Below are 43,839 nucleotides of genomic sequence, written 5' to 3' on the forward strand. Positions count from 1 at the left end.
CGAACGCAGATCATTTATTGTTTTAAAAGAAAATAAGTCTGCGTTCCTCTGCGTTATCTGCGCCCGTCTGCGTCCGGTAAATACGAGCAAACACCCCGTTAAATCATCATTTACCGTATCCAAAGGCGGGCTATCTACTTCCCGCAATCTTCTTTATGCAAGTCCTTACTTAGGCGCATGGCACAGAAGTTCGGGCCGCACATCGTACAGTATTCGCCATCCGTCACGGCGCTGTCCTTGTAGTATTGCAGGGCGCGTTCCGGATCGAGCGACAGGTTGAACTGGTCTTTCCAACGGAACTCAAAGCGGGCTTTGCTCAAGGCATTGTCGCGCACTTGTGCGCCGGGATGCCCTTTGGCCAGGTCGGCGGCATGGGCGGCAATCTTATAGGCGACAACACCTGTGCGGACGTCTTCCTTGTCCGGCAGCCCGAGATGTTCTTTCGGGGTGACGTAGCAGATCATTGCCGTCCCGTGCCAGGCGATCTGGGCGGCTCCGATTGCGGATGTGATATGGTCGTAACCCGGTGCGATATCGGTTGTCAACGGGCCTAATGTGTAGAACGGAGCGTTGTGGCAGGCATATTGCTGTTCTTTCATGTTCTCCTGTATCTTGTTCATGGGGACGTGGCCCGGGCCCTCGATGATGACCTGTACGAACTGGTCCCAGGCGATCTGTGTCAACTCGCCCATCGTATGCAGTTCGGCAAACTGGGCGGCATCATTGGCATCATAGATGGAACCCGGACGGAGACCGTCGCCGATCGAGACGGCAATGTCATACATCTTCAGGATTTCGCAGATTTCGGCGAAATGGGTATAAAGGAAGTTCTCTTCATTATGAATCTGCATCCATTTAGCCATGATCGAGCCTCCGCGTGAAACGATACCGGTCAGGCGCGTCTGCGTCAGTTCGACGTGTTTCTTCAGCAGGCCGGCGTGGATGGTGAAGTAGTCGACGCCTTGTTCGGCCTGTTCGATCAGCGTGTCGCGGTAAATCTCCCAACTCAGGTCTTCGATCTTTCCGTCCACTTTCTCCAAAGCCTGGTAGATAGGGACTGTTCCCATCGGCACAGGGCAATTGCGGATGATCCATTCGCGCGTCTCGTGGATGTTGTTGCCGGTGGAAAGGTCCATCAGCGTGTCGCCTCCCCATTTGCAACTCCATACGGCCTTTTCGATCTCTTCGTTGATGCCGGACGAAAGGGCGGAATTTCCGATGTTCGTGTTGATCTTGACCAGGAACTTCCGGCCGATGATCATCGGTTCGGCTTCCGGGTGGTTGATGTTTGCCGGGATGATGGCGCGTCCGGCGGCAATCTCCTTGCGCACAAATTCCGGTGTGATATAGGATTTCAGGCCGAGGGCTTCGATTTGTTGGTTCTCGCGGATTGCCACGTATTCCATTTCGGGTGTGATCACACGCTTTTTTGCATAATACATCTGGGTGATGTTCTTGCCCGGCTTCGCCCGGTAAGGCAGATGGTGTTTCGGGAAACGGATGGCGTCCAGCGACGGGTCTGCCAAACGCTGGCGGCCGTAGTCGGAGGTCAATTCTTCCAATTGTACCAGATCCTTGCGCCCTGCATACCAGGATTCGCGGATGCGGGGAATGCCGTTCTGCGTATTGACTGTGATTTTAGCGTCCGAGAACGGACCGCTGGTGTCATAAACGATTACGGGATTGTTCTTTTTGTGGATCAGTTCTCCGTCTTCACCACGCGTGACGGTATCCAGTATCTTGATCTTGCGCATGCCCACATTTATCTTGTGGATGCTGCCGGGAACATAGATCTTTTCCGATGAAGGATAGGTAATGCGTATTCTGTTTTTACTTGCCATTGTATTGTATGTTTTTTTATATTTCTGAATCGTCCCTGCAAGGGTCCGGCTTGTGTTTGTTGATCTCCCTGATGAAACGGCGTGTTTCTTCCACCGGATCATCGGCATTGATGATCGCTCCGGAGACGGCGATGCCTTCTATCCCTGTTTCCATCAAGGGGGCAATATCTTCAAACTGAATGCCACCGATGGCAAAGATAGGAATTTCGAGACCGGCTTCCCTATATTGTTCCATGATTTTTTGATATCCTTCCAATCCTAACACGGGGCTCAGGTTCTTTTTCGTCTCGGTAAAACGGTACGGCCCCAGGCCGATGTAAGAAGCGCCTTCCCGGTCCGCCTTCAAAATATCCTCGAAGGTGTTTGCCGTTGCGCCGACAAGGAAAAGGTCGTCCAAGCCTTTTTCGATGATGATCCGCCAGGCTTCTGATACCGGCATATCGTTTTTCCCTAAATGGACGCAATGGATACCGGCTTTGATTGCCATTTCCAGGTTGTCATCCAAGCAGCAGACACAATCTAAACCGCCTTTGAACAGGGTGAAGTGCGAAACTTCTTTGGCGACTTCAAGGTTCAGATTGTCTTTCATGCGGAGCTGAACCCAGTTGCAACCGCCTTTGATTACCATCTTGATCTCATCCAGCTCTGTATATTTGTTTGTACGATGCGTGATGAACATAAGTCGGTTTTGGCCGGTGAAACAAGCATACCGGCCTCTGCCGGCGCAGCTCTCTAAATAATTGTCTAATTCCATGCTTGTAGTTTTTTATATTGTGTGATAATAATATCCAGTTTGTCTGTCGACGGACGCTCTCCCCAAAGCGCGCCCAACACGGCCGCTCCTCCGAAACGGAAAGGGCGGAGCAACGGGAGAGTGGCAAGGTCTATGCCGCCAAGGGCAAAAACCTTTTCGTTAATGATTCCGGCATCGGAGGCCTGTTGTAAGGTTTCCATTGCAAAACCGCTTCCGTATCCTTCTTTCGAGATGCTCCGGAAGATAGGGCTCAGGAACAGATAGTCGAGCGACTGGTAGTGTCGGATTTCCTCGATGGAATGGCAGGAACGGCTGACCGTCCCCTTGAAGCCGGATGGCGCCAGGCTGTTGCGCCGGTTCAGGTGCACGCCTCCCAAGCCGTAATCTGTTGCCAGCGAAAAGCAGTCGTGGAGCACGATTTTCGGATAGTGGACGGCCGGTATTTTATCCAGCAGCCGGCGCAGTTCGTCAATCTTTCCTTCCGGCTTACGCAAGTGGAGAGATTGCATTCCTTCTTCAAAAAGCCGGGTGAGAATGATGTTTTCTCCCGGAAAGAAGCCCGGTGTCGTGATTACAATCAGCTTTTTCATGCTTTTATTTTTATCAACGGAACGGGAGCGAACAGATGGTTCATAGGCCCATGCCCGTGTCCGGTCTGCACGTCGGCACCGGCCTCAAGGGCGGCTGTTACATATTCTTTTGCCAACCTTACGGCATCCGGCAATTCTTTACCCAAAGCCATATAAGCGGCAATTGCGGAAGACAGTGTGCATCCTGTGCCATGCGTGTTTTGTGTCTGAACAGCCGGGACAACCAGTCGGAGAGGGGCCGCATCCTTCGTGAACAGGATATCGGCCCTTTCGCTTCCTTCCAGGTGGCCGCCTTTCATCAGGACGGCACGGCATCCCCGGGCTAAAAGCTCTTGAGCGGCTTTTTCCATCTCTTCTTCATTCCGTATCGGCATGCCTGACAGGAAAGCAGCTTCGTCTATATTCGGAGTTACTAACATGACCTTAGGGAACAATTCGTTTACAATGACTTCGATCGTCTCGTCTTCCATCAGCTTGCTGCCGCTTGTCGAAATCATGACAGGGTCGAGAATTACTTTTGAAAGCGAAAAACGGTCGATCGCACAGGCTACAATCCCGGCAGCTTCCCGGTTATGCAACATCCCGATTTTTACGGCATCGACCGTTATATCCTCGAATACGGCATTTATCTGTCCTTCCACTATTTCCGGCGAAACAGCCTGTATCCCCCTTACACCCGTTGTATTCTGGGCGGTAATGGATGTTATTACAGAAGCTCCGAATACGCCTAATGCTGAAAATGTCTTCAGGTCCGCCTGTATTCCTGCACCGCCGCCGCTGTCTGAACCGGCAATTGTAAGTGCTACCGGATAGCGAAACATTGTGTTTGTTTTCATTTATATATAAAAAGGAGGGAAAAGCCTTGTCTGTTTTTTCCTACGGCGGCATTACCCGCATCAGGTTCACAGGTATAATCTCAGCCCGTTTACAGTATGGCACCCCTTTCAACAGGCAAAGGTAGAAAGAATTTTTTTCAATTGGAAGATTATGTGCACGTTTTGGAACACTCTGTAAAAATAAACTGTTATACTTTTGCAGCGTTTAATTAGGGATAAAGTAGAAATCTAAGGATAGAAAATTGTGATGGGGAAAAAGATTGTTTTTTTGCTGGCATCCTTATTTGTGGTATGGATAGCAAATGGACAGAATACGATAATAAAAGGAATAGTGACCGACTCGATTACTGGGGAAGGATTACCTTATGTATCTCTTATATTCAAAGGAACGACGATAGGAACGGCAACTGACGGGGACGGGAATTTCACATTCTCTACTCCGAATGCCAACCGAACCTTGGTTGTTTCTTATCTGGGATATGATACAAAAGAAGTGGGAGTCACTCCGGGCAGGACCAATAATCTGAAAATACAATTAGCGCCGAACGGAATCGCGTTGAATGAGGTCGTTGTCAAGCCGAAAAAGGAGAAATACAGCAAAAAGGAGAATCCGGCTGTGACCTTTGTAAAACAGGTGATTGCTTCACGTGAAAGCAATGACCCTCGTAATCATGACTATTTTCAATACGATCAGTATGAGAAGATGGTCTTTGCGATGAACGATTTCCATCCTAAACCCAAAAAAGACGGAAAGCCGGGCAAGTTTGATTTCCTGGTTGATTTTGTCGATACACTCGATGTTGGCACGACTATTCTGCCGGTTTCGGAAAGGGAAAAGGTCGAAACGGTTTATTATCGCAAAGAGCCGAAGTCGGAAAAACGGGTTGTCAAAGGCAGCAAAGCATCCGGTGTGGATGAAATATTCTCCCGCGACGGTATCCAGCAGTTCCTGAACGAGGTTTTCCGGGAAGTCGATATCTTTAAAAACGATATTCCTTTGTTTCTGCAACGGTTTGTAAGCCCGCTTTCTACAATCGGACCGAACTATTACAAATATTATCTGCTCGACACGCTGGAGGTGAACGGGCGGAACTGCGTGGATCTGGGGTTTGTCCCCTTCAATTCGGAGACATTCGGTTTTACCGGGCATCTGTTTGTCACGCTCGACTCCACATTCTTTGTGCAGAAAGCGATCCTTAACGTTCCCAAAGATATCAACTTGAACTTCGTATCCGGAATGACAATCGAACAGACGTTCGAACGTACGCCGGACAGTACCCGTATCATTACGAAAGACGATATCAATGTCAATTTCAAGTTAAGCGAAAAGTCCAAAGGCATGTATGCGCGGCGCCTGAATGTTTACAGCAACCAGTCGTTTAAGGAGCCGGATGTCGAACAGGCCCAGGTGTTTAAGGAGAGTGCGCCTGTTATTACGCTGAAAGACGCTTATCGGCAGACGGATGAATTCTGGATAAGCAACCGTCCGGAAGAGGGGATTAAGAAGAATCCCAATTCCGTCGAGAAGTTGATGGCGAAATTCCGCTCCGTTCCGATCTTTTACATAACGGAACAGATCGTATCGATCCTCGTTTCCGGTTATATCCCGACGAATAAGGACCCGTTGAAAAGTAAGTTCGAGTTTGGTCCGATGAATACGGCGATCAGTGGTAATGCGATCGAAGGAGCCCGCTTCCGTGTGGGAGGAACAACGACGACGGCATTCAGTAAAAACTTGTTCTTTGACGGCTATATGGCGTATGGGACAAAAGATGAAAAGCTGAAATATGACGCTCTTGTCGAATATTCGTTCAACGACCGTAAGGAATATCGTAAGGAGTTCCCGTTGAACTCGATCCGTCTGGAATACATGTACGACATCAACCAGTTGGGACAGCAATATATGTATGCCAGCAAAGATAATATGTTCCTGGCGTGGAAACGTCAGAAAGATACGCGTGCCACTTATTTGCGGCAGGCCGAGTTGACTTACTATCATGAGCATTATAATGGTTTGGCTTATGGGGCCGTTGTCCGTAACCGCCGTGAATATGCTACCGAGTATGCTGTATTCGACCGTATTGGTCCGGATGGGATCATTACGCCTACTAAGAGTTATGACATGACGGAGTTGGAACTGAAATTCCGTTATGCAAAGGATGAGAAGTTCTATCAGACGCGTAACCTTCGTTACCCGATTACTTTCGATGCGCTGATCTTCAATTTCAGCCATGTGATGGCGAAGAAAAACCTGTTGGGGTCGTCGTACGATTACCAGCGTACGGATATCGGCATTCAGAAACGTTTCTGGTTCTCGGCTTTCGGTTATATCGATATTATAACCAAAGCGGGAAAAGTCTGGAACAAAGTACCTTATCCATTGTTGATCTTGCCGAATGCCAACCTTTCTTATACGATCCAGCCGGAGTCATATACGAATATGAACGCGATGGAGTTCATCAACGATGAATATGCATCTTGGGATTTGACGTATTACATGAACGGTAACCTGCTGAACCGTATACCGATGATAAAGAAACTGAAGTGGAGGGAAGTCTTCTGTTTCCGCGGCTTGTGGGGACATCTGACTGAAAAGAATAATCCGATGAATGGTGGAGACGGCTTATATCTCTTCCCCGACGATACTTATACATTGGGAAAAGCGCCTTATATGGAAGCCAGTGTCGGTGTGGAAAACATCTTAAAGTTCCTTCGTCTGGATTATGTCTGGCGTCTGAACTATCGTGATAATCCGGGTATCCAGACGAAGGGTGTTCGTTTTATGATGCGACTGTCGTTCTGATCAGAATGCTTCCGTCATATTCATATAGACCTGCATCCCCGGTTGTCCGGGCTCTTTGCCGATATCCAGCCTGAAATTCTTTCCCGGCTGCATCTGGAAACGGAGTCCGGCACCGAAATTGAATTTCCACTTGTTCCAGTCAAAAGGAGTTTCCCCGATCGTCCCGGTTCCGGCCCAGGCTACAAAACCGCATTTCGCCCAGAAGTTACCGCTTTTGTATTTTGCCGGTGAACCGAACATATGGCGATATTCGACAATTCCGTAAGCCATCGATTTATCCCGGTATTTGCCCATATAATAGCCGCGAAGGTCGAAGGGAGAACCGAATGTCGGCAACTCCGTAAAAGGAATATCTCCCATGCCGATTTGGCTTTTGGCGATCCAGGCGAGCGTACTGCGCGGACGGAATACGTTCTTGAATTGGCGATATTCGAGTTCGATGATTTCATAATTATAGGCACCTCCAAGATATTTTCCAAACAATTTGACGTTTGTACCTAACAACATCCCTCGTGTAGGAGTTGCAACATCATCACGGGTATCATATTGAATGAGCCCGCCGATACCGACATTGAAATATTTGCTTTTAAATTTCCGGAAATAAGGATCTTCTTCCATTACCGGATTTATATCCGATGCCCGTGTATAATTCAGATCGAACAGGCCGCCTAAATAGAAATGGGGCCGTACTTCCCATACAAAACGCGGATACAGTTGGAAATAGTTTCGGTGGAATTTGGTCGTCGAATCGCTCCGTTCCAGATTTTCAGCCTTTTCAAATCCTTTGCCATAGTAATGCGAAGGCTCATTCCTGTAACCATAACTTACGTAAATGCGAAAACGGTTTTCATTGAAGAAAAATGTTCCTGCACCGGCAACAACAATTGTTCCGTTCAGCGACAGATTCAGACCGGCAGGCAGAAAGGACCGTTGCGAAACAGTATCTTGTTTGTTTATCCGGAAACTGGCTAAGACTGCACCTCCAACACCGAATGAAGCTTCCGGTGTATAAGAAGGTCCTCCGAGAACGGACCACCATATATTTTTATGTGCACGAATGGAGTCTTTACGCAATTGACGGTAGTAGCGTTTTAATTGCCTTTCGTTCAGTTCCACACCGTCAACGGTGATAACCTCTTTCCGGGCTGTGCTATCTGTCGTAATAACATGACCTTGTTCTTGAGCTTTAACAGATAAAGACAGAACAAAAAAGGGAATTCCTGCAGATACAAATAGACGTTTAAGCATTGACTTTTTTAGTTTGTACGTAGCAAAAGTACAAAAAAAATCAGTTCAAAATCAGATTGGCAACCGGAACCAGAAAGTGGACCCTTCGCCTTCCTTGGAATCTACACCTATTATTCCTCCGAATTTCTCGATGATCATGGCACAAATAGGAAGCCCAAGCCCTGTTCCCTGGACGAAAGTGTTCAGCTTGACAAAGCGTTCGAATACTTTGTCTTTCTTTTCGGCTGGGATTCCGATTCCAGTATCTTTAACAAAAAAGTAAATCTCTTTTTCAGATTTTTCATAGCCGAAGGTAATACTGCCCTGTTCTGTGAATTTCATGGCATTGGTCATAAAGTTAATCATTACCTGCATAACACGGTTTTGGTCCGTATGGATAATACATTCCGGCTGCTTTTGTACAAATTCGATCTTAACACTGTCCGGCCTTTGATTTTTCAGCTGCATTTGCTGGCAGAGGTCTTCCATCAACAGGTTAATATCCGTGTCGGAATAGTTAAAATCAAGTGTTCCCGCTTCTATCTTGGACATATCGATGATGTCATTGATCAACTGAAGCAATAACTCGTTATTTGATGTAATGATATGAACAAATTCTTTCTTCTCTTCGGGATCGTCGGTTTCGGCCAGAAGATTGGAGAAGCCGACAATAGCATTCAAAGGCGTACGGATTTCGTGGCTCATATTCGCTAAGAAAGCTGATTTCAGTTGGTTTGCTTCATCCGCTTTCTTTACTTCATAGAGCAAATGTTCGATCCGTTTCTTATCTGAAATATCTTCGAGTTTCATCAAGCCGCCCAACATTTCGCTTCCGTCGTTTGAGTAGACCGGTATGGCGCTGATCTCGATAGTCGTATCCCCTTCGGTTATCTCGTGGCGAACAGGTTTGCCTTTCTCAACCGTATCACTTAATGCGCAATGCGGGCAAGGACTCTGACGCCCCATCACAGTTTCGTAACATACTTTTCCCGCTATATACCTCCGCCCTTTAGCTATATTATTCAGGCTGGCTGTTGATTCCCATTGCACAACATAGTTTTTGTCTACATAAACAAGTCCGAAATTAATGCTGTTGAGCACCAAATCCTGCGTCTTGATGACATTTTCCAGTTTCTCTTTTGCCTGAATTAATTCTTGTTCGTATTCTTTTATCTTGGTAATGTCCCAACGGGCAATGAGAAGCCAATGGTCATTCCCTAACGATACAACCGATTTGCTCACAATTGTTTTGTGTAAAACCCCATCAGGAGTAAGATAATCCTCTTCCGAGCGATATTCTTTTTTGTCTTTTACCAGTTGTTCGTCTATTTTTCGGTATCTCAAACCACGCTCTTCACCAAAGATATCGATATCGGAATGCCCTAATACTTCACTTTGCTTTTTGCCGGATTGAAGTTCAGCTTCTTTGTTCCAAAACTTATATTTGAAATCATCGTTGATATCTTTGACAAGTACAGGGAAAGGCATATTGTCCAATATATTCAGGCAGAATAACTGAAAGTCCGTAATTTCGGCTTCTCTGGCTTTATATGCCGCTTGCTTTTTCTTGTTTCTGATCCAGGATAACAGAAGTATGATACAAAGTGCTGTTTCAACAATCAGTATTAGAACTATAATACTCATAGCGTTAATTTAAGTACGTTAATTATTTGTTTGAATCCCTTAATTCTTGCTTGCAAAGATAATATTAAAAATGATTCAATTTTTCCACTCCTGCTTGAAAATCATCCAAAATCTCTTTCATGACCTCTGCTACAGTTTGCGATTCCCGGAATAAGGATGCTACTTGACCGATTTCGAGTTCGCCTTCTTGGAGGTTCCCTTCAAAAATACCTTTTTTAGCACGTCCTTTTCCTAACAGCTCTTTCATTTCCTCGACGGAAGCGCCACGGGCCTCGGCTTCTTCGACAGCTGTCGTAAAATCACCTTTGACCAGACGGGTGGGAGAGAGTTTCTTCAACAGGAGCTTCGTGTCGCCTTCATTCAGGTTCAGACAGAGGTTCTTGAAGTTCTCGTGTGCCGAGCTTTCCTTCGTCAGGGCAAAACGGGTTCCGATTTGTACACCTTCGGCCCCTAAAGCGAAAGTTGCCAGCATCGCATCGCCGGTTCCGATGCCTCCGGCAGCCATTAGCGGGAGAGTGGTCGCACGACGTACCGCCGGAATCAGGCATAGCGTGGTTGTCTCTTCACGCCCGTTATGCCCGCCGGCTTCAAAGCCTTCGGCAACTATGGCGTCGACACCGGCCTGTTCGCATTTGGCGGCAAACTTGGAACTGCTGACTACGTGGGCGACTTTCATTCTGTGTTCCTTCAGAAATCCGGTCCATGTTTTGGGATTTCCGGCAGAGGTGAAAACGATCTTTACATTTTCCTCTACCAATATATTCATTAATGCGTCGATTTCCGGATACATCAAAGGCACATTTACCCCGAAAGGCTTGTCGGTCGCAGCCTGGCATTTGCGGATATGGTCACGCAGGACGTCCGGGTGCATGGAACCGGCGCCGATCAGACCTAAACCGCCTGCATTACTGACTGCGGAAGCAAGCCTCCAACCACTGCACCAAACCATTCCACCCTGTATAACCGGATATTGAATATCGAAAAGTTCGCAAATTCTGTTCATTTTCATCAATAATTTTATTTGTACAAGTGCAATATTAGCGAAAAATGTGTAACAGCATTTCACTACTATCATTATATTTGCGGATTATTACATGTTTTAAGTTAAGACTGTTATAATCTAACGCTCAAATACAAAATAAGCAAATGAAACACTGTTTACTCCCCTTGATGGGTGCTTTCTCTTTACCGCTTCTGGCACAGACTTCGCCGCAGAAGCCGAATATCGTCGTGATTGTTGCCGACGATTTGGGATATGGAGACCTCAGTTGTTACGGCGCGACAGCTATCAGTACTCCCGGCATGGACCGGATCGCCAATGAAGGACTGCGCTTTACACAAGGCTATTGTACGGCGGCAACTTCCACGCCGAGCCGCTATTCCCTGTTGACCGGTCTTTATCCCTGGACAAACACGGAAGCCAAGATTCTTCCGGGAAATGCAGCATTGATTATCAATACGCAGCAGGTGACATTGCCGAAAGTCCTGAAGCAGGCCGGTTATGTGACCGGTTCGGTCGGCAAATGGCATTTGGGATTGGGCGACGGAGCGGTAGACTGGAATAAAACGGTCTATCCGGGAGCAAAAGAAATCGGTTATGACTATTCGTTTATCCAGGCGGCAACCAATGACCGGGTTCCCTGTATCTTTATTGAAAACGGCAAAGGTGTCGGTTTGCAGCCGGACGATCCTTTGTATGTCAGCTATCGGGAAAACTTCCCCGGCGAGCCGACCGGTAAGGACAATCCGGAGCTGTTGCGTATGCATCCGAGCGTAGGGCATGCCGGAGCGATTGTGAACGGCGTTCCCCGTATCGGTTTCCAGAAAGGCGGAAAGGCGGCTCAATGGAAAGACGAAGATATGGCAGAACTTTTCCTTGAAAAAGCCAAGACTTTCATGAAGGAAAATAAGGACAAGCCGTTTTTCCTGTATTACGGATTGCATCAGCCGCATGTGCCCCGCGTGCCGAATCAGAAGTTTGCCGGTAAATCCGGTATGGGACCGCGTGGAGACGTGATTCTGGAAGCGGATTGGTGTGTGACGGAGTTTCTGAAAGAGATGGACCGGCTCGGACTGACGGAAAATACGTTGGTTATTTTCTCAAGCGATAACGGTCCTGTCCTGGACGACGGCTATCAGGATCAGGCGGTCGAGTTGGTCGGAAACCATAAGATTGCCGGTCCTTACCGCGGTGGCAAGACGAGTTTGTATGACGGAGGAACTTGTATTCCTTTCCTGCTCCGCTGGCCGGCGGCGGTTAAACCGGGCGTATCGGATGCTTTGGTTTGCCAAATGGATCTTTTGGCCTCGTTGGCAGCACTCACGGGACAGGCTTATCCGGATAAGACGGATAGCCAGAATACGTTGCCGGTCTTTTTGGGCAATAGTGATCAGGGACGGCGTGAACTGGTGATTGAAGGTTATTATAATTATGCTTTCCGCCAGGGTGATTGGGTGATGATCCCGCCTTATCCGGATTATTATGGCGACAAGGAAGAAGCTGAATTTGCTGGCTTTAGCGATTGCTATCAATTGTATAACGTCAAAGAGGACCCGGGGCAGCAGAATAATCTGGCAACAAAAGAACCGCGCCGCCTGCGGCAGATGATGATGCGTTTTGAACAATTAAAAAGAGAAACCGGTAAAAAGACCAATTTTTAGTAGAATTGGCTACCTTTGCCATTAGAATAAATTAATAGTACAGACATGAACAAAACACTTATGGCTGCCGGTCTGGCAGTTGTTTTAGGGGCATGTAACTCCACGAAGAAAGGCGATGTCGCAGATACAGCGGTTGCAAATCCTTTCTTTACCGAGTACACGACGCCGTTTGGTGTTCCTCCATTTGATCAGATCAAGGTTGAACACTACAAGCCTGCCTTCCTGAAAGGGATGGAAGAGCATGTTGCAGAAGTAGACGCTATCGTCAATAACCCGGACGAGGCTACTTTTGAAAATACGATTGTTGCACTGGATCAGAGCGGAGAGTTGTTGACGAAAGTCGCCTATGCTTTCAGCGGACAAGCCAGTGTTAATACGAATGATGAAATCCAGGCGCTTGAACAGGAACTTTCACCGTTGCTTTCCAAACATTCGGATGACATCAGCCTGAATCCTAAACTCTTTGCCCGTGTGAAATCCGTATATGAGAACCAGGCTAAATTCGATCTGAACAAGGAACAGAAGAAGTTGCTGGAAGAAACATACAAAGGGTTTGTACGTGGCGGCGCCAATCTGGATGCTGACAAGCAGGCCCAGCTTCGTAAGCTGAACGAGCAGATTTCCCTGTTGGAGCTTACTTTCGGACAGAATACGCTGAAAGAAACGAATGCTTTCCAACTGGTTGTCGATAAGAAGGAAGACCTTTCCGGCCTGCCCGAAACATTGGTAGCCGCAGCAGCTGCCGCAGCCAAAGAGGCAGGAATGGAGGGGAAATGGGTGTTCACGCTGCATAATCCGAGCGTGATGCCGTTCCTGCAATATGCAGACAACCGCGCTTTGCGTGAGAAAATCTATAATGCCTACATCAGCCGTGGCAATAACAACAATGCAAACGACAATAAGGATGTAATCAAAAAACTGGTTACCGCCCGCTTGGAAAAGGCTAAGTTATTAGGTTACGAAGACTTTGCCGCATATGTCCTGGAAGAAAACATGGCAAAGAACGAAAAGAACGTCTACGACCTGTTGAACAAGATTTGGACACCGGCATTGGCAAAAGCAAAAGAAGAACTGGCCGATATCAATGCCGAAATCAAGAAAGAAGGCGGCAACTTCGAGGCTGAAGGCTGGGACTGGCGTTATTATTTCGAGAAAGCCAAGATCGCAAAGTTCGATCTGGATGAGAACGAAGTTCGTCCGTATCTGGAACTGAACAATGTCCGTGAAGGTGCTTTCTATGTAGCAAATAAGCTGTATGGCATCACTTTTACTCCGTTGCAGAATATGCCGCTTCCTGATCCGGATGCACAAGTTTTTGAATGCAAGGACAAAGACGGCTCTTCATTGGGTGTTCTCTATATGGACTTCTTTACCCGTCCCGGAAAGAGTGGCGGCGCCTGGTGTGGCGGCTATCGGGATCAAACTTATAAAGACGGTAAACGTGTCGCTCCGATTGTAACCACCGTATTCAACTTTAGCAAACCGGCAGAAGGACAGCCTGCATTATTAAGTGCCGACGAAGCCGGAACCGTATTCCATGAATTCGGACATGCTCTGAACGGACTGTTTGCCGATGTGCATTACAACGGCGTATCCGGTGTCCCCCGCGATTTTGTGGAACTTCCTTCACAGGTGATGGAGCATTGGGTGTTCGAACCGGAAGTGCTGAAAGTGTTTGCAAAGCATCATAATACAGGCGAAGTGATCCCGCAAGCAATTGTCGATAAAATCATTAAAAGCGGCAAGTATGGCCAAGGTTTTGCGACAACCGAATATTTAGCTGCCTCTTTGTTGGATATGGACTACCATATTTTGAAGGAAGTACCGGCCAATTTGGATATCGAATCGTTTGAAGCCAAAGCGATGAACAGCCGCGGGCTGATCCGCCAGATTCCTCCCCGTTACCGTTCGACATATTTCGGTCATACAATGGAAGGCGGTTACACAGCCGGTTATTACAGTTATATCTGGGCGGAAGTCCTGGATTGCGATGCTTTCGAGGCATTCAAGGAAACCGGCGATATCTTCAATCCCGAAGTGGCTGCCAAATTCCGTACGTATGTACTGTCTCCGGGCGGTATTGACGAAGGCATGGTTATGTACAGAAACTTCCGGGGCAAAGAACCGAGCATCGATCCGTTGTTGCGGAACAGAGGTCTGAAATAAAACGGATGGGCATGGAATTTTAGTTTCATGCGCATGGAACAGAAAATGCATGGGCATGGAATTTAAAATACATGCCTATGCAATTTTTTATTATTCACATAAAAAAACAAGAGAAAAGAATGAAGAGAACATTTATGGCAGCCGGCTTAGCCGTCGTGTTGAGCGCATGCGGTTCACCTGAAAAAGGTGCAGATGCAGCCCAGGAGGGAAATCCTTTCCTGACAGAGTTTACCACACCGTTTGGTGTCCCTCCGTTCGATAAGATCACTTTGGCCGATTACAAACCGGCATTCCTGCAAGGCATGGAAGAGCAGAAGCAGGAAATCGACGCCATCGTAAAACAGCGGTCCGTGCCGGACTTTGAAAATACGATTGTAGCACTCGACCAAAGCGGTCGCCTGCTGAAACGGGTCAGTTCTGTGTTTTATGGCCAGAATAGTGTGAATACAAATGATGAAATGCAGGCGCTGAGCCGGGAACTTTCCCCATTACTGTCTAAGCATAATGACGACATCAGCCTCAATCCGGCGCTCTTTGCCCGCGTGAAAGAGGTTTATGACAATCAAGCTAAATTCAATCTGGACAAGGAACAGAAGAAATTACTGGAAGAAACATATAAGGACTTTGTGCGTGGCGGGGCTAATCTGCCGGCCGACAAACAGGAGAAGTTGCGTGAACTGAACAGCGGCATCTCCATGCTCCAGCTCACTTTCGGACAGAATATGTTGAAGGAAACGAACGATTTCCAGTTGGTGATCGATAAGAAGGAAGACCTTTCCGGCCTGCCCGAAAGCCTGATTGCGAATGCGGCCAAAGCGGCTAAAGCTGCCGGGATGGACGGCAAATGGCTTTTCACGCTTCATAACCCGAGTGTAATGCCGTTCCTGCAATATGCCGATAACCGCGCTTTGCGTGAGAAAATCTTTAAAGGTTATATCAATCGGGGAAATAACGGGAATGATGCCGATAACAATAAAGTCGTTCGCGATCTGATCACGCTGCGTCTGGAAAAGGCCAAGTTGATGGGATATGACGATTATGCCTCTTTTGTCCTGGAAGACCGCATGGCAAAGACTTCTGCTAAGGTGTATGCTTTGCTGGATGAAGTTTGGACACCGGCCTTAGCTAAAGCCAAGGAGGAACTGGCCGACATCAATGCCGAAATCAAGAAAGAAGGCGGCAATTTCGAGGCGGAAGGCTGGGACTGGCGTTATTATTTCGAGAAAGCCAAGAAGGCTAAGTTCGATCTGGATGAAAACCAGGTGCGTCCTTACCTGAAATTGGATAATGTGCGCGATGGCGCTTTCTATGTGGCGAACAAGCTGTATGGCATCATATTTACTCCGGTTAACAATATTCCGCTTCCTCACCCTGAAGCGCAGGCTTTCGAGTGCAAGGATAAAGACGGAAGTTATTTAGGAATCCTCTATTTTGACTTCTTCCCGCGTGCAAGCAAGAGGGGCGGAGCCTGGTGCGGAACCTATCGTTCACAAACTTACCAGGATGGCAAACGCCTCGGCCCGATTGTGACAATCGTCTGCAACTTCAGCCAGCCGGCGGAAGGGCAGCCAGCTCTGTTAAGTGCCGATGAAGCGGAAACGTTGTTCCATGAATTCGGCCATGGCTTGCATAATCTCTTCAAGGATGTGCACTATTATGGCGTGTCGGGCGTTCCCCGCGACTTTGTGGAATTACCTTCACAAGTGATGGAACATTGGGTGTTCGAGCCGGAAGTTTTGAAAGTATATGCCAAACATTACCAGACGGGCGAAGTGATTCCGGCAGCTCTGATCGAGAAGTTGGATAAGAGCGGCAAATACGGACAAGGATTTGCAACGACCGAATATTTGGCGGCTTCTCTGTTGGATATGGATTATCATGTGTTGAAAGAAATTCCTGCCGATCTGGATGTGATGAAGTTTGAAAATGAGACGTTGGGCAAACGCGGCCTGATCCGCCAGATCCCGTCCCGCTATCGTACGACTTATTTCAACCACACGATGGGCGGTGGTTATACGGCCGGTTATTACAGTTATATCTGGGCGGAAGTCTTGGATGCCGATGCTTACGAAGCCTACAAAGAAACCGGCGATATCTTCAATCCTGAAGTGGCGGCCAAATTCCGTACTTACATCCTGACACCGGGCGGAATTGACGACGCAATGGATATGTACAAGAACTTCCGTGGAAAGGAACCGAATACGGAGCCTTTATTGAAGAACAGAGGTCTTAAATAACTATTGTAATATGTCTGACTTGGATAAAGAAGATTTCAAGCAAGCTGTTTATCAGATGGTCCGGTATGTTCCGAAAGGTCGCGTCACCAGTTATGGCGCGATTGCCCGGGCCATCGGATATCCCAATATGTCCCGCCTTGTCGGGCGTGTGTTGGGGCATATTCCTTCTTCCGAGTCAGACATTCCTGCCCATCGCGTCGTGAACAGTCAGGGAATCCTTTCCGGGAAAGATGCGTTCGGCACTCCGGACCGGATGCAGAAACTTTTGGAAGCAGAAGGCGTAACCGTCATTAATGACCGGATCCAAAACTGGAAATCTGTCTTCTGGAATCCGTTGAAAGAAGTCGGCCTGGAATAAATATCTCTGTTTATGAACTAATCGAGCATCAGGCTCATATAGGCTTCCCGGCTCTGATAGCCGAGCAACAGGCGCGTCAACGATTGTGTCTCCATCTCTTTCAGTTCCCCGATGTTCAGCACGGAGTTTTCATGGGTGGATGCCCAATGATGTATGAGGCGGTCACGATCGAGCACACGTGCCATTCCTAACGGGAAAGTGCCCGGCCCGGTGAAAGAAGTCCGGTAAATAGCCTTTTCTACATTATTTTGCGTCGTTGCTTCCTGAAGGAGCAGATTCTTAATATGATCATTGTCGTACATCAACTCCCTGACATAAATATGGTCGCCGGCAGGATAGAAAAAGATCATGCCGATCGGCTCTTCCCGGACATTCAAGGCAGTCAGCATCTGTCCGCCGGATTGTTGCAGGTCGCGCAGGATTGTGACGAAGTCGTCATAGCCGTGCAAGACATAGCAAGTGCGTTCACGCTGTTTCTTATCGAAGAATTTATAAAGGGTTTCCATGGAAGGAACTTCCGGCGGGACAATCAATATGCCTTGTTCCCAAGCGATCTCGTAAGGGCGGATATAAGTCTCTTCCGAGTAGTCAAAAGCCTCCGTATAGCCTAAGTCACGATAATAATCGAACAGCCAGGGATCGGCCGGGATGATAACTGTCAGGGCCACTTTCCGGCTTTTCATCACTTCGAAGGCTTCCGCTATCAATTGGCGCATAAGTCCCTGGCCGCGTTCGGAAGGAAGCGTACAGGCTCCATAGATGTAATTTACAGATATTTCCGTCCCGTAATAGGTCATGACATACGGAAGCATTTGAAGGGCGGAAACGATCTTCCCGTCTTTTTCTATAAACAAAGCGTTCTCCTTTTTATAGACGCGGTCGAAGAACAGGCTGATAAATTCTTCGCTGTCGTTGAAAGAGGTACGCCATAGATCGATCAATTGAGGCTTGTTGTTATCCATTGTTCATTTTATTTTGCAGGTTTCTTTATTGCTGCGGATTTTTCCAATAGAATGAACGGGTTATACGAAAGTTTAGCCTTACGCAGACCCGGAATACCCAAGTCTTCCTCCCGGTTCACATAGATATACTTTTCCGGCAGGTGAGAGGCAAATTCTTTGTTGATAACAGCATAAGCGCCCTCATAGTTCACATCTGCCTTTTCGACATGTACGCCGAATGTGTTATGATTGATCGGAGCACCGAAGGAGAAAGCGACTATCTGATGATCTACGCAGATGGCGCCGCCTATCAGCCCCAATTCATTGAAATGATTCAGGGCGTAGTTCATGGAACGGCGTTCGTCGTTCAAATCCTCTTCGTCATTGTCTATCCGGTTCGCCTTATACCACTTACATTCGAGTTGGAGGCATTCGGGAACCAGTTCCGGCGTGATAGGAATATATTTGTATGCGTATTTCTTATTGAAGTTATTGATATGATTGCGTTTCGACTGGTACTTTTTCCCTTTCAGGGTTGCCAGATCTTCGCGCAGATAGATATAATCGAAATAGTCCCGTTCGGGGATATAAAAGAATCCGCCGGGGATTGCCTTTTCCAGTTCTTCTTTGGCATCGGATGTGACGCCTAACATACAAAGCGGATGCCCTTGCTCGAGAGAATCGGCTTCTAACAATTCGATCGCCTTTTGCAGGTTTCCCTGTCCGGTAGGCGTCATATAGGCAACTCTTGTCTTATTTTCGATCCAGAAACGGATCAGCAGGCAACCGTCTACGACAGCATATTCGCTGTCATACAAGAACCGCCAACTACAGATATTAGAAAATGAATAATCGCAATTCTTGTAATTGCTCGGTATTGTAAAAGAGGTTATAATGTCTTTATCTTCGATTTCGATCGGTTTAAACGGTATCTTCATCTTTTTCTTTTTTTGAGGTACAAATATAGAACTAATTAATATGTATGAATGTTTTCAGAGAAAGAAATTCAATCAATTCTGTATATCGCCGGATAAACTCTATAAATGTTATTAATAGGGCTTTAAGTAAATATAAAAATGATTGTACTTATTAAACTTACTTCTATCTTTAAATGTTCGAAGTGCAATGTTTTATTTTAAAGTAAAAAGAATATGAGCACAGAAAAAATATTACCGATTGATCTCTATCATGCCGTGTCGACTGCAAATCTGACATTGGAAAGTTCTTTAAAAATCATTCACGTCGAAGCCGGGCAGGATTATGATCTGTTTCCGATGGACGCAGGGACCCTTGCCGTGATTTGCCGGGGTGGAAGGTTTGTTTCTAAAGCCCTCGATCAGGAGTTTTCTATAACAGCCGGACAGATTCTTTTGGCGGCAACAGATGATATCAAGGAAATATCCCGCTTCTCGGAAACAGGCTTTGAAGGGGTTGTCATTTATGCCAGCAGTGATCTGCTGATCAATCGGCAGAGGCTGATGTACCGGGATATTACGCCGGATGAGATGGAGGAAACCGATCTTTACATCCGGTTGATACAGTCTCAGATCGAACGGATGAGCGATGTCCGCGTTAAAGTGGTAGAATCGTTATTGCGTGCCCTGATTTTCTATCTTCAGCAGGGCGGCCATGTTGCAGACGACCGGGATAGCCGGATTCCGCCTATGTTTTACGATTTCGCATTGCTGATAAGTCGCTATCATCATTATCCGGTCTATTATTATGCAGAGAAATTGGGCATGACTTCTATGGAACTGAATAGTAAATGTAAATCATATTCCGGCGTATCGGCGGCAGAATGGATCAGCCAGTATGTCTTGCTTGAAGCAAAAGACCTGCTGATCAAGACCCGCCTGCGACCTTCCCGTATCGCTGTGATGCTGAATTTCTCAAATTATGATACCTTTGCACGTTGGTTCAGACGCCATACCGGGGAATTGCCGGGAAACTGGAGGTAATTGAAAATTAAAGATTAATACCATGAAATGGACATTCGAAAACGCTAAAATAAAGGGGCGAATCATTCTGACAGATTCGCTTCATGAAGACGTCGGTCTTCTGAAAGATAAAACCTGTATAAATTTATTTGGGTAAGCTCCGGAGAGGTAGAACTGGATATCGATCATCAACAAATCATCCTGAAGGAAGGACAGTTGGTGCCGCTTTCCCATTTGCATCATCTGGAATTTGTGCGGGTGGAGGGCGTTTGTTATACGTTGATGTTCAACAGTAACTTCTATTGCATACACGGGAATGACCATGAGGTTTCTTGTAACGGATTGCTGTTTCATGGCTCGTCGCATGTGCTGACTTTTGTTCTTTCGGAAGAGGAACGGCGGAAGATCGACACGCTGACAGGAATCATGCAGGAGGAGTTTCAGAGTTCCGACCACTTGCAGGATGAGATGCTCCGGGTTTTGTTGAAACGCTTTATCATTTTATGTACGCGCATAGCGGAAGACAGGCAAGGCGTTGTCCGGGAGAACAGTTTCCAGTTCGAGACGATCCGCAAGTTCCATGTCCTGGTCGATACTTATTTCAAGGAGAAGAAGCAGGTACAGGAATATGCGGATATGCTCAACAAGTCGCCGAAGACATTAGCGAATATCCTTTCATCCTATCACCAGCCGTCTGCCATTCGCATCATCCACAACCGTATCCAGGCGGAAGCCGAACGCCTGCTGCTCTACACCTCCAAAAGTTCGAAGGAGATTGCCTTGATGCTTGGTTTTGAAGATCAGGCAACATTCAGCCGCTTCTTTAAGAACGCAACAGGGTTGAGCACGACCGAGTACCGGCGGCAGATCAATTAATAGATGCTTACCGGGAACAATCAGGTTTAATGAAATGTTTCTTAAGTAGAAAACAAAGGAGGACACGAAAAATGAAAAAGTATGATGCAATTATCATTGGTTTTGGAAAAGGCGGAAAAACACTGGCTGCGGATTTAGGTAATCGCGGATGGAGTGTCGCCGTAGTTGAACGCTCGAAAGAAATGTATGGCGGGACATGTATCAATATCGGATGTATTCCGACAAAGGTCCTGGTTCATCTTTCCAAAGTTGCCCAGTATAATCATTATACAACCTTCGAACAATGTGCCGAAGCCTTCCACAAGGCGATCGTGGAAAAAAGAAAGATCACGGCTGACCTCAGGCAGAAGAATTTCGATAACCTGGACAGTAAAGATTCCGTGACTGTTTATACCGGCACCGCTTCATTTCGTTCTCCATACGAAATAGAAGTGAAAACTGAGGGCGAAACGCTCGTGTTGCAGGGGGAGAAGATATTCATCAATACCGGAGCCTCGACTGTTATCCCTTCAATAAAAGGAATCGAAAATAATCCGTTCGTTTATACCAGCACTTCCATTATGGAGCTTGACAAGTTGCCCCGTCGCCTGACTATAGTCGGAGGCGGTTATATCGGACTCGAGTTTGCTTCGATCTTCGCTAACTTTGGTTCGGAGGTCACAGTGTTGGAAGGCGGCGATAAGTTTATTCCACGTGAAGACCGCGATATTGCCGAAGCTGTGAAAACGGTTTTAGAAAAGAAAGGCATGTCGATCCGGCTGAATGCCGTCGTGCAGGAGATCGAACAGGATTCGGACAAGGCAACCGTCGTCTACCGGGATGCTTTGAGTGGCGAAACGATCCGCGTGGATGCCGATGCGATCCTGCTGGCCACCGGACGCCGTCCGAACACCGAAGGTCTGAACCTGGAAGCAGCCGGAGTGAAGCTGACGGAACGCGGGGCTATCGACGTGGACGACCGCTTGCATACGACCGTCAACAATATATGGGCAATCGGGGATGTGCGCGGCGGCCTGCAGTTCACCTATCTTTCGCTGGATGACTACCGGATTATCCGGGACGAACTTTTTGGCGACGGGAAACGCAATACCGGCGATCGGGAAGCCGTCGCTTATTCGGTCTTTATCGATCCGCCCCTGTCGCACGTTGGCCTGAACGAAGAGCAGGCGCGCCGGACGGGACGTCATATAAAAGTATCCAAAGTGATTGCCGCCACAATGCCCCGGACCCGCACGGTCGGGCAGACGGAAGGCCTGCTGAAAGCGGTGATCGACGTCGATACGAATCAGATTCTGGGCTGTACGCTGTTCTGTGCCGAGTCGAGCGAGATCATCAATCTGGTTGCGCTAACGATGCGTACGGATAACGATTATGTCCTCCTTCGTGACAATATTTTCACTCATCCGTCCATGAGCGAGTCACTGAATGATTTATTCAACATAAAATAAAACAAATAAGAAATGAAAGCAGATATAGGATTGATCGGGCTTGCCGTGATGGGCGAGAACCTGGCGCTGAATATGGAAAGCAAAGGCTTTACCGTAGCCGTATATAACCGTAGCGCCCCCGGGGAAGAGGGCGTCGTGGACCGTTTTACAGGCGGTCGCGGAAAAGGAAAACATTTCATCGGAACACATTCCATCGAGCAGTTGGTCGAGGCAGTCAAGCGTCCGCGTAAGATCATGATGATGGTCAAAGCAGGCCGTCCGGTGGACGAACTGATTGCGCAATTGACGCCGTTTCTGTCGCCAGGCGATGTGATTATCGACGGAGGAAATTCGGACTTTCACGACACCGAACGTCGTGTGAAGGAAGTGGAGGAAAAAGGCATGTACTTCGTCGGGACCGGCATATCGGGTGGCGAAGAAGGCGCTTTGCACGGGCCGTCCGTGATGCCCGGAGGTTCGGCCCAAGCCTGGCCGTTAGTGAAAGACATCCTGCAGGGCATTGCGGCCAAGTTGGACGACGGAACGCCCTGTTGCGAATGGATCGGAGCGGGCGGAGCCGGCCATTTCGTAAAGATGGTGCACAACGGGATCGAGTATGGCGACATGCAGCTTATTTCCGAGGCATACGCATTGCTGAAACATCGCAAGGGCTTGGACAATGACGCGCTGGCTGTCGTTTTCGATGAATGGAACGGAGGCGAGCTGGATAGTTTCCTGATCGAGATCACCGCCAACATCCTGCGTTTCCGCGATGAAGACGGAAAGCCGCTGCTCGATAAAATACTGGACGTCGCTGGACAAAAAGGCACAGGCAAATGGAGTGCGATTGCGGCAATGGACGAGAACGATCCGCTTACGCTGATCACGGAAGCCGTTTACGCCCGCCTGCTTTCCGCCCTCTATCCGGAACGCATAAAAGCTAATGGTCTGTATGATGAGCCGGTGAAAGTGAATGAAGAATTAAAGATTGAAGATGTACGGCAGGCATTGTATGCGGCTAAGTTAGTCTCCTATGCGCAAGGCTTCTCCCTGCTTCGCCGGGCTTCCGAACATTATGGCTGGGAGTTAGATTACGGGACGATTGCCCGTATTTGGCGCAAAGGATGCATCATCCGTTCCGTCTTCCTGCAGAAGATTACGGAGGCTTACAGGAAGAATCCGGAACTGGAAAACCTGTTGTTCGACGACTTTTTCCGCGACAAGATCCGGACGGCTCTTCCCGCTTGGCGCCAAGTGGTGGCGGAAGGCGCACTCGGCGGCGTGGCTTTGCCTGCCATGAGTTCCGCCTTGAATTACTTCGACGGGTTGCGCACATTGCACTCGGCGGCCAACCTGATTCAGGCGCAGCGCGATTATTTCGGTGCACATACTTACGAACGGACCGACCGCGAGCGGGGACATTTCTTCCACACCAACTGGACTGGCGAGGGAGGCAACACGGTTTCCGGAACGTATAGCGTTTAAAATGACTTTCCGGGATTCCGGAAACCTTCAAAAACGTTGCGCGGAGCTTTCCGGAGTTCCCGAAACTATTAAATTAAAGAAACAAATGAAAACAGCAAGCGATCAATTATTAGTTATATTCGGAGCCTCCGGCGACCTGACGGGACGGAAGCTCCTGCCTTCGCTTTATGAACTGCATGTGCGGGGATTATTGCCGGAGCGTTTTTGCATCTTAGGTGCAGCCCGCACGGATTATTCAGACGACGAATACCGTGTCCTCGAGAAGGCACACATCCGGGAAGCCCTGAAAAAGAAAGAGGTGGATGAAGCCGAACTGGACAACTTCCTCCGCCGCGTCTTTTACCTCTCGTTCGATTCGACCAACGCCGCCGAATATGGCAAACTGAAGGACCGTATCCACCAGTTACAGCATGAGGAGCAGTTGCCGGACAAGATCATCTACTATCTTGCCACACCACCCCTCATGTACGAACTGATCCCGGCCTGCCTGAAAGAAAGCGGGCTAAACGTTCCGGAGAAAGCGGACGGTTGGCGCCGGGTGATCGTGGAGAAGCCTTTCGGTACGAGCCTCGAATCGGCACAGAAACTGAACAAACATCTTTGTCACATCTTTGACGAAGAAGAAATCTACCGTATCGACCATTATCTGGGAAAAGAGACGGTGCAGAACATCCTGGTGCTCCGTTTTTCCAACGGCATATTCGAGCCGCTGTGGAACCGCAACTATATTGACTCGATCGAGATCAGCGCCTCCGAAACATTAGGCGTGGAGAATCGGGGAAAGTATTATGACGGAGCAGGCGCCCTGCGCGACATGATCCAGAACCATTTGATGCAACTCATGGCGTTTACGGCTATGGAGTCGCCTTCGGTCTTCGATCCGGAGCCGATCCGCGACGAGATCGTGAAGGTCTTCCGTGCCTTGCGCCCTTATAAGACGCACGATATGGACCACCTGATCGTCCGCGGCCAGTACGACGGATACCGGACGGAGAAGAATGTCGCCACCGACTCGACGACGGAGACATACGTTGCCATGAAGATGTTCATCGACAACTGGCGTTGGAGCGACGTTCCCTTCTATATCTTTACTGGCAAGAAATTACCGGAAAAGAGTTCGGAGATCGTGGTGAACTTCAAGTCGACGCCTCACCAGCTGTTCGCCGGGCAGTGTTCGGGAGGCTCGTGCAACAAGCTGATCATCCGCATCCAGCCGGACGAGAGCATCACGCTGAAGTTCGGCCTGAAGATGCCGGGTGCCGGTTTTACGGTGAAGCAGGTGGGAATGGATTTCCGCTACGACTCGCTCTCGAAAAGCTATCTGCCGGACGCCTATGAACGCCTCTTGCTGGATGCCATGCTGGGCGACTCGACTTTGTATGCCCGCAGCGATGCCTTGGAAGCCAGCTGGCGCCTGATTGACCCGATCCTTCACCACTGGAAAGAAGAAGGAGCGAAGAACCTCTTTTTCTACGCCCCCGGCGAAGATGGTCCGCTCGAAAAAGCCCGCTTGGGCATGGTGCCGAAGGATTGCCCTTGCCAGACTTGCGGGTAATAATTTGCCAATGTGCAAATATGGCGCTTCGCTAAATGTGCCAATGAGAGTGTATTGCTTACATTGGCATATTGGCACATTATCACATTAACACATTATTCATTATGAAAATAGAGAATTTTAAAACCGATAAAGAAGCCCTTCAGGCCATGACATCCTGCCTGATCGGTATATGGAACGGAAGACGGACGGTCATCCTTTCAACCTCGCCCTGTCGGGAGGAGAAACGGCCAAGAAGATGTTCGCCCTTTGGGTGGAAGAATATAAAGAGAGGATCGATTGGGATAATATCCGTTTCTTCTGGGTGGATGAACGCTGTGTGCCGCCGACTGATCCGGACAGCAATTATGGCCATGCGAACGAGCTTTTATTTAAGCCGCTGCATATCCCCGAAGACCATGTGCACCGCATTCACGGCGAAGTGGAGCCGGGGACGGAAGCGATGCGCTATTCACGCATTGTAAAGGAATATCTGCCCCGTCACGGACAGTTGCCCTACTTCGATTGCATTATCTTGGGAATCGGCGGAGATGCGCATACGGCATCCATTTTCCCGGACACATTGCCGCTTCTGACCGATAGCCGCAATTACGCTGTGTCGCAGCATCCGGGAACGAGTCAATTCCGCATCACGATGACCGGCCCGCTGATCCTGAACGATTCGCCTTTGCTGGTTCCCGTCCTGGGCGCCGGAAAGCAGGAGATGCTGGAGGAACTGAAAAAAGGCTATTCCCCTACAAATCCAACGCCTGCCGCCTATATCCTGACGCATGCGGTGGAGGCGGTCGTTTATACCACGACTGTATAAACGTTCCCTGATTCTTCAGGGCTGCATTCGGATAGTTCAATCCCGAATCGGGCAGCTTTAAACGATTCTTATTTCAAGGCAGAGATACGCTGGATATCTTTGCCTTTGTTATTTTAAATAGATGAATATATGTTTAAAGCAATTGTCCGTTTTTCTGTCCGGAAAAAACTGTTTGTGGGATTGACAGCCCTGTTCCTGTTGATCGGAGGAATCTATGCAATGCTGACGCTTCCGATCGATGCCGTCCCGGACATCACTAATAATCAGGTGCAAATTGTGACCGTTTCGCCGACACTGGCTCCGCAGGAAGTGGAGCAGCTGATCACCTTTCCGATCGAGATCGCGATGAGCAATATTATGAATGTGGAAGAGATCCGTTCCGTTTCCCGGTTCGGACTTTCGCTTGTTACGGTTGTCTTTAAGGAAAGCGTGCCGACGCTCGATGCCCGGCAGCTTATTAACGAACAGATACAGGCGGTGTCCGGTGAAATCCCTTCCGAACTGGGAATGCCTGAGCTAATGCCGATCACGACGGGATTGGGGGAGATTTACCAGTATATATTGAAAGTGGCGCCGGGCTACGAAAAGAAGTATGACGCCATGGAACTGCGTACGATCCAGGACTGGATCGTGAAACGGCAACTGTCCGGCATTCCCGGTATCGTGGAGATCAACAGCTTCGGCGGTTATCTGAAGCAATACGAAGTGGCGGTCGATCCGGACGCCCTCTATTCGCTGAACATCACGATCGGGGAGGTGTTTGAGGCATTGAACCGCAATAACCAGAATACCGGAGGCAGCTACATCGAGAAGGTGAACCGGGCCTATTATATCCGTTCGGAAGGAATGATCGGCCGGACGAAAGACATCGAACGCATCGTGATTACCAACCGGGGAGGAATCCCGATCCACATCAGTGATGTGGGAACAGTCCGTTTCGGTGCCCCGAAGCGTTTTGGAGCGATGACGATGGATGGCGCCGGAGAATGTGTCGGCGGGATCGCATGATGCTGAAGGGAGCCAATGCCAATGTGGTGACGAAAGAGCTGGAAGCCCGCGTGGAAAAGGTGCAGAAGATGTTGCCGGAGGGGATAAGCGTCGAACCCTATTTGAACCGGTCGGAGTTGGTGAACCGGAATATCTCGACTGTCGTCAGGAATCTGATCGAAGGCGCATTGATCGTGTTTATCGTTCTGATGCTGTTTTTGGGGAATGCCCGGGCGGGATTGATTGTCGCTTCGGTGATCCCGTTGGCGATGTTATTTGCATTCATTATGATGCGCCTGTTCGGAGTGTCTGCCAACCTGATGAGTTTGGGGGCGATCGATTTCGGTATTGTTGTGGACGGCTCGATTGTGATTGTCGAAGGTGTCCTGGCGCATCTTTACACCCGCCGTCTGGCAGGCCGGACGCTGTCGCGGGCGGAAATGGATGCCGAGGTCGAAGCCGGTGCGGGCGGTGTCGTACGGAGCGCTACTTTTGCCGTTTTCATTATCCTGATTGTCTTTTTCCCGATCCTGACGCTTTCGGGGATCGAGGGGAAATATTTTACGCCGATGGCGAAGACGTTGGTGTTCTGCATCATCGGCGCCCTGATCCTTTCGCTGACTTACGTGCCGATGATGGCATCCCTATTTCTGAAACGGACGATTTCGGTGAAGCCGACTTTTGCCGACCGCTTTTTTGCCGGCCTGAACAAGATATATAAACACGGCCTGGACTTCTGCCTGCATCACATTGGTGTGACAGTCGTTTCCGCCTTTGCCTTGTTGGCTGCTTCCCTGCTGCTCTTTACTCGGCTGGGCGCCGAGTTTATCCCGACGCTCGACGAAGGCGATTTCGCCATGCAGATGACGCTTCCGGCCGGTAGCTCGCTGACACAAAGCATAGAGTTGTCCCGTCAGGCACAAAAGGTGTTGAAGGATAAATTTCCGGAGATCAAGCATGTCGTGGCTAAAATCGGTACAGCCGAAGTTCCCACCGACCCGATGGCTGTAGAGGACGCAGACGTGATGATCATCATGAAGCCTTTTAAGGAATGGACATCCGCCTCAAGCCGTGCCGAAATGGTAGAAAAGATGAAAGCGGCCCTCGACCCGATCACCGGCGCCGAGTTCAACTTCAGCCAGCCGATCCAGTTACGCTTTAACGAGTTGATGACGGGAGCCAAAGCGGATATCGCGATCAAACTGTATGGAGAAGATATGGAAGAGCTATATGCCAAGGCGAAGGAAGCATCCAAATTCGTGGAGAAAGTGCCCGGTGCATCCGACGTCATTGTCGAACAGGCAATGGGACTCCCGCAGTTAGTCGTGAAATACGACCGCGCCCGGATTGCCCGTTACGGAATGAATATAGAAGAACTGAATACGATTATCCGGACTGCTTATGCCGGTGAAGCCGCCGGCGTGGTGTTTGAGAATGAACGCCGTTTTGATCTCGTTGTCCGCCTGGACAAGGAAAAGGTGGCGGATCTGAATCTTGACAAACTGTTCGTCCGTACTGCTGAAGGCGTGCAGATTCCGGTAGGAGAGGTGGCGAACATCGAACTGGTGAACGGCCCGTTGCAGATTAACCGGGATGCGACGAAGCGGCGTGTCGTGATCGGAGTGAATGTGCGCGATGCCGACATCCAACAGGTCGTTGCCGATATCCAATCGACGTTGGAGAAGAATATCAAGCTCAGTCCCGGCTATTATTTCGAGTACGGCGGCCAGTTCGAGAACCTGCAGAATGCGATCGATACGCTGTTGATCGTGATTCCGGTGGCTCTGTCATTGATCTTGCTGCTGCTGTTCTTTGCTTTCAAGAGCGTGACTTATACGTTGGTGGTCTTCTCAACCGTGCCGCTGTCGCTGATCGGAGGAATTGTAGCGCTTTGGCTGCGTGGATTGCCGTTCAGCATTTCGGCAGGCGTCGGTTTTATTGCGTTGTTCGGGGTCGCTGTGCTGAATGGTATCCTGATGATTAATCATTTCAATGACTTGCGGAAACAAACAAAATATCAGATGACGACAAATAAGATTATAACGAAAGGATGCCCGCACCTGTTGCGTCCGGTATTTCTGACCGGGTTGGTGGCTTCGTTAGGATTTGTTCCGATGGCAATTGCCAAGTCTGCGGGTGCGGAAGTACAGCGGCCGTTGGCTACAGTCGTGATCGGCGGATTGATCGTCTCGACGGTGTTGACGCTTCTTGTGATTCCGGTGTTCTACCGCTTGGTGAATGCCGCCCCGGTCTGGTGGAAGCGGATGCGCAAGCCGGGAGGCAAAGCGCTCGTGCTATTGGCTGCCGTCCTGTTATTGGCACCGGCAACCCTGCAGGCGCAGGAAGGAAAAGTCACGCTGGATGAAGCGATCGGCATCGCTCTGCAAAATCACCCCCGCCTAAAGACGGCATCAGCTGCCGTCGACCGTCTGCACGCCGCCCGGGGAGAAGCCTGGGAAGTGGCGCCGACATCCGTCAGTTATTCCTGGGGACAGATAAACGGCGAATATCGCACGATAATCAGATGGAATTGACACAATCGCTCGGTTCCCTGCTGACGCCTTTCTATAAGAATGCCCTGGTTTCCAAACAGGTGACGACCAGCCGCTATTATCGCGAGATGGTGAAGAAAGAGATCGTTGCCGAGGTGAAACGCGCTTGGGTTTATTACCAGTATGCTGTGAACCTCTGTTCCCTTTACCGGGAGCAGAACGACTTGGCCTCGCGGTTGCAACAAGCCGGCCAGCTTCGCTATGAGCAAGGCGACATCACCTTATTGGAACGGAATATGACGACGACGTTAGCCGCCGATCTCCGTACACGTTTGATACAGGCGGAAGAAGAGCTTTCGCTCGCAAGTCGCCGGCTGACATGGGCCTGTTACGCAGACCGTCCGTTGCTCCCTGCTGATACGGCATTGATGCTTCTACCGACAGAAGCAGCCGTCTCTTCCGCTTCGGAAACCTATTTGAATTATTTCAAGAGCCAGGCGGATGAGAAACAGATGATGCTTCGGGTGGAACGCAGCCGCTTCTTTCCGGAACTTTCCTTAGGCTATATCCGCCAGAAGATCGCTCCGCAGAATGGTTTGAACTCATGGATGATAGGCGTTTCTTTCCCTGTCCTTTTCTTCCCGCAGCATAGCCGGGTGAAGCAGGCGAAGATCGATGCCTACGTCGCCCGCATTGAGTCGGAAGCCAATATGCGGGGACTGGACAATAAAGTGGAAGAGTTGCAGGCGATCCTTCGCAAACAGTCCGAAAGCATCCGTTATTACACGACCGGCGCACTGCCCGAAGCTGACGCCCTTTTGCAAAGCGCCCTTCTGCTGTTCCGCGAAAGCGAGACGGACATCACGCAGTTTGTACAGAGCCTGAACGCTGCCCGTGAGATCCGTCGCGGTTATGTCGAGGCGGTCTATAACTATAACGTGGCAGCTTTGGAGTTGGAAATGTACACCCGGTAACTCAGAGAAGAAATAAAAATAGAACATCAAATAAAGACAAAGTATATGAAAAGAATATTCATCCCGGTTGCAGCTCTGTTGTTAGTCTCCTGCAACCAGACGACACAAGAGACAACTCCGGTAGCCGAAGCTGCCGCAAACACGGCCGCTCCCGTAACCGAAATGCAAGATACGACCGGCACGGCAAACGAGGTGGATGCCGTCACTTCTGCTACGGCCATGCCGAACCATTCCTCCTTCAACGGAATCATGGTCGTCCCGCCGCAACGCCGCGCCACCGTGACATTGACAATGGGAGGCACCGTGCACAGTACGACTCTGCTCCCCGGCGATTATGTCAGGAAAGGCAGTGTGCTGGCAACCCTCGAAAACCCCGACTTCATCAATCTGCAACAAGCCTATCTCGATGCCTGCGCCCAAACCGAATACCTGCAAAAGGAATATGAACGCCAGGAACGTCTAAGTTCTCAGGAAGCAGCCTCGCAGAAACGTTTCCAGCAAAGCAAAGCCGATTATCTTTCGATGAAAAGCCGTTTGGAAGCAGCCGCCGCACAATTGACAATCCTCGGAGTAGCACCGGAAGAGTTGCAGGCAAACGGTATCCGTCCTTATTTAGAGGTCAAATCGCCTCTTAACGGATATGTCACGGTGATGGACCTGAATTTGGGAAAATATATCAATGCCGGAGAATCGATTTGTGATGTGGTAGACAAAGGCGAAACCTTGCTTTGCCTGACCGCCTACGAAAAGGATTTGCAGAATCTGGAACCCGGCAAGCGTGTACAGTTTCGTGTGAACGGGATGGGAGCAGAGACGTTCCATGCCGTCCTCGTCTCGGTTGGGCAGGAAGTGGACGAGACAAACCGTTCGCTGGAAGTCTATGCCCGCGTAAAAGAGTCGAACAGCCGTTTCCGTCCCGGCATGTATGTGACGGCGCGTGTTGAAAAATGAGTATCTTTGCCCCTATGGATATGAAGTGGATAAACAGGATAGACCGGTATATGATTGCGCTGACGGTGATTTCAATCGTGGTGGCTTTTCTTACGCATTTTCCCGAACTGATTTCGCTGTTCGACCGTTCGGGGCAGAATAATCTGTTTCCCGGCATGCATTGGGCGGATGTGGCGAACGAGATATTCTTTACTTTTATCTCGTTGCTGCTGCTTTTTGCCCTGAACACCTTTCTGTTCAAGTTCGATCGTCCGACGGTGCATATTACCTGGTGGAAATTAGCGTTGTCGTTTGTACTGACCTGGATCGTCAGCAACCTGTTAGGGAAAGGATTTGTCTTCCTGCATCATCATTTCAACATTCCGGCTATTGACGCGATGGTGCACCATTATTTGCACCCGTTACGCGACTTCCTGATCACCTGTATCGTGGTGGGAAGCTGTTATATGAGCTACCTGTTGAGACGGAGCCAGCTTGTGCTTATCGAGAACCAGCAACTCCGGACAGAGAACCTGATAAACCAGTATGAAGCCTTGAAGAGCCAGTTGAATCCTCATATGCTGTTCAATTCGCTTAACACGCTTCGCTCCCTGATCCGCGAGACTCCGGATAAGGCGCAGGACTACTTGCAGGAACTTTCCCGCGTGCTTCGCTACACTTTGCAAGAAAACGAGAATCAGAGTGTGATGCTCCATGAAGAGATGGAGTTTGTCCGTGCTTACATCTTTCTGCTGAAGATGCGCTACGAAGACAATCTCTCGTTCGATATCCGGATTGACGAAGGCACGGAAAACTGTCTGCTTCCGCCTATGTCTGTCCAATTGCTGATCGAGAATGCCGTCAAACACAACGAGATCAGTAACCGCCGCCCGCTGACAATCCGGATACAGTCCGAAGGACATCAGTTGACGGTCAGTAATCCGCTCCAGCCCAAACTGACGGCAAGCGGCGGCACCCGCATCGGACTGGCCAACCTGGCTAAGCGCTACCGCCTCCTTTTCAGAAAGGAGATCGCAGTCAGTGAAGAAAATGATACGTTTGTAGTGACGATTCCCTTGATATAATTGATATGAAAGCACTTATTATCGAAGATGAAAAAGCGGCAGTCCGCAATTTGCAGGCATTGCTGTCGGAAATAGCGCCGGATATGGAAATCTTGGACGTATTAGACAGTATTACCGAGACGATAGACTGGTTTGGCGCTCACAAAATGCCCGACCTGATTTTCCTGGATATTCATTTGGCGGATGGTTCCGCATTCGAGATATTCGGCCATGTAGATATCACCTGTCCGATCATATTTACAACCGCCTACGACGAATATGCTTTAAAAGCATTTAAGGTAAACAGCATCGACTATCTGCTCAAGCCGATCGATCCCAGCGATATCAGGAAAGCGCTCGATAAACTGGAGCGTTTGCAAGGCGAACCTGCCGGCAAAGAGCCGGACTATTCAACCCTGATCCGTGCGCTAAAAAAGGAGGAAAGTTATAAGACCCATTTTTTAGTCCCCATCAAAGGCGATAAGCTGTTGCCGGTCTCTGCCGAAACGGTTCTTTTCTTCCATATCGATGACGGGATTGTAAAAGCGGTGCTTGCAGACGGAAAAGAATGTGTTTTTCCCCAGACTCTGGATGAACTATCCGATTGTCTGAATCCGGTGTTCTTCTTCCGGGTGAACCGGCAATATCTGATCTCACGTAAAGCGATACAGGATATCGACCTCTGGTTTAACGGACGGCTGTCTATCAACCTGAAAGTACCGGTCCCGGAAAAAATACTGGTCAGCAAAGCACGGGTAGGGGAGTTTAAAGAATGGTTTTAGTTTTCGATAGCTTTTCGAGGAAATAAACGATTGCAAAGCCTAAGATCATCAGGCCGACAGCTTCACCGATATGCTGGTTCGGCAGGATGTTTGCCTCTACGAGAGGTTTCACGAGGCCATGGCTGTCCGTATAAGTCTCGATTGTCTCTTTCCAGGGCCACACCTTATTCAGCGATCCCAACATAAAACCAGCCAGTACGGCAATCGTAATGTCGTGAAACCGACGGAGAGCAAATGACAATATGCGTGAGAAACTCGTAATACCGATCGCTGCACCACCGATAAACACCAGCATCACGGGTATGTTGAATGTCTTCACCGCCTCCATGATGTAGAAATATTTACCTAAAAGCACCAGAATAAAACTGCCTGATATCCCCGGCAGGATCATCGCACAGATGGCAATTGCCCCGCAAAGGAAGATGAAGAGCAGATTGGACGGCGTTTCAGCCGGAGTTGCAACCGTTATATAGAAAGCGACTACGATTCCGATAATATAACTCAGGATCGTTTTCCAATCCCATTTCCGGATATCTTTGGATACAAACCAGGTTGAAGCCAGCACCAGGCCGAAGAAGAAAGACCAGACGAGAATCGGATGATCCGTCAGCAACCAGGTAATGATCTTGGCCAGTGAAAAGATACTGATCCCGATCCCGGCAACAATAGACAGCAGAAAATTTGCATTTATCGCGTTCCAGAAAGCCGCAATCTTTCCGGTAAAGAGCAGTTTCAGGCTGGATGCGTTAATACTTTTGATCGAGTCGATCAACTCTTCATAGATCCCAACAATGAAGGCGATGGTTCCGCCCGATACGCCGGGCACGACATCCGCTGCCCCCATGCCCATGCCTTTTAAAACTAAGAGGCCGTAGTCTTTTAGATTTCTTTTCATGTTTAGTTGTTATTATCCTTATTATTGAGGAATTCTTTCACCAGATCTTCCGGGGCAATATGTTTGTAGTTTGTCTCATCGGTAATTTTATCAAAATCGAGACCGGAATTTTTCAGATATTCGAACACTTCATTGGGAGAGGTCTGCCGGAAATGCTCCCCGAAATGTTTCAGATCTCCTTTTGCCAGATAAGCCATTGCTAAGTGGAGATGCATCTGAGGCATTTTCGGATTGGCATCGAAGACTTTCTTATAATATTGCAAAGCCTTGTCTATATCCCCTTTCATATACAGATATTGACCGGCATGGAACAGGCTTTCGAAATCTTCCTGATTTTTGTCATCCGACTTGTCGAGGACATTAAACAGACGGTCTGTCACCTCCACAGCCTTCTTTTCCTCTCCGTTTTCCAGATATGTCAAAGCTAACAGAGAGAGGATCCGGACGTTTTTAGGAAACAGCCTGGAGGCTCTCATCAGATTCTCGGAAGCCTCTTTTTCACGTCCCGTCTCGACACAACAACGGATATAATTAATGTAAGTGCTGGAATCTTCCTGCAAACCGTTCCGGCTAAGTTGTTCTTTCAATAACTCATAAGCCTTTTCGTAATCTTCCAACTTTACATAACATTCGGCAAGCAACGGTGTGATACGGGCGCGTATCTCATCAGTTGTTGCAATCTCGTTATACACCTCGATTGCCTTTTCATAATTCTCATTCATGTAAAGGCAATAGGCCTTCAGTATTTTCAACTCTTCATCCGAATCGTCACAGGTAAGGGCAAAATCGAACGCTTCGATTGCTTTCTCATAATCCCCGCTGATCGAATAGAGGCGGCCGAGTGTAAACCAGTAATCGTTGGAATAAGGATTCTTGTCGATCAGCTCGTTACAGATCCCGATCGCTTTTTCGATATCGCCTTCAATTTCCAGATTATAGCAAAGCTCGTCTTTCAAGATCATATTATCGGGGAAGAGCATCAGCCGCGATTGATATAATCGTGTGCCTCTTTATTCATCTCCGCATCGCCCAGGATAGGAGCGATATATTCGAATATAGTTTCCAGATATTCGCATTTATCGGCAATGAGTTTTTCCGTATATCCGATCACTTTGTCATAGGAATCTTGCATGACGTAACATTCCAGACGCAGCATGTCGAGATCCTGATTGTCCGTTTCGGCGATTGTCTCGATCAGGGCAAGTGCACTTTCATAGTCTTCGTTATAGACGAACGACTTGCATTGCCTGACCTGCAAATCGGTATTACCGGGATGAAGCCTCAGGCCTAAGGCCAAGACTTCATCGTAGTAAGTATAATCGTCCGATTCTTCAAAACTGTCCAACAGGCTATCTATCTCATCGGCATCAAAATAGGCGTCCCTGCCTTCCTGGTGACCGGACAGATAGCGCTGTAACAGACGTGAGATACCATCTTTTTTCTTCATTGGCACATTGGCATATTGAAATATTGGCACATTATTTATCTTTCACCTTACTCCAGGTATCTTTCAGGGATACGGTACGGTTAAAGACTAATTTACCGGCTGTGGAATCTTTATCCACATTGAAATAACCGATACGTTGGAACTGCAGGTAATCGAGCGGTTTGGCATTTGCCAGGAACTTTTCGACATAGCAGTTTTCCAGTATTTTCAGCGAGTCGGGGTTGATGATCTCTTTCATTGCTTCCAACGGCGAACAGTTCTTGGCTTCGCGGATGGCAGCCAATTCGTCGCGCGGGTTCTCCACGTTCCACAAGCGGTCGTACAGGCGTACTTCGGCAGGCAGGCAGTGTGCACAGCTCAACCAGTGGAGCGTGCCTTTCACCTTCCGGTTACTGTCCGGCATACCGCTCTTCGTGTTCGGGTCGTATTCACAATAGATCTCTTCGATATTGCCGTCAGCGTCTTTCTTGCAGCCTGTGCATTTCACGATGTAGGCGTTTTTCAGACGCACTTCCTGTCCCGGTGTCATGCGGAAGAACTTTTTCGGAGCATCTTCCATGAAGTCTTCGCGTTCGATCCACAGCTCGCGGCTGAACTCGATCGTATGGTTTCCTGCCGACGGATCTTCCGGATTATTGATTGCTTCCATCTCTTCAACCTGTCCCTCGGGATAGTTGGTGATAATCAGCTTGACCGGATTCAGAACGGCCGATACGCGAGTCGCACGGGTGTTAAGATCTTCGCGGACAGCGCTTTCCAACAAGGCAAATTCATTCAACGCGTCGTAAGTCGTGTAACCGATCTTGTCGATAAACTTGTGAATGGATTCCGGTGAATAACCGCGACGGCGGAAACCGCAGATCGTCGGCATACGCGGATCGTCCCAATCGTTAACCAGTCCTTCCTTCACCAACGTCAACAGGTTACGCTTGCTCATCAGCGTGTAGCTCAGGTTCAGTTTGTTAAACTCGGTCTGACGCGGACGGTTATCGTTCAGGTCTTTGCCCTCTTTCAGCCAGTCGATGAAGAGATCATACAGCGGGCGGTGTACCACAAATTCGAGTGTGCACAGCGAATGGGTGACGCCTTCGAAGAAGTCGCTCTGTCCGTGTGCAAAGTCGTACATCGGATAGGCTTTCCACTTGTCGCCTGTGCGGTGGTGCGGAGTCTTGACGATGCGGTAGATGATCGGGTCGCGGAAGTGCATGTTTGAATTGGCCATGTCGATCTTGGCGCGCAACACCATTGAGCCTTCTTCCAGCTCGCCGCTGTTCATCTTGTTGAACAGTTCCAGGCTCTCTTCGATCGGCCGGTCGCGGTACGGGCTGTTTGTTCCCGGTTGCGTCGGCGTCCCTTTCTGGGCCGCAATTTGTTCGGAAGTCTGTTCGTCGACGTATGCCTTTCCTTCCTTGATCAGCTGGATCGCAAAGTCCCAGAGTTGCTGGAAGTAATCGGATGCGTAATATATATTATTCCAGTGGTAACCCAGCCATTCAATGTCTTCCTTGATGGCATCCACGTATTCCAAATCTTCTTTTACGGGGTTTGTGTCGTCGAAGCGCAGGTTGCAGACGCCGCCATACTGTTCGGCAATACCGAAATCCAGGCAGATGGCTTTGGCATGTCCGATATGCAGGTATCCGTTTGGTTCGGGCGGGAAACGGGTCTGTACGCGTTCGCCGTTTTTACCTTCCGCCAAGTCTTTTTCAACCATTGCTTCAATGAAGTTCAAGCTCTTTTTGCCTTCTTCTTCGTTCGTTTTGATATCGCTCATCTTTGTAGTTAAATGTTTTCTATTCAAAGTTTGCAAAGATACAAAAATAAAGGGCGGAATGCAACTGATAATCGAAAAATCTTTTCATCCACGACCACGACCTCTCTCGCGCACACACGATGATGATGATGATAATAATAAGATTTATTTTCCTTTCCTTTATTTTCCTTTTCTTTCCTTTACTTTGTGTACTTAACATGCTTTTTTGGGGAGTTATTGTCCCATTAATTGGGGTTTTCACCTCATTAATGGGAGTTATTGCACCATTAATTCCAATCCGAATCTGAGGCTTATTGTATATTTCTTGTAAAACTTCAAGGCAATTATCTGTGTTTTTTCAAAGAATATTTACCTCTTCCAAATTCTGTCAAAATGTCTTTTTTAATCAGTCTGCATGAAAATAAAATTTCATGGGCATGGAAGTAAAATTCCATGAGCATCGAATTCAGATTACACTTGCATGAAAATAAAGACGCCTGCAGACAAGATTTCAGGCGGATGCGGAAGGATGAAAAATCGCTTCCATATCCGCCCGGATTTTAATAGGGGGTTATTGTATTAAATCAGACTTATCAGAAGTGCGACGTTCAAAACCGTTACAAGCGTCCCTAAAGCAATCAACAGGATCGTCGTGGAACGTGTATTAACGAATTTGCCCATGACTTTTTTACTGGATGTCAGGTAGACTTGTGTAAAAACAGTGATCGGGAGTTGTACGCTTAACAACATCTGCGAATAGATCAGCCCCTTGAACGGATCGCCGACAATGAAGATAATGAGCAGGGCAGGGACGAACGACAGCAGGACTCCCAATTTGGAATGTAGGTCTTTATGGTTGTATGCCTCGCCATAGAAGCCTGCAAAAATTGAGGCTCCGGCAATTCCGGATGTGATCGTGGATGAAATACCTGCCAGCAGAAGCGCCCCGGCAAAGATAGCTCCCGCATTGCTTCCTACCAACGGGACCAACAGTTGTTGGGCCTGGTCCAGTTCGTCCACCATTACATTGTGTTTAAAGAAAGCAGATGCAGCCAGGATAATCATAGCCGAGTTGATTGCCCAACCGATAACCATTGACAGCAATGTGTCGTAAAACTCATATTTCAACTGCTTTTTAATAACCGGTTCATCTTCCAGGTTCCATTCGCGGCTCTGAATGACTTCCGAGTGCAGGAACAGGTTGTGCGGCATCACGACAGCACCCAGTACACTCATGATTATCAGCATGGAGTTTTCCGGGAAAGTCGGTTTTATCCAGCCTTCGATGGCGGCTCCCCATTGCACGTCGACCAGCGCCAGTTCATAGAGGAAAGACAGTCCGATGATCGAAACGAACATGATGATCCAGCGTTCGATCTTACTGTATGTGTTGGTCATCAACATGCCTAAGCAGGCAATGGTCACGATCACAGCCCCGACCTTAATCGGCATCCCGAACAGCATCCGAAGGGCAATGGCTCCACCTAAAATCTCCGCTAATGAGGTGGAAACACTGGCAAGCATCGCCGAAATCAGGATCGGGCGGCTCAACGTACGCGGCATATATTTATTTGTCGCTTCCGACAGGCAAAGCCCGGTCACAATTCCTAAGTGAGCAACGTTATGTTGGATAATAATCAGCATGATAGAAGAAAACGTAACCACCCAAAGCAGCGCATATCCGAATTCCGAACCCGCCGCCAAATTAGTCGCCCAGTTCCCCGGATCGATAAACCCTACAGTTACTAACAGTCCCGGACCGATATATTTCAGAAGATCCAAAGCTCCCGCGCTTGGACGGTGATTGATTTTGAGTTTGTCTAATATGTTCATAAATCTTTATTTACGGCTCAAAGATATAAAACATTTGGCGTTTGAAATGTTTATGATAATTGATATTTTTTATCCCTTCATCAAGGGAACGTCAGAATAAACGTTGTCCGTTTGGCTGCCGGGGCGCTCTTGAGGGCGATGCTTCCTCCGGACAGGCGCATGATCTGGCGGGAGATGGACAGCCCGATGCCGCTGCCGCCCTCTTTGGTCGTGAAGAATGGTACGAAAATATGTTCGGCCTCTTCCTGCGGAATGACGGGACCGTTGTTGCTGACTTCTATCAGGACGGCTTCCTCTTCGTTACAATAGGCTTTTACTTCGATCAGGCCGTCTTCCTGCTCGCTTCCGATTGCCTGCATGGCGTTTTTCAGCAGATTCAGGACAACCTGCGAAATCAGGTTCTCGTCCGCATAGACAATCAGGTCGGACGGCTCGACGCTGACGTTGATCGTGATGTTCGGGAAATTGTTGTGATGGCGGGCGAGCTTCACCATACGTTCCACGAACTTTTGGACATAGAACAGGGAAGGTTCAGGTGTCGGGATATGCGTGAACTTACGATAAGACTCCACAAACGAAATCAGACTTTTTCCGGTCGTGCTGATCACTTCCAGGCCGCTGCGTATGTCGTCGTCCGCATTTTCATGAAGGGAGAGGAGCGTATCGCTGAGCGAAGTGATAGGCGTGACGGAGTTCATGATCTCGTGCGTCAGGACGCGTGTCAGGCGTATCCAGGAGTCGATTTCCTTCTCATCCAGTTCGCTGTTGATATCGTTAATCGCCAGGATGCGCACGTGCTTTTCCTGCAAGGTCATTTCGGAAACGCGGATAGACAAGTGTACGTTGCCGCGTTCGTTGGTAAACGATATCTGATGTTTGTCGCCCGGCTGGATATTCCGCACGGTGTTTTCCAGATTTTCGTCGATACGTCCAAGTTGGCGGACATTGGTGAAGACCGACATTCCCAACAACCGCAAAGCTTCATTGTTGGTCTGGAAGATCACGCCATTGTCGTCGAGCACGATGATACCGGTGTTGACCGAGTTCATGATCAGCTCGTAATATTTCTCTTTCTGCGCAGCGTCTGCCTTTGCCTGGAAAAGAATCTGGGTAATGCGGTTTAACGACTCGCTGACCAGCTTATCGTTGGACGAACGGCCGCGTGTTGCATATTGGAATGCATAGTCGCTGTTGTCGATCGCATCGAACATAAACGCGACTTTCTGGGCATTCCGTTTGTCCGACAACAGGATTTGCCGGAGTATAAAAAGCCATACGCCCATAAGCGGGATGAACCATATCCACTCCTTTTGGAGAGCAAACCAGGTCTCTGCTACCGTCAGTATGATAAATACTGCCAGACGGAGATAGAAATTATGGAAAATCCCTTTCAGCATTACAGTTCGTATCGTTTGATCTTGTTATACAGCGTCTGCCGGGAGATTCCCAACTGGCTGGCAACGAGCGACAGGTTTCCGCTGTATTTGTCCATGGCGCTCTTTATCATGTTGTATTCCATTTCTTCCAAAGTCGTCGCTTCTTTTGTCGCCGATTCCTTTTTGGCACGCGGAAAATCGAAATCGTTTCCCTCCAACACGTTTCCTTCGGCAATGATAACCGCCTTTTCGATGGTGTGCTCCAGTTCCCGGATGTTTCCGAACCAGGGCTGTGCACTCAGTTTCTCTTTGGCATCCGGACTGAGGTGCATGGTTGTTTTCCCATAGATATTGGCATATTTGGACAGGAATATTTCGGTAAGGGGGACGATGTCTTCCGGCCGTTCGCGAAGGGGCGGAATCTCTACATGGATCGTATTGATGCGATAGAGCAGGTCTTCGCGGAAATCGCCTTTTTCGACCATTTCCTGCAAGTCGCGGTTTGTCGCGCAGATCAGACGGATATTGACCGGAATGGGCGTGTTGCTTCCCACGCGGACGATGCTGCGGCGTTGCAGGACGGTCAACAGCTTGGCTTGCAGGTGATAGGAGAGGTTCCCGATTTCATCTAAGAACAGCGTGCCGTTGTTGGCAACCTCGAATTTTCCCGGCCGGTCTGCCCGCGCATCGGTAAAAGCTCCTTTGACGTGGCCGAACAGTTCGCTTTCAAAAAGCGTTTCCGTGATGGCTCCCATATCGACCGGGACTAATGTCTCTTTCTTCCGGTTGGAAAGCATATGTATTTCGCGGGCAAGCATTTCTTTACCTGTTCCGTTCTCGCCGGTAACCAGGATGTTGGCATCCGTCCGGGCGACCTTTTCGATCAGGGAGCGGAGTTGTTGCATGGCGCTACTTTCTCCCCAGAACATGCCGCTTTCTTTGGAGACGACCAGCTTGTTGTCGGCAAGTGCGATGCCTTTGCGGTTGGCTATCCGTATGTTATAGGCGGTCCGCAACGTTTCCAGCAGCTTGGCGTTGTCCCAGGGCTTGACGACAAAATCGGTCGCTCCTTCCTTAATTCCCCGTACGGCAAGGTCGATATCCGCGTATGCCGTAAAAAGAACGACCTGTATCGATGCATCTTCCTTCTTTATTTCCGAGAGCCAGAACAGCCCTTCGTTGCCGGTATTGATACCGGCGCTGAAATTCATATCCAACAGAACAACATCTATATTCTCATCGTGCAATGTGGATTTTATCTTATTCGGAGTAGAAATGGTAATCACCTTCTCGAAGCAAGTGCCCAACAGCATCTGTACTGCGGTAAGGATTCCTTTGTTATCGTCTACAACCAGTATGGTGCCTTGTTTTGTCATGTATGGTTTATACGTTTTTAAATTCCTATAGCATAGTCATAATTTGTTTTTCCAATGCTTGCTTGATGAATGCATTGATGGAGATACCGGTGCGTTTTGCCAGCATCGCTACGCGACTGTGTATTTCCGGGGTCAAGCGAACATTCAATAATCCCGAATAACTCTTATGCGGCTGTATCCCTTCTTCTTCGCAAAATGCAATATAATCATTGACAGCCTCATGAAAAGCTTCTGTTAGTTCTTGAACGCTTTGTCCTTCAAAATTGACCATTCCATTAATTCCTTCTATTTTACCGAAGAAAACGCTGTCTTCTTCACTGAAGTTGACAGAACCAATAAAACCTTTATATTTTAATGTGTTCATAAGTATATCCTTTCTTCATTTAATAAAACCTTCATTTGTCAAATCATTTAATACTTGCCTTATTGCATAACCTTTGATGATATTACCTGGGTGAGGTTTATGGATCATAATAGGACGTTTATCTCCATTTTTAAAGATAACTCTCGAACCGGACGTTTTGCCTTTATTTGATTTTTCATAACCAAATATGGATAACAAACGTTCCATTTCCTCAAATGTGAAATTAGTAGGCAACGACTTGAAACGTTCGATAAGCTTTTCTTTTGTTCCCATTTATATATTTAAAGTTTTTGCAAATGTAACTACAATATAGTTACAATCCAACAATTTATTCTCACCATTTGTTATAATGTATCTGCTGTTCGTTGAATTTATTTTTAGGCTTTTCCTGACCTGCCGGATAGCCGAGCGGAATTACGGTCAGGGGAATGATATGTTCCGGGAGTTGCAAGGCGTCCCGCACGACCTGCATCCGTTCGGGATAAGGATAGGCGGCTGTCCATACGGCTCCCAGGCCCATTGATTCGGCGGCAAGCAGTATGTTTTGGGCGGCCGTCGAACAGTCGAGCATCCAGGCATTATTCGATTTAAGCGTATCTCCGCATACGATAATAGCCTGTTTGGTATCTTTCAGCATACGTGCCAAGGGCAAGCCGTCTCCCATTGTGTCTAAAAGATCGCGGTCCGTTACAATCACAAACTCCCAGGGACGGCGGTCGCGCGAAGAAGGTGCAGCCATGCCTGCACGGACAAGCATTTCCAATTTTTCTTTTTCAACCGGCCGTTCCGTATATTTTCGTACGCTTTTGCGGTTGAAAATAGTTTGCAATGTCTGGTTGACGCTTTCGTTCTCTTTTGTAGTCTTGCTATCATTACAGGCAATCATCATGAGTGATGATACGGCAAAAAAGTATATCCATTTCATATTTCTATAATATATGATGTAACTCGTTTATGATTGTGCGAATATAACCAATTATTCGACAAAATTTACAATAACCCTCTTTTTGTCCGTTTTTCTATTTCGTCCGAAATTCTGATCGGTTTTGGATTGACTCTTTTCATGGTTTTAGCCTTTGCGGATGACAACAGAGAAAATAAAGTGCCGAGCCCATTCCAAAAAGCGTGCAATTTGATTACCGAAAGATGGAAACGCCGACAATGTGATAAAGCTTAACTCCCGGAGAATCGAATATTTGAAAACAAAACGGACGGCGTCCCAAATATCGCAAGGAAATTCAGGTGCTTTTTTGCTCTTAAAACGGTCCTTTTTCCAATTACGACCGTTCTAATCGCCATTACGACCGTCCTAATCTTCGCGAGGTGCCGAGTGCACTACCTATTAGCACGGTCGTAATAGAGATAGGACGGTCGTAATGGCGGAAAACACTCAAAAAAGAGGAAAAAGTCCCATTTTGAC

At 48.4% G+C, this 43,839-nt stretch carries 31 protein-coding genes, 3 pseudogenes and 1 riboswitch; of the genes and pseudogenes, 15 read left to right on the forward strand and 19 right to left on the reverse strand.

The genetic code is table 11. The annotated features are described in order from the left end of the window. Positions 1-134: 134 nt before the first annotated feature. The 4 genes from thiC to thiD are packed head-to-tail and all read right to left on the reverse strand — an operon-like array spanning position 135 to position 4,021. Positions 135-1,841: a phosphomethylpyrimidine synthase ThiC gene (thiC, locus tag DW083_RS18085; RefSeq protein WP_122333362.1), complete on the reverse strand. Its 1,707-nt coding sequence runs from the start codon at positions 1,839-1,841 to the stop codon at positions 135-137. Positions 1,842-1,857: 16 nt separating this feature from the next. Then, complete coding sequence (locus DW083_RS18090; protein ID WP_122333363.1) at positions 1,858-2,595, reverse strand: thiamine phosphate synthase; 738 nt, start codon at positions 2,593-2,595, stop codon at positions 1,858-1,860. Next, entirely contained in the window at positions 2,586-3,185 is a 600-nt protein-coding gene (locus DW083_RS18095; RefSeq protein ID WP_122333364.1) for a thiamine phosphate synthase, read from the reverse strand. Before DW083_RS18095 ends, DW083_RS18090 begins: the two co-directional genes overlap by 10 nt. Next, complete coding sequence (gene thiD, locus DW083_RS18100) at positions 3,182-4,021, reverse strand: bifunctional hydroxymethylpyrimidine kinase/phosphomethylpyrimidine kinase (RefSeq protein WP_122333365.1); 840 nt, start codon at positions 4,019-4,021, stop codon at positions 3,182-3,184. The genes DW083_RS18095 and thiD overlap by 4 nt, the downstream gene beginning before the upstream one ends. A 20-nt stretch (positions 4,022-4,041) precedes the next feature. Further along, positions 4,042-4,138, reverse strand: a riboswitch (TPP riboswitch). Positions 4,139-4,268: 130 nt separating this feature from the next. Here thiD and DW083_RS18105 point away from each other — a divergent pair. Then, entirely contained in the window at positions 4,269-6,824 is a 2,556-nt protein-coding gene (locus tag DW083_RS18105; RefSeq protein ID WP_122333366.1) for a DUF5686 and carboxypeptidase-like regulatory domain-containing protein, read from the forward strand. Here DW083_RS18105 and DW083_RS18110 read toward each other — a convergent pair whose 3' ends face one another. From DW083_RS18110 to DW083_RS18120, 3 genes are all read right to left on the reverse strand, one after another. Continuing rightward, complete coding sequence (locus DW083_RS18110) at positions 6,825-8,072, reverse strand: BamA/TamA family outer membrane protein (protein ID WP_122333367.1); 1,248 nt, start codon at positions 8,070-8,072, stop codon at positions 6,825-6,827. A gap of 51 nt (positions 8,073-8,123) precedes the next feature. Then, entirely contained in the window at positions 8,124-9,695 is a 1,572-nt protein-coding gene (locus DW083_RS18115) for an ATP-binding protein (protein WP_233552276.1), read from the reverse strand. 64 nt (positions 9,696-9,759) lie between these two features. Continuing rightward, complete coding sequence (locus DW083_RS18120) at positions 9,760-10,698, reverse strand: nitronate monooxygenase family protein (protein ID WP_122333383.1); 939 nt, start codon at positions 10,696-10,698, stop codon at positions 9,760-9,762. Positions 10,699-10,865: 167 nt separating this feature from the next. On the opposite strand from DW083_RS18120, the gene DW083_RS18125 reads away from it, so the two are divergent. From DW083_RS18125 to DW083_RS18140, 4 genes are all read left to right on the forward strand, one after another. Then, positions 10,866-12,356 carry an arylsulfatase gene (locus tag DW083_RS18125; protein WP_370039378.1) on the forward strand — a complete coding sequence of 497 codons (1,491 nt, stop codon included), beginning with the start codon at positions 10,866-10,868 and terminating at the stop codon, positions 12,354-12,356. A gap of 45 nt (positions 12,357-12,401) precedes the next feature. Next, positions 12,402-14,522: a M3 family metallopeptidase gene (locus DW083_RS18130; RefSeq protein WP_122333369.1), complete on the forward strand. Its 2,121-nt coding sequence runs from the start codon at positions 12,402-12,404 to the stop codon at positions 14,520-14,522. Positions 14,523-14,641: 119 nt separating this feature from the next. Next, on the forward strand, positions 14,642-16,759 hold the full coding sequence (locus DW083_RS18135) for a M3 family metallopeptidase (RefSeq protein WP_122333370.1): 2,118 nt from the start codon (positions 14,642-14,644) through the stop codon (positions 16,757-16,759). A 10-nt stretch (positions 16,760-16,769) separates the two neighbouring features. Continuing rightward, on the forward strand, positions 16,770-17,117 hold the full coding sequence (locus DW083_RS18140; protein ID WP_122333371.1) for an MGMT family protein: 348 nt from the start codon (positions 16,770-16,772) through the stop codon (positions 17,115-17,117). Positions 17,118-17,134: 17 nt separating this feature from the next. On the opposite strand, the gene DW083_RS18145 is transcribed toward DW083_RS18140, so the two are convergent. Next, complete coding sequence (locus tag DW083_RS18145) at positions 17,135-18,079, reverse strand: GNAT family N-acetyltransferase (RefSeq protein WP_122333372.1); 945 nt, start codon at positions 18,077-18,079, stop codon at positions 17,135-17,137. Between the two features lie 8 nt (positions 18,080-18,087). Beyond that, complete coding sequence (locus tag DW083_RS18150; RefSeq protein ID WP_122333373.1) at positions 18,088-18,996, reverse strand: DUF2156 domain-containing protein; 909 nt, start codon at positions 18,994-18,996, stop codon at positions 18,088-18,090. Between the two features lie 213 nt (positions 18,997-19,209). On the opposite strand from DW083_RS18150, the gene DW083_RS18155 reads away from it, so the two are divergent. From DW083_RS18155 to DW083_RS18200, 10 genes and pseudogenes are all read left to right on the forward strand, one after another. After that, positions 19,210-20,016 carry a helix-turn-helix domain-containing protein gene (locus DW083_RS18155; RefSeq protein WP_122333374.1) on the forward strand — a complete coding sequence of 269 codons (807 nt, stop codon included), beginning with the start codon at positions 19,210-19,212 and terminating at the stop codon, positions 20,014-20,016. 22 nt (positions 20,017-20,038) lie between these two features. After that, positions 20,039-20,871: pseudogene (locus DW083_RS18160) on the forward strand (helix-turn-helix domain-containing protein). A gap of 71 nt (positions 20,872-20,942) precedes the next feature. Further along, entirely contained in the window at positions 20,943-22,319 is a 1,377-nt protein-coding gene (locus DW083_RS18165) for an FAD-dependent oxidoreductase (protein ID WP_122333375.1), read from the forward strand. Positions 22,320-22,331: 12 nt separating this feature from the next. Further along, positions 22,332-23,783: a decarboxylating NADP(+)-dependent phosphogluconate dehydrogenase gene (gene gnd, locus DW083_RS18170; RefSeq protein ID WP_122333376.1), complete on the forward strand. Its 1,452-nt coding sequence runs from the start codon at positions 22,332-22,334 to the stop codon at positions 23,781-23,783. 85 nt (positions 23,784-23,868) lie between these two features. Then, positions 23,869-25,338 carry a glucose-6-phosphate dehydrogenase gene (zwf, locus tag DW083_RS18175; protein ID WP_122333385.1) on the forward strand — a complete coding sequence of 490 codons (1,470 nt, stop codon included), beginning with the start codon at positions 23,869-23,871 and terminating at the stop codon, positions 25,336-25,338. A gap of 104 nt (positions 25,339-25,442) precedes the next feature. Continuing rightward, positions 25,443-26,146, forward strand: a pseudogene (gene pgl / locus DW083_RS18180) (6-phosphogluconolactonase). Between the two features lie 129 nt (positions 26,147-26,275). Further along, positions 26,276-30,599: pseudogene (locus tag DW083_RS18185) on the forward strand (CusA/CzcA family heavy metal efflux RND transporter). 45 nt (positions 30,600-30,644) lie between these two features. Next, positions 30,645-31,550: an efflux RND transporter periplasmic adaptor subunit gene (locus tag DW083_RS18190; protein WP_122333377.1), complete on the forward strand. Its 906-nt coding sequence runs from the start codon at positions 30,645-30,647 to the stop codon at positions 31,548-31,550. Beyond that, on the forward strand, positions 31,547-32,614 hold the full coding sequence (locus DW083_RS18195) for a histidine kinase (protein WP_199659195.1): 1,068 nt from the start codon (positions 31,547-31,549) through the stop codon (positions 32,612-32,614). The genes DW083_RS18190 and DW083_RS18195 overlap by 4 nt, the downstream gene beginning before the upstream one ends. A 5-nt stretch (positions 32,615-32,619) precedes the next feature. Next, positions 32,620-33,375, forward strand: coding sequence for a LytTR family DNA-binding domain-containing protein (locus tag DW083_RS18200; RefSeq protein WP_122333378.1), 756 nt, complete (start codon positions 32,620-32,622; stop codon positions 33,373-33,375). On the opposite strand, the gene DW083_RS18205 is transcribed toward DW083_RS18200, so the two are convergent. The 10 genes from DW083_RS18205 to DW083_RS18250 form a co-directional block, all read right to left on the reverse strand. Beyond that, positions 33,359-34,270, reverse strand: coding sequence for a DUF368 domain-containing protein (locus DW083_RS18205; protein ID WP_122333379.1), 912 nt, complete (start codon positions 34,268-34,270; stop codon positions 33,359-33,361). The genes DW083_RS18200 and DW083_RS18205 overlap by 17 nt on opposite strands. A 2-nt stretch (positions 34,271-34,272) precedes the next feature. Beyond that, on the reverse strand, positions 34,273-35,250 hold the full coding sequence (locus DW083_RS18210; RefSeq protein WP_233552277.1) for a tetratricopeptide repeat protein: 978 nt from the start codon (positions 35,248-35,250) through the stop codon (positions 34,273-34,275). Next, positions 35,250-35,717, reverse strand: a complete 468-nt coding sequence (locus DW083_RS23110; RefSeq protein ID WP_233552278.1) for a hypothetical protein — start codon at positions 35,715-35,717, stop codon at positions 35,250-35,252. Before DW083_RS23110 ends, DW083_RS18210 begins: the two co-directional genes overlap by 1 nt. A 31-nt stretch (positions 35,718-35,748) precedes the next feature. Next, entirely contained in the window at positions 35,749-37,491 is a 1,743-nt protein-coding gene (locus DW083_RS18215; protein WP_122333380.1) for a glutamine--tRNA ligase/YqeY domain fusion protein, read from the reverse strand. Between the two features lie 558 nt (positions 37,492-38,049). Beyond that, the gene (locus DW083_RS18225; RefSeq protein WP_115497691.1) at positions 38,050-39,303 is read right to left on the reverse strand and encodes an Nramp family divalent metal transporter; all 1,254 of its coding nucleotides are present in this window, start codon (positions 39,301-39,303) and stop codon (positions 38,050-38,052) included. 80 nt (positions 39,304-39,383) lie between these two features. Further along, entirely contained in the window at positions 39,384-40,700 is a 1,317-nt protein-coding gene (locus DW083_RS18230) for a PAS domain-containing sensor histidine kinase (RefSeq protein WP_115497690.1), read from the reverse strand. Then, positions 40,700-42,055 (reverse strand): sigma-54 dependent transcriptional regulator, encoded by a 1,356-nt coding sequence (locus DW083_RS18235; RefSeq protein WP_115497689.1) that lies wholly within the window; start codon positions 42,053-42,055, stop codon positions 40,700-40,702. The genes DW083_RS18230 and DW083_RS18235 overlap by 1 nt, the downstream gene beginning before the upstream one ends. A 25-nt stretch (positions 42,056-42,080) precedes the next feature. Continuing rightward, positions 42,081-42,419 (reverse strand): type II toxin-antitoxin system HicB family antitoxin, encoded by a 339-nt coding sequence (locus DW083_RS18240; RefSeq protein ID WP_115497688.1) that lies wholly within the window; start codon positions 42,417-42,419, stop codon positions 42,081-42,083. 15 nt (positions 42,420-42,434) lie between these two features. Next, a complete protein-coding gene (locus tag DW083_RS18245) occupies positions 42,435-42,692 on the reverse strand; it encodes a type II toxin-antitoxin system HicA family toxin (protein ID WP_115497687.1) in 258 nt (85 codons plus the stop codon). A gap of 61 nt (positions 42,693-42,753) precedes the next feature. Then, complete coding sequence (locus DW083_RS18250; protein ID WP_122333382.1) at positions 42,754-43,344, reverse strand: nitroreductase family protein; 591 nt, start codon at positions 43,342-43,344, stop codon at positions 42,754-42,756. Positions 43,345-43,839 lie beyond the last annotated feature (495 nt).

This window comes from Parabacteroides sp. AF48-14 (assembly GCF_003477465.1).
Taxonomy (GTDB): domain Bacteria; phylum Bacteroidota; class Bacteroidia; order Bacteroidales; family Tannerellaceae; genus Parabacteroides; species Parabacteroides acidifaciens.

What these genes read in the sequence shown, in the direction of transcription:
- DW083_RS18105 (WP_122333366.1), top strand. Translation starts at nt 4,269, where the DNA reads ATGGGGAAAAAGATTGTTTTTTTGCTGGCATCCTTATTTGTGGTATGG.
- DW083_RS18095 (WP_122333364.1), bottom strand. Translation starts at nt 3,185, where the DNA reads ATGAAAAAGCTGATTGTAATCACGACACCGGGCTTCTTTCCGGGAGAA.
- DW083_RS18250 (WP_122333382.1), bottom strand. Translation starts at nt 43,344, where the DNA reads ATGAAATGGATATACTTTTTTGCCGTATCATCACTCATGATGATTGCC.
- DW083_RS18205 (WP_122333379.1), bottom strand. Translation starts at nt 34,270, where the DNA reads ATGAAAAGAAATCTAAAAGACTACGGCCTCTTAGTTTTAAAAGGCATG.
- DW083_RS18210 (WP_233552277.1), bottom strand. Translation starts at nt 35,250, where the DNA reads ATGCTCTTCCCCGATAATATGATCTTGAAAGACGAGCTTTGCTATAAT.
- zwf (WP_122333385.1), top strand. Translation starts at nt 23,869, where the DNA reads ATGAAAACAGCAAGCGATCAATTATTAGTTATATTCGGAGCCTCCGGC.
- DW083_RS18135 (WP_122333370.1), top strand. Translation starts at nt 14,642, where the DNA reads ATGAAGAGAACATTTATGGCAGCCGGCTTAGCCGTCGTGTTGAGCGCA.
- DW083_RS18190 (WP_122333377.1), top strand. Translation starts at nt 30,645, where the DNA reads ATGAAAAGAATATTCATCCCGGTTGCAGCTCTGTTGTTAGTCTCCTGC.
- DW083_RS18230 (WP_115497690.1), bottom strand. Translation starts at nt 40,700, where the DNA reads ATGCTGAAAGGGATTTTCCATAATTTCTATCTCCGTCTGGCAGTATTT.
- DW083_RS18245 (WP_115497687.1), bottom strand. Translation starts at nt 42,692, where the DNA reads ATGGGAACAAAAGAAAAGCTTATCGAACGTTTCAAGTCGTTGCCTACT.
- DW083_RS23110 (WP_233552278.1), bottom strand. Translation starts at nt 35,717, where the DNA reads ATGAAGAAAAAAGATGGTATCTCACGTCTGTTACAGCGCTATCTGTCC.
- DW083_RS18125 (WP_370039378.1), top strand. Translation starts at nt 10,866, where the DNA reads ATGGGTGCTTTCTCTTTACCGCTTCTGGCACAGACTTCGCCGCAGAAG.
- DW083_RS18145 (WP_122333372.1), bottom strand. Translation starts at nt 18,079, where the DNA reads ATGGATAACAACAAGCCTCAATTGATCGATCTATGGCGTACCTCTTTC.
- DW083_RS18090 (WP_122333363.1), bottom strand. Translation starts at nt 2,595, where the DNA reads ATGGAATTAGACAATTATTTAGAGAGCTGCGCCGGCAGAGGCCGGTAT.
- DW083_RS18130 (WP_122333369.1), top strand. Translation starts at nt 12,402, where the DNA reads ATGAACAAAACACTTATGGCTGCCGGTCTGGCAGTTGTTTTAGGGGCA.
- DW083_RS18155 (WP_122333374.1), top strand. Translation starts at nt 19,210, where the DNA reads ATGAGCACAGAAAAAATATTACCGATTGATCTCTATCATGCCGTGTCG.
- thiC (WP_122333362.1), bottom strand. Translation starts at nt 1,841, where the DNA reads ATGGCAAGTAAAAACAGAATACGCATTACCTATCCTTCATCGGAAAAG.
- DW083_RS18110 (WP_122333367.1), bottom strand. Translation starts at nt 8,072, where the DNA reads ATGCTTAAACGTCTATTTGTATCTGCAGGAATTCCCTTTTTTGTTCTG.
- gnd (WP_122333376.1), top strand. Translation starts at nt 22,332, where the DNA reads ATGAAAGCAGATATAGGATTGATCGGGCTTGCCGTGATGGGCGAGAAC.
- DW083_RS18215 (WP_122333380.1), bottom strand. Translation starts at nt 37,491, where the DNA reads ATGAGCGATATCAAAACGAACGAAGAAGAAGGCAAAAAGAGCTTGAAC.
- DW083_RS18235 (WP_115497689.1), bottom strand. Translation starts at nt 42,055, where the DNA reads ATGACAAAACAAGGCACCATACTGGTTGTAGACGATAACAAAGGAATC.
- DW083_RS18115 (WP_233552276.1), bottom strand. Translation starts at nt 9,695, where the DNA reads ATGAGTATTATAGTTCTAATACTGATTGTTGAAACAGCACTTTGTATC.
- DW083_RS18140 (WP_122333371.1), top strand. Translation starts at nt 16,770, where the DNA reads ATGTCTGACTTGGATAAAGAAGATTTCAAGCAAGCTGTTTATCAGATG.
- thiD (WP_122333365.1), bottom strand. Translation starts at nt 4,021, where the DNA reads ATGAAAACAAACACAATGTTTCGCTATCCGGTAGCACTTACAATTGCC.
- DW083_RS18150 (WP_122333373.1), bottom strand. Translation starts at nt 18,996, where the DNA reads ATGAAGATACCGTTTAAACCGATCGAAATCGAAGATAAAGACATTATA.
- DW083_RS18240 (WP_115497688.1), bottom strand. Translation starts at nt 42,419, where the DNA reads ATGAACACATTAAAATATAAAGGTTTTATTGGTTCTGTCAACTTCAGT.
- DW083_RS18120 (WP_122333383.1), bottom strand. Translation starts at nt 10,698, where the DNA reads ATGAACAGAATTTGCGAACTTTTCGATATTCAATATCCGGTTATACAG.
- DW083_RS18200 (WP_122333378.1), top strand. Translation starts at nt 32,620, where the DNA reads ATGAAAGCACTTATTATCGAAGATGAAAAAGCGGCAGTCCGCAATTTG.
- DW083_RS18225 (WP_115497691.1), bottom strand. Translation starts at nt 39,303, where the DNA reads ATGAACATATTAGACAAACTCAAAATCAATCACCGTCCAAGCGCGGGA.
- DW083_RS18195 (WP_199659195.1), top strand. Translation starts at nt 31,547, where the DNA reads ATGAGTATCTTTGCCCCTATGGATATGAAGTGGATAAACAGGATAGAC.
- DW083_RS18165 (WP_122333375.1), top strand. Translation starts at nt 20,943, where the DNA reads ATGAAAAAGTATGATGCAATTATCATTGGTTTTGGAAAAGGCGGAAAA.